At 53.1% G+C, this 57,484-nt stretch carries 54 protein-coding genes (2 of these 54 only partly in view); 29 read left to right on the top strand and 25 right to left on the bottom strand.

Features of this window, described 5'->3' with window-relative positions; all coding sequences use genetic code 11:
- Window positions 1–1,010 carry the 3' portion of an alpha/beta fold hydrolase gene (locus ACVL1J_RS06530; RefSeq protein WP_341236856.1) on the top strand. 94 nt of this gene lie to the left of the window's left edge, so 1,010 of the gene's 1,104 nt are visible here — the last part of the coding sequence; the start codon falls outside the window, past its left edge; it ends in the stop codon at window positions 1,008–1,010.
- 4 nt (window positions 1,011–1,014) lie between these two features.
- On the opposite strand, the gene ACVL1J_RS06525 is transcribed toward ACVL1J_RS06530, so the two are convergent.
- Entirely contained in the window at window positions 1,015–2,439 is a 1,425-nt protein-coding gene (locus tag ACVL1J_RS06525; RefSeq protein ID WP_341236857.1) for an LVIVD repeat-containing protein, read from the bottom strand.
- A 138-nt stretch (window positions 2,440–2,577) separates the two neighbouring features.
- Complete coding sequence (locus tag ACVL1J_RS06520) at window positions 2,578–3,246, bottom strand: DUF305 domain-containing protein (RefSeq protein ID WP_341236858.1); 669 nt, start codon at window positions 3,244–3,246, stop codon at window positions 2,578–2,580.
- A 113-nt stretch (window positions 3,247–3,359) separates the two neighbouring features.
- Between ACVL1J_RS06520 and ACVL1J_RS06515 the strand changes: the two genes are divergently transcribed.
- The 16 genes from ACVL1J_RS06515 (at window position 3,360) to ACVL1J_RS06440 (ending at window position 18,319) form a co-directional block, all read left to right on the top strand.
- A complete protein-coding gene (locus ACVL1J_RS06515; RefSeq protein WP_341236859.1) occupies window positions 3,360–3,944 on the top strand; it encodes a dioxygenase family protein in 585 nt (194 codons plus the stop codon).
- A gap of 5 nt (window positions 3,945–3,949) precedes the next feature.
- Window positions 3,950–4,774, top strand: coding sequence for a ChaN family lipoprotein (locus ACVL1J_RS06510; protein ID WP_341236860.1), 825 nt, complete (start codon window positions 3,950–3,952; stop codon window positions 4,772–4,774).
- Between the two features lie 26 nt (window positions 4,775–4,800).
- A complete protein-coding gene (locus ACVL1J_RS06505; RefSeq protein WP_341236861.1) occupies window positions 4,801–5,469 on the top strand; it encodes a hypothetical protein in 669 nt (222 codons plus the stop codon).
- A gap of 56 nt (window positions 5,470–5,525) precedes the next feature.
- Window positions 5,526–6,392 (top strand): dienelactone hydrolase family protein, encoded by an 867-nt coding sequence (locus ACVL1J_RS06500; protein WP_341236862.1) that lies wholly within the window; start codon window positions 5,526–5,528, stop codon window positions 6,390–6,392.
- Window positions 6,393–6,537: 145 nt separating this feature from the next.
- Window positions 6,538–6,975, top strand: a complete 438-nt coding sequence (locus ACVL1J_RS06495) for a MarR family winged helix-turn-helix transcriptional regulator (RefSeq protein ID WP_159572253.1) — start codon at window positions 6,538–6,540, stop codon at window positions 6,973–6,975.
- Window positions 6,976–7,101: 126 nt separating this feature from the next.
- Entirely contained in the window at window positions 7,102–7,524 is a 423-nt protein-coding gene (locus ACVL1J_RS06490; protein WP_159572256.1) for an organic hydroperoxide resistance protein, read from the top strand.
- Window positions 7,525–7,606: 82 nt separating this feature from the next.
- A complete protein-coding gene (locus ACVL1J_RS06485; RefSeq protein ID WP_341236863.1) occupies window positions 7,607–8,596 on the top strand; it encodes an amidoligase family protein in 990 nt (329 codons plus the stop codon).
- The gene (locus ACVL1J_RS06480; RefSeq protein ID WP_341236864.1) at window positions 8,548–9,252 is read left to right on the top strand and encodes a gamma-glutamyl-gamma-aminobutyrate hydrolase family protein; all 705 of its coding nucleotides are present in this window, start codon (window positions 8,548–8,550) and stop codon (window positions 9,250–9,252) included. The genes ACVL1J_RS06485 and ACVL1J_RS06480 overlap by 49 nt, the downstream gene beginning before the upstream one ends.
- 3 nt (window positions 9,253–9,255) lie before the next feature.
- Entirely contained in the window at window positions 9,256–9,687 is a 432-nt protein-coding gene (locus tag ACVL1J_RS06475) for a YqaA family protein (protein WP_341236865.1), read from the top strand.
- Between the two features lie 30 nt (window positions 9,688–9,717).
- Window positions 9,718–10,428, top strand: coding sequence for an arsenical resistance protein ArsH (gene arsH / locus ACVL1J_RS06470; RefSeq protein WP_341236866.1), 711 nt, complete (start codon window positions 9,718–9,720; stop codon window positions 10,426–10,428).
- Between the two features lies 1 nt (window position 10,429).
- Complete coding sequence (modA, locus tag ACVL1J_RS06465; protein ID WP_159572268.1) at window positions 10,430–11,191, top strand: molybdate ABC transporter substrate-binding protein; 762 nt, start codon at window positions 10,430–10,432, stop codon at window positions 11,189–11,191.
- Window positions 11,188–11,856: a molybdate ABC transporter permease subunit gene (gene modB, locus ACVL1J_RS06460; protein WP_341236867.1), complete on the top strand. Its 669-nt coding sequence runs from the start codon at window positions 11,188–11,190 to the stop codon at window positions 11,854–11,856. The genes modA and modB overlap by 4 nt, the downstream gene beginning before the upstream one ends.
- Window positions 11,853–13,004, top strand: a complete 1,152-nt coding sequence (locus ACVL1J_RS06455; protein WP_159572271.1) for an ABC transporter ATP-binding protein — start codon at window positions 11,853–11,855, stop codon at window positions 13,002–13,004. The genes modB and ACVL1J_RS06455 overlap by 4 nt, the downstream gene beginning before the upstream one ends.
- Before the next feature lie 120 nt (window positions 13,005–13,124).
- Window positions 13,125–15,710, top strand: coding sequence for a DUF6351 family protein (locus ACVL1J_RS06450; RefSeq protein ID WP_491665209.1), 2,586 nt, complete (start codon window positions 13,125–13,127; stop codon window positions 15,708–15,710).
- Window positions 15,711–15,852: 142 nt separating this feature from the next.
- Window positions 15,853–17,421 (top strand): ATP-binding protein, encoded by a 1,569-nt coding sequence (locus ACVL1J_RS06445; RefSeq protein ID WP_491665208.1) that lies wholly within the window; start codon window positions 15,853–15,855, stop codon window positions 17,419–17,421.
- A gap of 43 nt (window positions 17,422–17,464) precedes the next feature.
- A complete protein-coding gene (locus ACVL1J_RS06440) occupies window positions 17,465–18,319 on the top strand; it encodes a MurR/RpiR family transcriptional regulator (protein WP_341236870.1) in 855 nt (284 codons plus the stop codon).
- Here ACVL1J_RS06440 and ACVL1J_RS06435 read toward each other — a convergent pair.
- From ACVL1J_RS06435 to ACVL1J_RS06415, 5 genes are all read right to left on the bottom strand, one after another.
- The gene (locus ACVL1J_RS06435) at window positions 18,307–19,194 is read right to left on the bottom strand and encodes an SMP-30/gluconolactonase/LRE family protein (RefSeq protein ID WP_341236871.1); all 888 of its coding nucleotides are present in this window, start codon (window positions 19,192–19,194) and stop codon (window positions 18,307–18,309) included. The two genes, ACVL1J_RS06440 and ACVL1J_RS06435, sit on opposite strands and share 13 nt — an antisense overlap.
- A complete protein-coding gene (locus ACVL1J_RS06430) occupies window positions 19,191–20,738 on the bottom strand; it encodes a phosphoglucose isomerase-related protein (protein ID WP_341236872.1) in 1,548 nt (515 codons plus the stop codon). Before ACVL1J_RS06430 ends, ACVL1J_RS06435 begins: the two co-directional genes overlap by 4 nt.
- Before the next feature lie 98 nt (window positions 20,739–20,836).
- Complete coding sequence (locus ACVL1J_RS06425; RefSeq protein ID WP_159572281.1) at window positions 20,837–21,250, bottom strand: ExbD/TolR family protein; 414 nt, start codon at window positions 21,248–21,250, stop codon at window positions 20,837–20,839.
- A 3-nt stretch (window positions 21,251–21,253) separates the two neighbouring features.
- Window positions 21,254–21,973: a MotA/TolQ/ExbB proton channel family protein gene (locus ACVL1J_RS06420; RefSeq protein ID WP_159572283.1), complete on the bottom strand. Its 720-nt coding sequence runs from the start codon at window positions 21,971–21,973 to the stop codon at window positions 21,254–21,256.
- Between the two features lie 30 nt (window positions 21,974–22,003).
- The gene (locus ACVL1J_RS06415) at window positions 22,004–22,726 is read right to left on the bottom strand and encodes an energy transducer TonB (RefSeq protein ID WP_491665207.1); all 723 of its coding nucleotides are present in this window, start codon (window positions 22,724–22,726) and stop codon (window positions 22,004–22,006) included.
- A 397-nt stretch (window positions 22,727–23,123) separates the two neighbouring features.
- On the opposite strand from ACVL1J_RS06415, the gene bfr reads away from it, so the two are divergent.
- Window positions 23,124–23,600, top strand: coding sequence for a bacterioferritin (gene bfr / locus ACVL1J_RS06410; protein ID WP_159572287.1), 477 nt, complete (start codon window positions 23,124–23,126; stop codon window positions 23,598–23,600).
- Between the two features lie 100 nt (window positions 23,601–23,700).
- The gene (locus tag ACVL1J_RS06405; protein WP_138517674.1) at window positions 23,701–23,901 is read left to right on the top strand and encodes a (2Fe-2S)-binding protein; all 201 of its coding nucleotides are present in this window, start codon (window positions 23,701–23,703) and stop codon (window positions 23,899–23,901) included.
- A gap of 35 nt (window positions 23,902–23,936) precedes the next feature.
- Here the strand turns inward: ACVL1J_RS06405 and ACVL1J_RS06400 are convergent, their stop codons facing one another.
- From ACVL1J_RS06400 to ACVL1J_RS06370, 7 genes are all read right to left on the bottom strand, one after another.
- A complete protein-coding gene (locus ACVL1J_RS06400; RefSeq protein WP_341237923.1) occupies window positions 23,937–24,686 on the bottom strand; it encodes a hypothetical protein in 750 nt (249 codons plus the stop codon).
- Between the two features lie 61 nt (window positions 24,687–24,747).
- Window positions 24,748–25,923 (bottom strand): type III PLP-dependent enzyme, encoded by a 1,176-nt coding sequence (locus ACVL1J_RS06395; RefSeq protein WP_341237924.1) that lies wholly within the window; start codon window positions 25,921–25,923, stop codon window positions 24,748–24,750.
- On the bottom strand, window positions 25,892–27,631 hold the full coding sequence (locus tag ACVL1J_RS06390; RefSeq protein ID WP_341237925.1) for an IucA/IucC family protein: 1,740 nt from the start codon (window positions 27,629–27,631) through the stop codon (window positions 25,892–25,894). Before ACVL1J_RS06390 ends, ACVL1J_RS06395 begins: the two co-directional genes overlap by 32 nt.
- Window positions 27,592–28,797, bottom strand: a complete 1,206-nt coding sequence (locus tag ACVL1J_RS06385) for an MFS transporter (RefSeq protein WP_491665206.1) — start codon at window positions 28,795–28,797, stop codon at window positions 27,592–27,594. The genes ACVL1J_RS06390 and ACVL1J_RS06385 overlap by 40 nt, the downstream gene beginning before the upstream one ends.
- Complete coding sequence (locus ACVL1J_RS06380) at window positions 28,794–30,500, bottom strand: IucA/IucC family protein (RefSeq protein ID WP_491665205.1); 1,707 nt, start codon at window positions 30,498–30,500, stop codon at window positions 28,794–28,796. Before ACVL1J_RS06380 ends, ACVL1J_RS06385 begins: the two co-directional genes overlap by 4 nt.
- Entirely contained in the window at window positions 30,497–31,654 is a 1,158-nt protein-coding gene (locus tag ACVL1J_RS06375; protein ID WP_341237928.1) for an ATP-grasp domain-containing protein, read from the bottom strand. Before ACVL1J_RS06375 ends, ACVL1J_RS06380 begins: the two co-directional genes overlap by 4 nt.
- A 1-nt stretch (window position 31,655) precedes the next feature.
- Window positions 31,656–32,444, bottom strand: coding sequence for an HpcH/HpaI aldolase family protein (locus tag ACVL1J_RS06370; RefSeq protein ID WP_341237929.1), 789 nt, complete (start codon window positions 32,442–32,444; stop codon window positions 31,656–31,658).
- 210 nt (window positions 32,445–32,654) lie between these two features.
- On the opposite strand from ACVL1J_RS06370, the gene ACVL1J_RS06365 reads away from it, so the two are divergent.
- Window positions 32,655–34,727, top strand: a complete 2,073-nt coding sequence (locus ACVL1J_RS06365) for a TonB-dependent receptor family protein (RefSeq protein ID WP_341237930.1) — start codon at window positions 32,655–32,657, stop codon at window positions 34,725–34,727.
- 54 nt (window positions 34,728–34,781) lie between these two features.
- Here the strand turns inward: ACVL1J_RS06365 and ACVL1J_RS06360 are convergent, their stop codons facing one another.
- The 4 genes from ACVL1J_RS06360 to ACVL1J_RS06345 are packed head-to-tail and all read right to left on the bottom strand — an operon-like array spanning window position 34,782 to window position 38,983.
- On the bottom strand, window positions 34,782–36,695 hold the full coding sequence (locus ACVL1J_RS06360) for a c-type cytochrome (RefSeq protein ID WP_341237931.1): 1,914 nt from the start codon (window positions 36,693–36,695) through the stop codon (window positions 34,782–34,784).
- A gap of 57 nt (window positions 36,696–36,752) precedes the next feature.
- The gene (locus ACVL1J_RS06355) at window positions 36,753–37,043 is read right to left on the bottom strand and encodes a hypothetical protein (RefSeq protein WP_491665204.1); all 291 of its coding nucleotides are present in this window, start codon (window positions 37,041–37,043) and stop codon (window positions 36,753–36,755) included.
- The gene (locus ACVL1J_RS06350; protein WP_491665203.1) at window positions 37,034–38,671 is read right to left on the bottom strand and encodes a PepSY-associated TM helix domain-containing protein; all 1,638 of its coding nucleotides are present in this window, start codon (window positions 38,669–38,671) and stop codon (window positions 37,034–37,036) included. The genes ACVL1J_RS06355 and ACVL1J_RS06350 overlap by 10 nt, the downstream gene beginning before the upstream one ends.
- Before the next feature lie 9 nt (window positions 38,672–38,680).
- Entirely contained in the window at window positions 38,681–38,983 is a 303-nt protein-coding gene (locus ACVL1J_RS06345) for a hypothetical protein (RefSeq protein WP_491665202.1), read from the bottom strand.
- A 179-nt stretch (window positions 38,984–39,162) separates the two neighbouring features.
- Here ACVL1J_RS06345 and ACVL1J_RS06340 point away from each other — a divergent pair, with 179 nt between their 5' ends.
- From ACVL1J_RS06340 to ACVL1J_RS06325, 4 genes are read left to right on the top strand one after another with little or no spacing between them, the layout of a single operon-like run.
- Window positions 39,163–40,296: an imelysin family protein gene (locus ACVL1J_RS06340; protein WP_491665265.1), complete on the top strand. Its 1,134-nt coding sequence runs from the start codon at window positions 39,163–39,165 to the stop codon at window positions 40,294–40,296.
- 14 nt (window positions 40,297–40,310) lie between these two features.
- Entirely contained in the window at window positions 40,311–41,729 is a 1,419-nt protein-coding gene (locus ACVL1J_RS06335; protein WP_491665201.1) for a di-heme oxidoreductase family protein, read from the top strand.
- Window positions 41,729–42,826: an imelysin family protein gene (locus tag ACVL1J_RS06330; protein ID WP_341238132.1), complete on the top strand. Its 1,098-nt coding sequence runs from the start codon at window positions 41,729–41,731 to the stop codon at window positions 42,824–42,826. Before ACVL1J_RS06335 ends, ACVL1J_RS06330 begins: the two co-directional genes overlap by 1 nt.
- A 4-nt stretch (window positions 42,827–42,830) precedes the next feature.
- Window positions 42,831–43,895 carry a DUF1513 domain-containing protein gene (locus tag ACVL1J_RS06325; RefSeq protein WP_341238133.1) on the top strand — a complete coding sequence of 355 codons (1,065 nt, stop codon included), beginning with the start codon at window positions 42,831–42,833 and terminating at the stop codon, window positions 43,893–43,895.
- On the opposite strand, the gene ACVL1J_RS06320 is transcribed toward ACVL1J_RS06325, so the two are convergent.
- Entirely contained in the window at window positions 43,888–45,660 is a 1,773-nt protein-coding gene (locus tag ACVL1J_RS06320) for a pyrroloquinoline quinone-dependent dehydrogenase (RefSeq protein WP_491665200.1), read from the bottom strand. The genes ACVL1J_RS06325 and ACVL1J_RS06320 overlap by 8 nt on opposite strands.
- Window positions 45,661–45,818: 158 nt before the next feature.
- On the opposite strand from ACVL1J_RS06320, the gene ACVL1J_RS06315 reads away from it, so the two are divergent.
- Complete coding sequence (locus ACVL1J_RS06315) at window positions 45,819–45,977, top strand: hypothetical protein (RefSeq protein WP_159572327.1); 159 nt, start codon at window positions 45,819–45,821, stop codon at window positions 45,975–45,977.
- Between the two features lie 19 nt (window positions 45,978–45,996).
- On the opposite strand, the gene ACVL1J_RS06310 is transcribed toward ACVL1J_RS06315, so the two are convergent.
- The 3 genes from ACVL1J_RS06310 to ACVL1J_RS06300 all read right to left on the bottom strand — a co-directional run bounded on the left by ACVL1J_RS06310 (window position 45,997) and on the right by ACVL1J_RS06300 (window position 49,315).
- The gene (locus ACVL1J_RS06310; RefSeq protein WP_491665199.1) at window positions 45,997–47,217 is read right to left on the bottom strand and encodes an MFS transporter; all 1,221 of its coding nucleotides are present in this window, start codon (window positions 47,215–47,217) and stop codon (window positions 45,997–45,999) included.
- A gap of 61 nt (window positions 47,218–47,278) precedes the next feature.
- On the bottom strand, window positions 47,279–48,223 hold the full coding sequence (locus ACVL1J_RS06305) for an AEC family transporter (RefSeq protein ID WP_341238135.1): 945 nt from the start codon (window positions 48,221–48,223) through the stop codon (window positions 47,279–47,281).
- A gap of 12 nt (window positions 48,224–48,235) precedes the next feature.
- Complete coding sequence (locus tag ACVL1J_RS06300) at window positions 48,236–49,315, bottom strand: tartrate dehydrogenase (RefSeq protein ID WP_491665198.1); 1,080 nt, start codon at window positions 49,313–49,315, stop codon at window positions 48,236–48,238.
- A gap of 106 nt (window positions 49,316–49,421) precedes the next feature.
- Here ACVL1J_RS06300 and ACVL1J_RS06295 point away from each other — a divergent pair, with 106 nt between their 5' ends.
- A complete protein-coding gene (locus tag ACVL1J_RS06295; protein ID WP_341238184.1) occupies window positions 49,422–50,318 on the top strand; it encodes a LysR family transcriptional regulator in 897 nt (298 codons plus the stop codon).
- A gap of 23 nt (window positions 50,319–50,341) precedes the next feature.
- Here the strand turns inward: ACVL1J_RS06295 and ACVL1J_RS06290 are convergent, their stop codons facing one another.
- The 3 genes from ACVL1J_RS06290 to ACVL1J_RS06280 form a co-directional block, all read right to left on the bottom strand.
- Window positions 50,342–50,716, bottom strand: coding sequence for a DUF779 domain-containing protein (locus ACVL1J_RS06290; protein WP_341238185.1), 375 nt, complete (start codon window positions 50,714–50,716; stop codon window positions 50,342–50,344).
- A 77-nt stretch (window positions 50,717–50,793) separates the two neighbouring features.
- The gene (gene adh, locus ACVL1J_RS06285) at window positions 50,794–52,314 is read right to left on the bottom strand and encodes an aldehyde dehydrogenase (protein ID WP_341238186.1); all 1,521 of its coding nucleotides are present in this window, start codon (window positions 52,312–52,314) and stop codon (window positions 50,794–50,796) included.
- Window positions 52,315–52,557: 243 nt separating this feature from the next.
- Window positions 52,558–53,634, bottom strand: a complete 1,077-nt coding sequence (locus ACVL1J_RS06280; protein WP_341238187.1) for a substrate-binding domain-containing protein — start codon at window positions 53,632–53,634, stop codon at window positions 52,558–52,560.
- A 66-nt stretch (window positions 53,635–53,700) separates the two neighbouring features.
- On the opposite strand from ACVL1J_RS06280, the gene ACVL1J_RS06275 reads away from it, so the two are divergent.
- The 3 genes from ACVL1J_RS06275 to ACVL1J_RS06265 all read left to right on the top strand — a co-directional run.
- A complete protein-coding gene (locus ACVL1J_RS06275; RefSeq protein ID WP_341238188.1) occupies window positions 53,701–54,552 on the top strand; it encodes a quinoprotein dehydrogenase-associated SoxYZ-like carrier in 852 nt (283 codons plus the stop codon).
- The gene (locus tag ACVL1J_RS06270) at window positions 54,549–55,526 is read left to right on the top strand and encodes a quinoprotein relay system zinc metallohydrolase 1 (RefSeq protein ID WP_341238189.1); all 978 of its coding nucleotides are present in this window, start codon (window positions 54,549–54,551) and stop codon (window positions 55,524–55,526) included. Before ACVL1J_RS06275 ends, ACVL1J_RS06270 begins: the two co-directional genes overlap by 4 nt.
- Window positions 55,527–55,827: 301 nt before the next feature.
- Window positions 55,828–57,484: the 5' portion of a PQQ-dependent methanol/ethanol family dehydrogenase gene (locus ACVL1J_RS06265; RefSeq protein WP_491665197.1), read on the top strand. 95 nt of this gene lie beyond the right edge of the window; the window shows 1,657 of its 1,752 coding nt (coding positions 1–1,657); the start codon lies at window positions 55,828–55,830; the stop codon falls past the right edge of the window.

The raw sequence follows: 57,484 nt of genomic DNA, 5'->3' as shown, positions 1-57,484 counted from the left end.
TGCAGCCGTTCGAGGTCATTCATCAAAGTGGTATTCACAGTGTTCGCCATTACCTGCCGTTGACTGAAGAAAGCATCACCGTGGGCGACGAAACCCTGCCCGTGACCAAGAAGCGCAATAAAATTCCGCTGGTACTGATTGCCCCGTTGGCCGTGAACATGTTCGTGTATGACTTGCTGCCCGAGCGCAGTTTCGTGCGCTACCTGATGGCGCAGGGTTTTGACGTGTACTTGATCGACTGGGGTAAACCAACACGCAAACAGGCAGGGCTTACGCTTGAAAATTACATCAAGGAGTTTTTGCCCGCGTGCCTGAACGCGGTGCGTGAACACAGCGGTTCGAAAAAACTGAATTTGCAAGGCTGGAGCATGGGTGGTGGCATGGCCTTGGCCTACACCGCCTTGTTCAAAGATGAAAACATCAACAAAATTGTGACCTACGGCACGCCGATCGACGGCCATGCCAATGGCGCAATGGGTCAACAGTACAAACGCCTTGCGCACTTGTTGAAATCGGCCCGTATCAATTTTCGCAAAGTGCCCGCCAAGTTGTTGTACACACCGGGTTGGGCCAACGTGATTGGTTTTAAATTGCTCGACCCTGTGGGCAGTTTGAAAGGTTACTGGAACTTGATTTCGCAATTGCACGACCGCGAGTTTGTGGCCCAGCACGCCAACCAGGCTGCATTTATCGACAGCCTGGAAGCTTATCCCGGCGGTGCCCTGCGCGACTGGTTTGCAAGTATTTGGCTAGAAAATGAAACGGCGAATGGCCACTTTAAAGTGGGCAAGGCTGTAGCGAATTTCAAAGAAATCGCCTGCCCGGTGTTGGGCATTGCGGGCAAAACAGACAACCTGGCCAATGTGGCGTGTTGCAAGCCAATTACCAAAGTGGTGGGCTCTGAAAAATCAGAATTCTTCATCGGCCCAGGTGGTCACATTGGCATTATGAGCGGCAAGGAATCGCCCAATACCATTTGGGCGAAAACCGTGAGCTGGTTGAACGGCTAACTTGTTATTTCAAGGGATACGCGTTGTTCGTGAATTTCAACACCATGAATCCGTTGTCCTGACAAGTGACCCAAATTTGATCGCTGCCCACAAAGCGGGGCGGCGAGCTGCACCAGTCAGTGCTTAGATCACCTCCAATCGCGCTGGTTGCGTGTTCAGAGCCTGCCAACTGTGCTTTTTTCTCCGACTGCGCAGGCGGGTTGTAATAGGCAATTTCTTTGGCTGCCAGCGGGTTGCGAATATCGAACACCCGCACACCAGATTGAAAATAGCCACATGCAATGGCGGTGGGGTTTACTTTTTTATCCACACCACAGTAGTGCCCTTCGTAGCCAAAACTTCCATTGTTTGCAGTGTCAGCTTCGCGAATGGCGGCGTTTTCTTCTGCATGAATGGCTAGTTTCAGTTTGGACACCACAACGGGTGCAGTCTCATCTGAAATATCAATAATTCGTGCTGCGCCAGCACCGCCCTCGTCCACAGCGATCACAAACGGTTTGCCATTGTACGAAACAGGAATGGTGTGTTGGCTCAAGTCTCCATCCTCCCAATACACGCTGCCAACCTCGGTCAACATGGGCACTGGGTCGCGGTTTTGAATGCTGCTCGTGTCCAGAATAATCACACCGGGCGGGGTCAGTGAAGTCAAATACATGCGGTTGCCGTCTTCACTCAATTCAAAGCCGTGGTTGCTGGGCGAGGCAATGGTGGTGTACAGAATTCGCGGCAGGCTGGGGTTGCTGGTGTCAATGGCAGTAATACTGCCCGGGTTCAACCCAGTGGCCCAGTAAGTATTTCCATCGGGTGACCACGCGCCCTCATGGCCTATCAAGTTGGCGGGCAGGGTCAGGTTGGCCGCAAAAGAATTCAGCAAGATCGGGTTCGCACAATCAGTGCCAATGTCGTAAATATCGAAAAAACCGGCACTAAGCACCGGCCCCACCGCAACGCCTCCGAGCAGGCCGCGTGCTTCATTCACTTTCAGGGATTCCCAAGGGCTTTGAAAAAATGCCGGGCTGGTGAGGTTGGTCGACAGCACCGGATTGGCCGGATCGCGCGCGTCGATTACCTGAACTCCTTGTGACACTTTGGTCGGAATGCCCGAGAATGTGGTGCCCATGTACGAACAGGTTTTGTACGATGGGTTGACCCAGGTGCTGCCTTCGCCCTGGTATTGCCCCACCAGTTCCATATTGCACCGGTAGCCTTGTTTGCTGCGCCCGCTCTCGCGGTCGGCCAGCGGAACTTGACCTTGAATGCCGGTTTCCGGCACAGAGCCTGCGCCACATTGGACGGGCTCAACGAAACTGGCACCCATCACTTCGCTGGGTGTTGTTCTGCTTGAGCTTGTTGGCCCGACGCCTTCTGAACCGCATGCTGCCAAAACAACTGTGCCGGCCAATAAAGTTGCGAGTTTTGTAGATTGCATTCCCCTGTCTCCCTGTTTGTTTTTTTAATCATCGTGGGTTTGCGCACTTACTGGTTTCTGACAGTTCACCATCTCCCTACAAATCTTCAGCGTTTGCCGCTGTGAAAACTGGGGTCGAAACTGCAACAGCCCAATTCATTATTTCGAGTTAACTTGTGCGAGCAATTTATTCATCAGGGAAATTTCTGCCGCCTGTTCCCGAATGATGGATTTTGCCAAACCCTTTACCAGCAACGATTCCCCGTTGTTCACCGCAAAACGCGCCATGGGAATGGCGGCCTGGTGGTGGTCGATCATTGCCTCGAGGAATCTTCGTTCAAGATCTGGGCCTGTCAGCGCTCTCATTTCGTTGAATTGATCCACATTTAACATTCCAGGCATAACACCCTTGGCTGACTTGCATTGCGCAACGTACAGCAGGTCTTGCACATTGGTCACATTCTTTGCGTCTTCAACCCAAGCCATTGCGCCTTTCTGCGGTGGGGTTACTCGCTGATTCCATGCGGTTAGCCAGCCTTTCATTTGTCCCATTTCCAGCAGTTGGGCGGTTAATATTCCATTGGCCAGTAAATCAAGATTGGGCGACACCTTGCCCTTCACCAGCATGGCCATGGAAATGGCTTGGTCATGGTGAATGATCATGCTTTGCGCAAAGCCAATGTCGATCGAATTGGGCTGCGTACCTGCCGTGTTTGCAGGTTCGGTCGCTGTGTTTTCAAGCGCAGGCATGGCGCTGCTGAGCAGCATGCCAACTGCCAGGCCAAGCGAGAAAAGACAGGCAGCGTAAAAACCTTTTTGTTTCAACATAGGGGTGCCAAGTGGAATTCATGGTTGTTATTGCGTACCCAATCTCTTACTGAAGGGAACGTTTATTTGGATGTTGTATCCAAGAACAGAGAAGTATTGGCGTGGGAGATGGCATGCTGAAATACAGACGAACAATTCTTCAGGCCGGTGCCGGGCTTTTGGTCGCTGCTCCCTGGTTTACCTGGCGACAGGCTTTGGCGCTAACGCCTGCCTGCACCGATGAGCCCACTGCCCAGCAAATTGAAGGCCCGTATTACACCCCGCAAACTCCCCGACGCAGCACGCTGATTGATGGTTTGCCCGGTGATGTTTTGGTATTGCAAGGGCGGGTATTGAATACCGCCTGCCAACCTGTTCCCAATGCAATTGTGGATGTGTGGGGCTGCGATTCGGAAGGTGAATACGACAACACCGGTTTCAAATTGCGGGGGCATCAACTGACTGATGCCCAAGGGCGATTTCGTTTTGAAACCTTAATGCCCGGTTCTTACGGCAATTCGACTTTTCGGCGCACGCCGCATTTGCACGTGAAGGTACAGGGCCCTGGTACACCATTGCTGACCACACAACTTTATTTTCCGGACCAAGTGCTGAATCTGCGCGACAGCTTTTTCAACCCAGACTTGTTGGTGAAGTGGACTCACGATAAATCACAGGCTTTGTTCGACTTTGTATTGCCGGTGCAGGCAAAGGGATAGTTTCAATGGTAGTACCCTCAAAAATTGTATATGCCCTGTGCGTTGTCTTTCTGGCAGCGGCCTGTGCAACACAAACCACACAGCAAACAGTGCCCACTGTGTGGTTAATGGGCGAGGTTCACGACAACCCTCAGGCTCACAAAGCCCGTTATGAAATAATCGCAGCAAAAGTGAAAACAGGCTGGCGACCCGCCATTGCAATGGAGCAGTTTGATCGGGAACACCAGGGCTTGTTGCGCACTGCGCAAGATCAATGCAAGCAGGCAAGCTGTATTACATCGCAGCCATGGGTAGAAAATTGGCAGTGGGAACTGTATGAACCCCTGATTCAACTTGCAATTGATTATCAACTGCCCTTGTTGGCGGCCAATGTGTCGCGAGAAGAAGCAAACCGTATCGTGAAGGGCGGGTACGGCGCGGCCCTGGACCCAGACACCATTGCCCAATATGAACTGGACAAACCATTGCCGAAGCCGCTGGGCGAACAGCATCGTCGAAACATTGTTGAAGGGCACTGCAATGTGCTGCCCCAGCACGTTGCCGAAAAAATGATTCCGGCACAAGTGGCTCGCGATGTGTGGATGGCCAAGGTCATTGAACAGCAGGCCACGCAACGCGATGTGATTTTGATTGCAGGCAATGGCCATGTCCAAAAAGATGTCGGCGTTGTTCACTGGTTGCCCGTTAAACTACAACAAACAACAACCGTGTATGGCTTTATCGAAGATTCGCAGGCCAATGGCGCTAAGCAATTTGATGTAACTCGCACAGTGCCTGCCCATTCCCGTGAAGATCCTTGCGAAGCTTTCAAGGCCATGATGAAAAAATAAGCCACACATTGGCAGGAGACTACAGGGTGGAAAAATCTGGATGTTCTAACTGGGCTGGCGCTGCCTTGGCCTTTGCAATGGTGCTGTGCTCAACACCACTGAAAGCCAATGGCTTTGAAGACTTCGATGATGCAGAGTTGATCGATCACATTGCTGGCAGCGTGGCCCGTGGTTATGGCCGCATGCATGGCTATTCAGTCGATTTTAAATTGATCGGAAAAGAAACGCCGCACCAGTCACCCTTGCTGGTTCAGTACAACGCCCCATTGAAGCGCTGCACATTTCTTATCAGCACTCGCGACAAAACCTGGCACAGCTTTGAGCAGTACCTTGAGTTTTTTGATGGCTTGCCGAAGCAGGTGGTGTACGAAGCCTTTTTTGCGCACGAGTCAGGCCATTGCGTGCAAATGAAAGAGAAAATTGATTTTGGACCTGTGCGCAGGCGCCACCGCGAAGAACTGTATGCCGATGTGTTCGCACTTTCTCATGTTGAGCGTTATTTCCCCAAGCATCGTAAAGCCTTTCAGGAAGCCCAGTTGAAAATGCGTCGTGCTGCATTGGGAATTCAAAACGAATACGACTTTTACAAAGAATTGTTGAGGTTGCATTACAGCCCCAACCTTCAATCTGCGCTCAAGATAAAAAATCCGCAGGATCGGGCTTATTCCATCGCCAAGGTAGTCGATTTGTTGTGATATTTTGTTATCGTGATAACTGATAATTTCAATTTTAACACCCGGGAGCAGTAACCATGGATCAACTGAAATTTGGCTTGGCAAAGAAAATCAATGAAACCACCGTGAGTCGCCGAGGCTTCTTGCTCACCTCGCTTGCGGGTGGTTTTGCAGTGGCATCCGAGCCCCTGTTTGCACAGGCCATAAAAACAGACACCCAGGGAATTACTGCGGGTGAAGTGAAAGTTCCCGTGAAAGACGGGCAAATTCCAGCCTACCGCGCAATGCCTGCCAAAGGCGGAAACTTTCCGGTCATTCTTGTGATTCAGGAAATTTTTGGCGTACATGAGTACATTCAGGACATTTGCCGTCGCTTGGCCAAGCAAGGGTATTACGCCATTGCACCGGCCTTGTTCAGCCGCGAAGCGGATGTGTCCAACATGACCCTTGAAGCAATTTTGAAAGACGTGGTGCCAGTGGTGCCCGATGCCCAGGTGATGAGCGACATCGATTCCACCGTGGCATTTGCAAAAGCCAGCGGCAAAGCCAATACAACGCGCTTGGGTATCGTGGGCTATTGTTGGGGTGGTCGCACGGTTTGGTTGTACGCCAACCACAATTCAAATGTAAAGGCTGGCGTTGCCTATTACGGCTTGCTGGCCGGGTTGAAAGGACCAAACAAGCCAGCAGACCCGGTTGATGTGGCTGCAAACCTGAAGGTACCCGTGCTGGGTCTGTACGCTGGCGAGGACAGTTTTGTGCCCGATGACGTTGTGGACAAAATGCGCAACGAACTGGGCAAGGGCAGCAGCGCCTCTGAAATCGTGGTTTTCCCCGCTGTCAATCACGGTTTTCATGCCGACTACCGCCCCACCTATGACAGGCGGGCTGCCACATATGCCTGGAAACTGACTTTGGACTGGTTTAAAGAGCGGGGCGTGTAAAAACACGGGCCAGACGAGGACAATTTGAGTCAAATTGAACGCATTTATTCACGATTGTCTTGGATTGACTTAGACAAGGATGACTCAAACCGTTCAAGCGATTACACTTGAGTCATCCCAATCGTCTGGTTAAAACTCCAAGAACATGAAAATCGAGAATCCACTAGCGTTAGACAATCAGCTTTGTTTCTCTTTGTATGCAACCTCTCTTGCAATTACGCAGGTTTACAAGCCGCTGCTGCAACCCTTGGGTTTAACCTTTCCGCAATACTTGGTCATGATGATTTTGTGGAAGGAAGACGGAGTCAGTTTGATCAATGTGGCCCGTCAACTGGGTCAACAGCCTGGCGCATTGACCCCCGTCATCAAACGAATGGCCGAGCAAGGCCTGCTAACACGCAACCGAAGTGCAGATGATGAAAGGCAACTGCAGATCTACCTGACCGAAGAGGGCAAGCAGATTCGGGAAAAGGCCCTCAATGTATACGCCTGTGTGGTTGATCAATGCGGCATGACACCCACGGAAATTCATCGCTTGAAATGTGAACTGGACGCCTTGCGGGAAAGGTTGTTGAAAGCCTGACCGCTTGTTCTTCGTTAATTATTGCGATAACCTTCTAAAGAGACCAAGATTTTGTCAAATCAATTCTTTAGATGGTTATCGCGATAACTATCTGATTGTTCATCCACCAAACTACAGGAGAAATTCATGGAAGTTGTTTACACGGCCAAGGCCACATCCACTGGCGGTCGCGAAGGTGGTTCAGCCACAGACGACGGACGGTTGAAAGTGCAATTGAGCACGCCCAAAGAACTGGGTGGCGCGGGCGGCCCGGGTACCAACCCTGAGCAATTGTTTGCTGCAGGTTATTCCGCCTGTTTTATCGGCGCGATCAAGTTCGTGGCCGGTCAGGACAAAATCCAGCTGCCTTCCGAGCCCGAAATTACTGCCACTGTGGGCATTGGCGGCAACCCGAAGGGTGTTGGTTTTGCCATTGCGGTGGACATGAGCATCAAGCTGGAAGGCATGGACAAAGCAGCCGCCAACGCATTGGTTGAGAAAGCACACCAGGTGTGCCCATACTCAAACGCAACCCGTAACAATGTGGATGTAAAGTTGACTGTGGTGTAAGCAAGCGCAGCCACTTAACCGTTGACTGGCGGTGGGCTTTTGTTAAAGCCCGCCGCCTTTGTTTTTTTGCAGGGAATGATTAATGCAGCACAACTATGCCAAACCCGCCTGGATGAAGAACGTCAAGAGCGAAGTTCGGTGTGCGGGGTTCGAACTGGAGTTTGCCGGCTTGGACTTGCAGTCTGCGGCAGCCGCAGTGGCCAAGGCCTTGCAGGGTGAAGTGATTCGTGACACGCAGGCCGAGTGCAAGGTAAAACATCCCGAGTTCGGTCATTTTAAAATTGAACTGGACTGGAGTTTCGCCAAGAACATGGCCCGCAAGCGCCTTGAAGAGCAGGGCGCAAATGAAGATGCCGTGCTGGCTTTGATGACAGATTTGGCCCGGCAGATAGTGCCTTTGGAGGTGGTGTGTCCACCCATCCCCGTGAACAGGCTTTCCGTACTCAACGACATGGTGACCAAGCTGCAAGGCGCGGGGGCCCTGGGTACCTCCGATTCGCTTATTTATGCTTTTGGAGTACACATCAACGCCGAGTTGCCTGATCTGAATTCACAAACCATCGTGCCCTATCTGCAAGCCTATTGTGTGTCACAGCACTGGTTGATGAAGGCGCACAGAATTGATACCTTGCGCCGTTTGACGCCCTACATTGACATGTATCCGAAGCGGTATGTGGAATTGGTCATGGCTTACACAGCCGATACTCCGTTGTCGCAGATCATCGACGATTATCTGGAGTTCAACCCCACCCGAAATCGGGGCATGGACCTGTTGCCCTTGTTCAAGCAAATTGATGAGGCTCGTGTACTGGCAGTGGTCAGCGATGAGCGTGTGAATGCACGCCCAACCTTTCACTATCGCTTGCCGAATTGCGAAATCGAAAAACCGGGCTGGACTTTAACGGACAGCTGGAATATTTGGTGTGTGGTGGAACACCTGGCCGCTGACCCGGTCACATTGAGGTCCATGTGCGAGCAGTGGATTGAGTACAACCAGAATTTAATCAACCTGAAGGAAGAGCCTTGGCACCAGGAACTGGCGCACATTCACGAAAACCTGTTGTCGGTGTAACTGGCAATGCCAAGTGGTGGTCGCCGTCGTGGTTCAGCATTCGCATGGCCGTGTGGCTGGCTGGTGGGCAGGCCCGACGCATCAGCGTGAGGCACCACTGGCCAATTGATCAAATTGATGCCTTGATCGTAAGTGGTGGGGACGATATCCACCCTTCGCTCTATGGCGAAGAAGAAGCACCCAAAGCACACTACGACCCCGATCGCGATGGGCTGGAACAGGCGCACATTGCCTGGGCATTGAAGCATGGCTTGCCCATGTTGGGCATTTGCCGTGGTACCCAGTTAATCAATGTCAGCCTGGGCGGCAGTTTGCACATCGACATTCGCGCAAGGCGCAAATTAACTTCAAACCGGGGCACCGTGTTGCCGCGAAAAACAGCGGCATTGCGTGCCAGCAGTTGCCTGGCAGCGGTAACCTGCGCCAGCCGGTTGCGCATCAACAGCCTGCACCATCAGGCCATAGACGAGTTGGGCCAGGGTGTACGAATTGTGGCCCGCGACCTGGACGGTTTTGTGCAGGGCATTGAGCCCGACGGCGCATGCCAATGGCTGGGGGTGCAATGGCACCCGGAATATTTGTTGTACCGCCCCAAACACAGGCGCTTGTTCAAATGGCTTGTGCAACAATGCAGGCAAGCTCCCCAGAGTCAATAATCCATGTCGTATTCCTTGCTGTTTGCTTCCGCCTTTTTGGCAGCCACCATTTTGCCTTTCTATTCCGAGGTGGTGCTGTTTGCCATGATCCGTGCAGGCGAACCCGCCGGCCTGTTGCTTGCAGTTGCGACAATGGGCAATACCCTGGGGGCTGTGGTGAATTGGGTGCTGGGGCGTTACCTGCTGCACTTTCAGCACAAAAAATGGTTTTATTTCAAACCCAGGCAAATCGAGAAAATGCAGGCCTGGTTTCAACGCTATGGTGTCTGGAGCCTGTTGTTTGCATGGATGCCTGTTGGTGGTGACCCGTTGACGCTGGTCGCCGGTATTATGCGAGTAAACCTGTGGCTGTTTATCCTGCTTGTTGGCATTGGTAAATCGCTGCGTTATGTGGCTGTGATTTACTTTTCTGAAATGTCGGTGGCCTGGTTCTAAATCATTGAATGGGAAGGAAATGGTGTTTTTATGAATCCAAGTGATTTGCCCAATCTGGACGCAGACTGTTTTAAGCAACCCGATCGGGAATTGTTGGGTGACAGCCTGTTGCACCCACCCCGAATCCTGATTTTGTATGGTTCTTTGCGCGCTCGCTCTTTTAGTCGACTTGCCGCAGAAGAGGCAGGGCGCTTGCTCACGCTGATGGGGGCAGAAGTCCGGTTTTTCAATCCCGATGGTTTGCCTTTGGTGGATGACGCCAATGAGCAGCACCCCAAGGTGCAAGAACTGCGTGAACTGGCCGATTGGTCGGAAGGGCAGGTGTGGAGCTCGCCCGAGCGCCACGGCGCCATGACCGGCGTGATGAAAACACAAATTGACTGGTTGCCGTTAACCGGTGGCGCCAAGCGGCCCACGCAGGGCAAAACACTGGCGGTGATGCAAGTGTGTGGTGGCTCGCAGTCGTTCAATGCAGTGAACCAGTTGCGGGTACTTGGGCGCTGGATGCGCATGATCACCATTCCCAATCAATCGTCAATTGCCAAAGCGTTTATGGAGTTTGACGAAAGTGGCCGAATGAAGCCTTCCCCGTACTACATCCGTTTGGTGGATGTGATGGAGGAGCTGATGAAGTTCACCTTGCTAACCCGTGGTCACGCACAGTATTTGGTAGATCGCTATTCTGAGCGGGTAGAGTCTGCAGAGGAATTGTCCAAACGAGTCAACCAGCGCAGCATTTAATTTGAAAACATTTGTCTGTTTAATTGCGTTGATCTGTGCAGGCCTTGCCCACGCTGGCAACGTCACCGTGGCTGCTGCTGCCACCTTGCGTCACGCACTTGATGAAATATCGCCCCGGTTTACCCAAGCGACTGGGCATACACTGAAGGTGGCGTATGGCTCCTCGGGCAACTTCTACAGTCAAATCAAACAGGGTGCCCCTTTCGATGTATTTTTGTCAGCCGACATGGTGTTTCCCCAAAAGCTGGTGGACGAAAAGTTGGCCGCTGCACCCGTTGTGCCGTATTCGGAAGGACGACTGGTTTTGCTTGTGCCGCACCAAAGTGCATTAAAACCCGATGGCAGTTTGAAAGACCTGGCCGCCGCGCTGAAGGACGGTCGTCTGAACAAACTGGCCATTGCCAACCCCGCGGTGGCACCGTACGGCATGCGGGCACGAGAGGTCCTGATCCAGATCAAGTTGTGGGATGCATTGCAAGGAAAACTCGTGATGGGCGAAAACATTGGGCAGGCCACGCAATTTGCGACCTCTGGTGCGGCTCAGGGCGGTTTGGTGGCCTTGTCTTTGGCAATTGCACCCGAGGTGGCCGCACGCGCAAGCCACAGTTTGATACCCAAAGAGTGGCATCAGCCATTGATTCAGGGCATGGTCTTGTGTCAAGCAGGTAACCCGGCTGCCAAGGCGTTTGTGCAGTACATGCAAACGGAAGCAGCTCGCGCGGTTCTGAAAAAATATGGCTACGATCCGGTGTTAAAACCATGATGGACTGGTCTGCTTTCTCGCTTTCCATTCAACTTGCTTTAAGCACATTGCTGGTGTTGTTGCCCATTGGCCTGGTCTCGGGGCGCTGGCTTGCCCGCACCCAGTTCAAGGGCCGAACCTGGATTGAAGCTGCAATTTTACTGCCGCTTGTTTTGCCTCCCACTGTGATGGGGTATTACCTGTTGGTGGCGGTGGGCGGTGGTTCGCAAGTGGGGCAGTGGTTGCAAAGTACGTTTGGCATCACGCTGACTTTTAATTTTGCCGGGCTGCTGCTGGCCTCGGTGCTGTTCAACATTCCTTTCATGTTGCAACCCATTCAACGTGCTTTTGAGTCGATTCCCCACAATTTAAACGAAGCTGCACAAGTCAGTGGTTTGGGTAGCTGGGCGATTTTTACCAAAGTGGAATTGCCATTGGCCTGGCCTGGCATTTTGTCGGCCATGGTACTGACATTTGTGCACACGCTGGGCGAGTTTGGCGTGGTGCTCATGATCGGTGGCAATATTCCTGGCGAAACCCGAACTTTGGCGATCTCCATTTACGACAGTGTGCAAAGTTTCGATTTGAAAGCAGCCAACACCATGTCGCTGGCCTTGTTGATGTTTTCACTGGTGGCGGTGGCCGCCTCCCTGTTGTTGTCAAACCGAAGAAGGCGCAACAAATGAGCCTGCCCACAAGCCTTCACATTGAGTTTGAGCAACTCAAACCCATGCCACTGCGTGGAAGTTTTCATTGTGAGGCGGGTCAACTGCTCGCCCTGGTGGGGCCTTCGGGGGCAGGCAAGTCCTCTATTTTGCGTGTATTGGCAGGTTTGATGAAACCCGCGAAGGGGCGCATCGAAGTGGGTGGCCAAGTGTGGTTAGACACTACAAAAGGCGTGTTTCAAACACCCCAGCAACGCCGGGTTGGCTTGGTGTTTCAAAACTACGCCTTGATGCCCCACTTAAGCGCAGCTGCCAATGTGGCTTTGGCTTTGCAGCACTTGCCCAAAGGCGATCAAATTATCGAAGCAGTGCAGTGGCTTAAACGTGTGCGCCTGAGCAATGACGAAGCCATGCGCAAGCCCGCCGAATTGTCGGGAGGGCAGCAGCAGCGAGTGGCTTTGGCCCGTGCCTTGGCCCGCGAGCCGAAGTTGTTGTTGCTGGACGAGCCGTTCTCCGCAGTCGATCAAATGAACCGCGAAGGCCTTTACCGATTGCTGGCAGAACTGCGCAGCGACCTGAATATTCCGATTGTGTTGGTGACCCACGATCTGAATGAAGCCCGCATGTTGTGCGACAAACTGGTGGTGCTTGACCATGGGCAGGTGTTGCAAGAAGGCGAGGCCTTTGATGTACACCGCAGACCTCGCAATTCTCGTGTGGCCGATTTGGTGGGTATTCAAAACCGGTTCCATGGTGCCTGGCTGGGCCCTTCGGATCATCCGGGATTTGGCATGCTGCAGTGGACCAGCGCGCTGGATACGCAACAGGCCTTGCCGTCGAACAGCTTTCAGCTTCAGGTCAAAGACAAAGGAAAAATTCCGCCAGGTTTCCCTGTGAATTGGGTGGTGCATGCCGATGGCCTGGCCTTGAAACCCGCAGCTTATAATTTGCAACGCGATGGATTTGTGGTGTTGCCCGCGCATGTTGATGCCCACCGCGACTTGGGTGAACTCAGCCTGATCGATCTGACCATGGAGGTGGCGCCTTTTGAAACACTGAAAATGGCGGTGTCGGGGGCCCAGCGTTTGGGCCTGAAAAAAGGTGCGCCCTGTGTGGTGGAAATGGAGTTGGGGCTAATCCATATCATGCCCAAAAAACACCGGCAGTAAAAAGCGCAAAAGTTGTTAGGTAAAGTATCTTGATAAGTAAGTAACTGATTTACAAAATGAATCTGAAAGTGTTGGCTTGAAGTATGAAGGTTTGGAGACAATTCAAACTTACAAGAAAACATGAGCAAAACACTTCACACGGCGCTGGCGTTCAGCACGCTTGCGCTTTTGGCCGGTTGCCTGGGCGGCAATGATTCCAGCACTGTGGCCGGGGGCGACAGCCCCACCGTGACCAATCCCAACGAAGAAACACCCGTGGACCTGAAGCCCGGTGATGGCATTCGGGTTTTATCCAACCGTGCTGATTTGATCAGCGACGGCAATGCCCTGGTTGAAATTACTGCTGAAGACCCCGCCAACCTGCAAGTGGTGCGTGTGATGCTGGGCACGGTTGATGTGAGCGATCAGTTTGCCTTGCGTGAAAATGGCCGTTACATGGGCCGCATTCAAGGCTTGACCTTGGGTGAAAACCGCATCATGGCGGTGTTGAAAAACACAGGCCGCATTGTTGCCACCATCATCAATCACCCCAATGGTGGCCCTGTGTTTTCCGGGCCGCAAGTGCAGCCCTGGACCTGTACCAACGAAGGCGTCGTGGATGCCCAATGCAACCAGCCTGCCGTGTTCAGTTTTTCTTATTTGCCTGCCAACAAGCTGCAGCATTTTCTGAGCAATTCCAATTTTCAGGAACAGGAATTTGCCCCCACTTTCCTGCCTTACGACCCGGCGAACCCACCACCCGCCAGCGAAATTGCAATGACCACGACCGACAACGGCGTGACCGTGCCTTTCATCATTCGCACCGAGCGTGGTGTGCAAAATCGCGATCGGTATCAAATTCGCACGCTGTTTAATCCGGCAGAAGATTGGCAACCCTGGAAGCCGCAGCCCCAATGGAACGGCAAGGTGTTGGTTCATCACGGTGGCAATGTGGGCGTGAGCTATGCGCCCGGCAATCCTCCCAATGGCGACATTTCCGGCACAGCCCCGGACGGCGCTGAATTCTTGCTGGGTGACAGCATCACCGTGGCCTTGGGCCGGGGTTTTATTGCCACCTCCACAGCCATGGCCAATTTGGGTCACAACGTGAATTTGGTGACTGCTGCCGAATCACTGATGATGGTGAAAGAACGCATTGTTGAGCAGTACGGCGAAATCCGCTACACCATGGGCACTGGTTGTTCGGGTGGGGCCATTGCGCAGCAGCACATTGCCAATGCCTACCCCGGAATTTATCAGGGCATTATCGTGCAATGTTCGTATCCCGATGTATGGACTACCGCAAGCCAGTTTGCAGATTACAACCTGTTGAATTCCTATTTTGGCAACCGTTACCAAGGCGTGAACGAGGCGGAAAACGCCAATCAGTTCCCGAATTTCAACCAAAACTTTTTGCCCTATGTGCAGTGGAGCGCTGTCTACGGGCACTTGCCGGTCAACCCTGTGTTGTCTGACAACGCCTTTTTCCCCAAGGCCTATCCTTATGCCCAGAATTGCCGCGGCTTGAATGGCGCAGCCACGCCTTATGACCCCGTGAACAACCCGGGTGGTTTGCGTTGCGGCTTGATCGATTACATGAGCACCCAGTTCGGCTTCAGAACGCCCGATGTGTGGAGCGCCAACGAGAAAAAAATTGGTCGCGGGTTCGGCGGCATACCGCTGGACAATGTGGGCGTGCAGTATGGCCTGGGCGCCTTGAAGCAGGGCACCATCACGGCCAATCAATTTCTGGATTTGAACCGCAACATCGGTGGTTTCGATGTGGACATTCAACGTGTGGCCAAGCGCACCGTGGCCGACCCACTGGCTTTGACCAATTCGTACAAAACCGGTGCAGTGAATACGGCTGAACATTTGAGCAATATTCCGATTATCGACTTGCGCGGCCCCGACCCTGGCATTGCCCACGATGCATTTCACAGCTGGCAAATGCGTGCACGCTTGAACGCCACCCAAGGGCATTTTGACAACCATGTGATCTGGTTCGGTCAATTGGTATTGGCAGGCGATTCCACTTACAGCACAGAAGCCTTGCTGGTGATGGACCGCTGGCTAAGCCAGATTGAAGCCGATGGCAGCACCAAACCCCTGCCGGAAAAAGTGGTGGCCAACAAGCCCCGTGCTGCGCGCGACAAATGTTTGTCGGCTCAAAGCATTTATGCCGAAGACGGGCCGTTTGTGCCAATGAGTGGCAACCTGTTCTTCCCCGATCCGATTTTGCCCATGGCCAATTCCAGCAGCATTCCAAAGCCACCACCCGAGGCGGGTCAAATTTTTGATCAGCTGAGCAATCAGGTGTGCGGTCTGGATTTCTCGGCGGTGGATTCCACGGGCATGTCGGCTCAACTGACCGGCCCGATTGCCGAGCTGCAACACGTGCTGGTGCAAACGCGTTTCGGTACACCTCGCACCGTGGCTGGCGACGACATTCGCACCCTGGCCAACAAATGCGTGTTGAAACCAGTTGATGCAGCAGACTACGCAGGTGTGGTGCCAATGGCTGACCCAGCCGCTTTTGTGGCGCAGGTGAAAGAAATTTTCCCGCAAGGTGTGTGCGATTACACCTTGCCGGGTGTGGGTACACAGCCCACACAGACCTGGCTGCGTTACGGCACTGCCACTGAGAAGATCATTGGTGGCGTACCTTTGCCCGCTAAACCTGCCAACTCAAGGCAGGGTTGGGCGTCTGCTGCGTTTCGAAATTAACAGTCTTTAATTGTTAATTAATTTAAAAACATTAATTTATCAATTCATAGAGAAGAGGGGACTTTACCGCTGTAATGTCCCCTTGTTCCCGCCGGGATGTTGGCACACTGGGCAGTAATCAATACATTGAAACTGCTCCATCTTGAACTTCGAACAGATCACCCCTGACTTACTGGAGCACAGCCCTGTTGGTTTGATGCAGATCGATCACCACGGGAAGATCCTTTCTCTGAATGCTTTCTGTGCAGACCTGTTTGGCTACACCGTACGCGAACTGCACAACAAAAATTTCGAGTTGCTGCTGCCTGCCCATTTGCGTGCCGGCCATGCTGTCCTGTTTAAAGGTTTTCTGCAGTCTTCCCAGGGCCGAATGATGGGCCAGGGTACCGGGCAAAAATACTTCCCGGCCTGTCGCAAATCGGGTGAAGAAATCATGGTTCAGATCGGCTTGAATGTGAACCGCGAGGGTGCCTGGCCCTTGGTTACTTTGGCCATTGCCGATGTCACTGAAAAAGCCAGGCTTCTTGCCGAATTGAAGCACGGCAACGAGCGTTTAAGGCACAAAACAAAAGAGTTGATGCAGGTGATTCGGCAGCAAAATCACTTTTTGAACGTGGTCAGCCATGAACTGCGTACCCCACTGAACAATTCTCTCGAAATGCTGAACCAGCTTTCCGCAACGCAACTGGATGAAGACCAGGCTGAGCTTTTTCAAGACCTCGACAAAGCCAATATTGACGTAACCCGCAGCGTGCGAATGTTGATGGATTATGCCGACAGCATGTTGGGCGATCTTCAACTGGACGAAGAAGAATTCGATTTAAGAGCCTTGTGGATTGATCGTTTGCGTTTGGTGCAGCGCGCTCACCCGGGTCAAATTCATCTGCTGCAAAGTGCAGAACAATTTGAATTTGATCCCATTGTGTTGGGCGACAAGGTCAGGATCGGGCGGATGATGCATGGCCTGATCGACAATGCCATGAAGTTTTCAGATGCCAACCAGATTCGGGTCGAAATTTCGTTTCATGCCCAGCCTGAGCCAGGATTTCATTTTCAGGTCAGCGACAACGGCATTGGCATGGCTGCCGGGCTGATTGATTCGTTAGGGACACCGTTTGCAAACCAATCGGAACGTCGCATGCGCGGTGGTGGTGGCATGGGGGTCGGTTTTTACCTCACGCACAAGTATCTCGAGATGATGAACGGTCAGTTCCAGATACAAAGTGAACTGGGCAAAGGCACGTGCGCCGGTTTTCAGATTCCGGTCAAGCTGGTGGGGCGGGCCACTGCCCAATCTATTTCCACGCAGAATCCTGAAAGCGAATTGCCTTTGAACAATTTGACGTTGCTCTTGGTTGAAGACGATCCCGTCGTTGCCAAAATCAATGCAATTCGTTTGCGCAAACTGGGTGCCCAAGTGGTAGTGGCGGGCAATGGCCAAGTGGCTGTGGACATGCTTCAGGACAAAAGTGTCAATGTGGCGGCCATTTTAATGGACCTGCACATGCCCGTGATGGACGGTTTCAGTGCCACACGCCACATTCGTGACATGGTTGAATATGTCAAAATCCCAATAGTTGCTGTCACCGCAGGTTCGCGTTTGGCTGAATATGCCCGTGCCATGGCGGCAGGAATCGACGCCTTTTATTCCAAGCCTTTTGAGCCCAATGTGCTGGTGCAGTACTTTAAGGCGCGTGGTGTCATTCGCTAGTACAATGTAATTTTATTACCTCGGGTTTTTACCCGCTGAGTGAATGAATTTACTCGATCGAATCCGCATGGCGCTGGATCAGTTTTCCGGCGCCGAGCAAGCTGTGGCTACGCTGGTGTTGAAAGACCCCAGTGGTTTTCAGAAAATGCCGGTTACCGAGTTGGCCAAACGTGCTGGGGTGAGCAGCCCCTCCGTGGTGCGGTTTTGTAGAACGCTTGGTTATGAGGGTTTGAGCGACTTCAAACTGAAACTTGCTGCCAGCATGACCGAGGGCGTGCCCTTTGTTCATCAATCGGTGCAGGTCAGTGACTCCCCTGAAATCCTGATTCAGAAAGTACTCGACAACGCAATTCACACACTGCGCACGTTTCGCAATACCGTACCCACAACGCCTATCGACAAAGCCACTCAGCTGCTTGCAAAAACCATCGCCAAAAAAGGTCGGCTGATTTTCTACGGCGTGGGCAATTCAGGGTTTGTGGCATTGGATGCCGAGCACAAGTTTTTTCGAATGGGCTGCACCGCGCATGCCTACTCCGATGGGCATTTGCAGATCATGGCAGCATCCATGTTGAACAAGGGCGATTGCCTCATCATCATTTCAAATTCGGGTCGCAGTCAGGACTTGCTGGACGCCACCCAAATTGCACGCGCAGCCGGTGCAAATACCATTGCGATTACAGCCTCGGGTTCACCCCTGGCCGATGCGGTGCAGGTTCATATACCCGCAGATCACGGTGAGTACTACGAACAGTACAGCCCCATGGTGTCGCGCCTGCTGCATTTGTGTATTGTGGATATTCTGGCCACGCAGGTGGCTATTCAATTGGGCGATTCAGTTCAGAAAAACATGGCGCGATTGAAGAAAAACCTGATCGAAAGTCGTTATGCCAAGTGAGTGGCGTCGGCAAAATTTTCGTGTAAAGCTTTAAAGCCGGTTTCGCAGGCAACAAGGCTGATGTTTTCGAAACCTGGCGCGTTGGGGAATTTCTCGTCGGCCTGTGCCGAGCACACCAACAGCACATTGCCGTGTTCACCACCAAAACACGGCATGGTGGGTTTGGCCAGTGGCAACTCAATGCTTTCAATAAATTCACCGCGCTCACTGAATCGGTCTAGTCGGTAGCCTTCCAGAATTGCAACCCAATAGCTGCCATCGGCAGAAAAGCAGGCACCATCTGGCCGTGCTGTGCCCTCAGAATATTGTTTGATCAATTGTTGATTGCTTAACTCACCTGTCTCGACCGTGTAGTCAAATCGCCAAATGCATTTGTGCCGGGTGTCGCTTAGAAAAGCCGAATTCCCCTTGGGTGAAAATGCAAGGCCATTGCCCACAATCAAATCAGCAATTTTCAGTTCTGCCTTTCCTGACTCAATGCAATACAGGGCAGCGGTCGCAGGGCTGCGTGCATCGACCAGGGTCGAAATCCAGATCCTGCCAACTGTGTCAGCCCGGCCATCGTTGAAGCGGTGTTTGCCCGAATCAAATGGTGCGTTCAGCTGATGTGTGCAGGCATCGCCTTCGATCAACCAGCCACCCTGCCTGCCCAGTGCCACCCAGGTGTCTGCTTTTGCAGTGGGCAGCACACAGCCCATTTCATCGGGAAGTTGCAAGGTGCGCAAGTTCTGTGGCTTGGGCTTGAAAATATCGTGTTGGTTTAATCGGTACAGCACGCGTTGATTGATGTCCACCCAAGCCCAGCCGCCATGCGCGTAGCGAGGGCTCTCAGCCAGGCTGCACACAGGCAATGGCAGGGCTTGCCAAGGCATCATTGCGCAGCGTTTTTCAGAAAGTGGTTAATCAAGTGCGCTGTCACCGGGTTTTCTGCAGGGGCATGGCCAGGCGGCACACTGTGCTCCAGTTGCTCGGCAATGCCTTTGCCCAGCTCAACACCCCATTGATCGAAGGGGTTGATGTTTTGCATGGCGGCCAAGGCAGCAGTGCGGTGTTCCCAGAGGCACAACAGTGCGCCGAGTGAGTAGGGTGTGAGTGAGTCGAGAAACATCATTTGAACCGGTCGGTGCCCGGGGCAAGATTTGTAATTGCTGGCCGGGTTGCCTAGTTCAGCGGGTGAGTTCAAGCGACCCACCGAGAAGGCTTCCGACTGTGCCAAAGCGTGAGAAAGCAAGACCTGGTGCGATCGCACTTCATCGTGGTCGGGTTGAACCACGGCAATCAGCTCAACCGAACTCGCAATGCGGCTTTGATGAAGCATTTGAAAAAATGCATGCTGGCCGTTGGTGCCCACATCGCCCCACAAAATTGGGCAGGCAGGTCTGTCAAGTAACTCGCCTTTGTTGTTCACGCCTTTGCCCAGCGATTCCATCCACAGTTGTTGAAGGTAGGGTACCAACTGGCCCAAGCGAGAATCATAGGGGCTCAACATCAGCGAGGCCACGCCATGCTCCAGGTTGTACAGGTCGCTCAGGGCCAGCAGGGTTGGAATACACTGGCTTGCTTTGCTTTCCAGTACATGCCCATCCATCAGGGCAGCGCCTTCCAGCAGTTCATTGAATACCAGGTTGCCATGCACCATGCGCACACCAATCGACACAGGGCCCCACAGTGAATAGCGCCCACCCACTGTTTCACTGAATTCAAATACGCGATCGGCGGCCACCCCCACTTCAATGGCCTTGTTCGGTTTGCAGGTGGCAGCGACCAATGCCTTGGCACGGTAAGCAGGGCCGGCTGCATCCAGCCATTTGAAAATGTGCTGGGCATTGTGCAGGGTTTCGCGGGTTGAAAAGGATTTGCTGGCGATGATCACCAGCGTGGTTTTCGGATTGAGTGCTGCCAGTGCAGCTTTCATTTCATGAAAATCCACGTTCGCCGCAAAGCGGATTTTCAATGCAGGCGGTTCGCCCAAATCCAGTTTGCTGAACACGTCGTTGAGCAAGCGAGGACCCAGGTCGGAGCCACCAATGCCCAAATGCAACACGCTGTCATAAGGTACATCGTCCGGTGTGGTGTAGCGCCCGGATCGAACCTGATCAACGAAGGCCTCCATGTGCTGCTGTACCTGTTTGGTCAAGGCCAGTTCATCGCGCCCATTGACCACCAAAGACACCGGAGAATGGTAGGCCTGTGCATTGCATGCTGCGCGCAGGGCCCAGTGGCCCGCTGGCCGGTTTTCCGTGCAATTGACCACTTCACCGCTGAACATGTGGTGAATGAATGTAGACAATTGTTGGTGAGCCTTTGTTTTTTCAAAGTTCAATACTTCGCTGGCGCTGTAAAGCTGCCTGTCAAGATTGATATGAATGGGACCAACACTTCGGGATAGAAAACCGGGATTCAAGGCTGATGTGTTCATGAATAAGGCATCAATAAAAAAAGGCGCTAAAGACAAGCTTTGGCGCCCAGTTTCGCACGACTTCAAGACAGAGTGTTTAATCTGTCTGAAAATTTAGATCATGGTGTGCTTTGCGGCTCGGTCATGAAGCCGAGTTTTTCAATGCCGGCACGTTGTGCAGCAGCCATCACTTGCACCACTTTTTCGTACTCCACAGCCTTGTCGCCTTGAATGCGCAATTCAGGTTGTTTTTCCTGTTGCGCCACGGCCTGTAAACGAAGCTCCAGGTTTTCGAAGGTGAGTTCTTCATCGTTCCAGTTCAAGGTGCCGTCACGCATGACGCTGAGCGTGACGACATCAGGTTTTACTTCGGTGGGTTGCTGGCTGGCCTGTGGCAAATCCACTTTCACCGAGTGCGTAATCACGGGCACGGTGATGATGAAAATAATCAGCAGTACCAACATCACGTCCACAAGGGGCGTCATGTTGATTTCACTCATTTCCTGCTGATCGTCGTAAGAATTGAACGACATGGCTTACGCCTCCTTTTTCAAGGACATCGTGCGCACTGCGGAATCTTTTTGCATGGGTGAGCCGGTCAGGAAGTAGGCGTGCAGCTGGCGTGCAAAACGGTTCAACTTGCCCAGCAATCCCTTGTTGGCACGGGTTAGTGCGTTGTACCCCAGAACCGCCGGAATGGCCACAGCCAAACCGAAGGCTGTCATGATGAGTGCCTCGCCCACGGGGCCAGCCACCTTGTCAATGCTCGCCTGGCCGGAAACACCAATGCCAACCAAGGCATGGTAAATACCCCACACGGTACCGAACAGGCCAACAAACGGCGCGGTTGAACCCACGGAGGCCAGAATGGACAAGCCAGATTGCAGTTTTTCTGCAGCTTCGTCCATGGCGCCACGCAAGGCCTCGCTCAGCCAGTCGGCCAGGCTGATTTGTCCGTGCAAGTCGTCTTTGTTGGTGCTGTGGTGGTTGACCGCAGCCTGGCCTTCAATGGCCATGTGGTGAAACGGATTGCCGGTGTCTTTGCCCAGCACTTGCAGGCCTTCAGCAAAACTGTGTGTGTGCCAGAACTGATCGACTGCGCCCACATTTTTGCGCAAGCGGTACAGGCGAATGCTGCGGGTGATGATGACGTACCACGACGCGATCGACATGATCAGCAACAACAACGCAACGCTTTTGATGACCCAGTCGCCCTGGGCCCACATTGCGGCCATACCGTAGGGGTTGTTTTCCATTTCAATAAACCTCGCTTAAATTCAATGTTCTCAGTTATTCAATACAAAAGAAACCGGCTGTACGTACCAAAACGGTATTGGTTTGTCGCCTCGCTTGGCGGGCACATACTTCCAGGTTTTCACAGCCTGAAGGGCTGCGTTGTCCAGTCGCGCAAAACCACTTGACCGGTTCAGTTTGATCTCGCCCACGCTGCCGTCGGGCAGAATGTAAACGTCCAGCAAAACACGGCCTTGCTCACCCAATCTGCGCGACAGCGCGGGGTATTGCGGGGCAGGGTTGTTCAGGTGCGCTGCATCGGTGCGGGGTGGTGTGACCGGTGCGGGGGCCTCGGGTGCCGGGGCTGCCTTTTGCACAGGTGCGGGCGGCGCAGGTGGTGCAACCGGTGCAGTCTGTTCAACGGGTTCCGGTGCCACTTCACGAACAGGCTCGGGCCTTGGTGTGGGCTTTGGCGTGGGTTTGGGCACCGGTTTGGGTTCGGGTTTCGCAACCGGTTTTGGCTCGGGCTTCGGTGGTGGCGGAACCGGCTTTGGCGGTGGTGGTGCAGGCTCAGGAGCCACCAGCACACCGATCACGCTTGGCGGTGTAATCACCGGATCGCTAATGCTCATTTGCTGTGCCGCCCAAACCAAACCCAGCACGTGCAACAGCACCACGCCGACCAAAGTCGTGGCGTTGCCAAGGGTTTGTGCGTTGTTGCTCAGCGGAGCACTCATTGGAATGGATAGGGTGTTCATCGAATCGTTTGTTGCCATTTTGCTTGCTGCCCATGGGGTGAGCAAGCCGGTGTCATGCATTCCAGTTTAGTGAATGAGAATTAATATCAAAGAGAGTGTAGCAGATCTTCACCTTTAAAACTCGACCGTCAGGTTCGGGTCATTACTCATGCAGCGCTGCCACTGAGAAGGGTCTTTCCGAGCGAGGAGGGCCTACCGGTGAGGATGCCAACTGTTGCGAAGAAGGAGATTTGCGGTAGACCCACGGCAATCTCACTCGGAAAGATTAAAACGAGAAGTGTTCTCATTATCATTTAGCTTTTTGATTTTATCAAGTGTTTTTTTAAGAAGCGCACCAGAAAAGGGTTTCAGGCGACTTGGCGCACGTTGTACACTATGGTCTTGAGTCGATTTATGAATGCAAGGGAGAAGAACAATGAAAGGTTCGAACAAGGTTATTGCGGCGCTGAATGCGCAGTTGAAGAATGAGCTAACAGCGATTAACCAGTATTTCCTGCATTCGCGCATTTTCGGGAATTGGGGTTTGGACGTGCTCAAGAAGAAAGAGTACGAAGAATCAATTGGCGAGATGAAGCACGCTGATTTGCTGATTGAACGTGTGTTAATGCTGGACGGGCTGCCGAATCTGCAAGACCTCGGCAAATTGATGATTGGTGAGAACACCCATGAAATTCTGCAAAGCGACCTGAAAATGGAAAGCGCAGCCCAGGTCACCATCAAAGACGGCATCAAGGTTTCCGAAGAAGAGCGGGATTATGTTTCTCGCGACATTTTGAAAGTGATTCTGGAAGACACCGAAGAGCACATCGATTGGCTGGAAACCCAGCTGAGCCTGATTGACAGGGTAGGTCTGCAGAATTATGAGCAGTCCATGATGGGTGTTTCAGAGTAAATTCTCTAAAGATTTTCACGATGCGTTGAAAAAACACTTGATTATAGTAATGCGAATCATTATTATTAATTTCAAGTTCAACGCATTTTGAGGTCCGCCCGTGATCGTATGCATTTGTGCCAATGTTAGCGACCGTACCATTTCCGAAGCTGTTCGCAGCGGTTGCGGGTCTGTAGACGACATCACCATGAAAACAGGTGCATGTTCAGGCTGTGGCCAGTGCCGCATGCACTGCCAAAGCGAAATTGATGCTCACAATACGCTGGTTCAGGTCAGCGAAATGAGCCAGCAAACGGTTTGATTTCTCAATTCAGTCGCTTGACTTAATTTTCCACCTCAGCTTCCAAATTTCAAAATTCTCGCTGCTGACCTAACATGGCTGGGCTCACCCAATGCTTGTTCGGGGTTTGAGCCCCTTGACTCCGTCAATCGTCTTTTCGCGGCATGCCGCGGCAACACAGTGCCTGTTTCGTGGCGAAACTGGTCGAAATAATCCAGCCAGGGTTGAACCTTTGCATTTGCTCGGGTTTGGCCTCCATATTGTTCTACGAATTCCTGATCGGTACGCCTGGCTTTGTAATCTGCCAGGCAGTCCGCCAACATGCCAACTTGCACGTCATGAATGGAATGCGGGTTGAACTGGTATTTTAGAAAATCCGGGGTGCTGGAGCAGACAATGTCTATTTTCAGGTTGGGTGCATTCTCGCGTGTCATGTGCAACACATGTGCGAAATTTGCGTCGCGTTTCAAATTCAGTTTGCCCAGTGTTTCTGGGCTGGCCAGTTCTACTCGGCGAATTGCAGTGTCATTGACAACAACATCAAGATCATGGGGAAGAGGCAGTTTGCATGTGGCGTTGGGGTGCTCAAGTGCATGAAGGTGCATGGCGGCGCTACCCACAAGGGTGTAGTTGCCGCGCCCGCCTAGAAGGGTGTCGAGGGCATGAACCAGTTTGCTCGCGTTGACGCCGGGGAGCGCGGATTCAAGGGCCGAGGCAATCTGGATAGGTAGGGCTTGGCTTGTTTGAGTACGATCTGGTGGGGAATGAGGGGACTGAGTGCGACCAACCGCTGATGAAGGGTTCATTTTGATTGCGTGCTTTAGGTTAAACGAAGTAGGTAGCCTTCTCAGCCCAAGAGTTCAATTCTCAATCCAGATAGATAGTTTCTGGCGCAGCATGCATCAAGAAATTCTGGTGCGAAATATTCCACGCATAAGCCCCTGCCAGCGTAAACACCAGGTAATCACCCAAAGCCAATTCTTGAACCGGGAGTTGGTGGTGCAAACGATCTTTTGGTGTGCACAGCTGCCCCACAATATTCACCGTTGAATTGTGTACAACCGCAGCCTGTCCGTTGCGGTGCACCCACACTGGGTGGTTGTGGCTTTGTGCCGCAGGCGTTCGGAAGTGATGGGTACCGCCTTTGCCAATCGCAAACCACTGTCCATGGCTTTGTTTCAGATCAATCACTTCCATCACGTAGTGCCCACAAAACGCGCTTACAAAGCGGCCGCATTCAAACCTGATTTGCCGTGTTTGCAGGTCGTGTTGCTTGATCAACTCATCAAGCTGACTACAAAATTGTTCCCAGTTGAACTGTTCGTCAACGCACTGGTAGTTCACGCCAATCCCGCCGCCCACATTCAACACTTTGCTGCGAATGTGCCATTGCGATTCCCATTCACGATTGATCTGAAAGTATCGTTCCATCAATTTCAAATGGTTCTCGACAGACATTTGATGCGACATGGAATGAAAATGAAATCCATCAAACTCAAGGTGTTGTGATTCTTGAATCAGCGCCAGCGCGGTGCCAAGGTCGCTGGGGTCGAGCCCAAAGGGGGTGGCTTGACCGCCCATTTGCAGTTTGCTGCCCGCGATACCGTCGAGCGCAATATTCATGCGCAGCATGATGGTTTGGGTTTGAGAGCCGTTGGCGCAAAGCGTGGCGAGGCGTTTCAGTTCAGTGAGACTTTCCACATGAATACAGGCCACATGTTGGTTCAGTGCCTGTTGCAAGTCTTCGGTGGTTTTACCGGGGCCACCAAAAATCAGGGGTTTGCCAAATTGCTGCTCATTCAAGTGGGCCAGCTCGCCCGCCGATGCGGCTTCAAACCCGTCAACGTGTGGGGCCAGCGTGTTTAGCAGCCGCACATCGGGGTTGGCTTTGGCCGCGTAATACAGTTGGCAGTTTTGCGGAAGGTGCTGTTTCATGCGTTGTGCATGCGTGGCCAGGGCAGGCAGGTCGTACACGTAGGCACACCAGGGTGATGTGCCTGAGCTGGCTTTTTCAGTAAGCAGTTTCTTCAGTTTGTTTGTCATGGTGTGCAATCAAAGGATGTGAAAGAAATGTGTAGTCTGAAAGGCGGTCTGCCTTTCTGAATAAACGTGTTTTAAGATTGTTTTTCGATGCCAGTGCATGCCCTTGCAGCAAATCGGAAAGGGCCTGTGGTTCACCCAACCCATGGAAAATGTTTTGCAACAATGTTGCAAGGTGTTGCCAGGCGCGTTGTTCCAGGCCCGGGGTATGCTGGCAGGCGTGGAAAATCATCTCGGCAATGTTGTTCACGAGCAGGCAATAACTGACTCTTTTCCAGCCCTGGTCTGCGGAATAATGCACCGAAGCAATCGCACGTTCCGAAAGGTTTTTCAGGCGTTCATGGGGCCAATGTTGCGGAATCAGCTTGGTGCCTTCCAGGTCGCGGATCCATACCTGCACGGGCAATCCGTTTGAAGTGGCCAACACCGTGTTTTGCAAATGCGGTTCAAGCACTACGCCATGTTTAAACAGCAAGGTTAGCGTGCTGGGAACCAGCAGTTTGAAGTAACACTGTAACCAGTTCAGGATGAATTCAGCCTTGCTTGCACCCTGCTGTTCGGCCTGTTCGCCAAGTCGCTGTGCCAGTTGACTTTCACCCGAGTTGTTCCAGGCGGCAAGCGATCCAGCCATGTGAATATCGCTGTGCTGGGTGCGAAGTTGTTCCCTGAAAATAATTCCGAAGCTTTCCTGCAGGTTGACGGTTTCCTCGATGCTGGCGGCTGTGTCGGTTTGGTTCAGGTTCAGTGTGCAGGCCGACGGTTCCCGCAACATGCGAAAGCCAGGGTGCCTGTATTCAACCTGTTCAAAGGTGGGTGCAAGTAATTCAGTCATTCCCACTGCACTTTCAAGTTCGTACCATGCATTTTTGCGAATGCAGTTGGTCAGGCGAACATGAATGGAGCATTTCAAAAACACATCGAGTTCAGGGTGATACAGCGTGCGCACCGACGACGTGGGCCATACCACTTTGCCCAAAGGGCCAAGGTGGCGAATCAGTTTTTTCTGGTTTGCCTGTTGATAAATTCTTGAGCTCAGAACAAGGTTCACTTCCCATGGGTGGCAAGGGTACAAACCGCCACGCCCTGTTAGCACTTCAGACACTTTGTTGATCACTGGCTTCCCCAGTTCTTGCAGCAGGGCAGGATCAATGTCAAACCAATGCAACTGGAAAGCGGCGCCCACTTCTGGTGAGCAGTTCATAAGTTCGTCGGGCTGGACACCCGAGCGGCTTTTCGGACTCGGGTGAAACGGGTGCCCCCACAGCAAGGACTGTTCGGTGTGTTGCAAGGCGTTCAGGTAAGGCACTTTGGTGCTGTTCAAAAACCTTTGCATGTTCTGCAGGCTATTGTTGATCTGCGCCTGCAATTCGACGTTTGGTTCGGTTTGGGTCAGCATGGCCATGTGTTCAAGCAGGGCTTGAATGGCCGCTTGCGTACTCAGTACTTGCCATGGTTTTCCCATGGGTTTGGCAAACAGTTTTGAGCCCAGTTTGATCTGGTTCAATGCGCCCCGTGCCTGTACCTTGAAAGCGATTTTCAGCACGGGGTAGGCTGTGCGAATTCTTACGGTTTCGCCTTCCAGCAGGTCGCTTTGCAAGGCCTTGGGCAAGTCGCCCTGAGCATGCCAGTCGACCAGTTGATGCGGCACTGCAAATTCGCGCAGGTAGCAGTTCAGCAGGTGGTTGAGACTGTGGAGTTCAGCTTGAGACATTGGCGTGATCCTGTTTTTTGAATGTGATAAACAAGTGGCATGGCAGCAAGGCTTGCCACGGCGGAAAGCAGAAAAGGCGAAGCGAGGGTCATGTGGCTGACTGCAAAACCGGCACCAATGCCTGCGGCCACACCGGCCAGTTTTCCGACGCTATCGAGTGAACCAAACCAGGCGCCGGCGTGCGCGGCCTGAAATGATTTTGCAACCAGTTGGTGAATGCCGTGGTAACCCATCCAGATGCCAACGCCAAACAAAATGCGTGCTCCTGCCAACGCCAACTCGTTGCTGAATTGCCACTGAATGCATGCGGCAGTCGCAAGCGTCAACATGCTGAGTTGGCAATTGAAGGCCCAGTTTGGAAAACGCTTTTTCAGCAGCGGTTGAAGCAGTAAATAAACAAGGTGGGGCAGTACGTACAGCAGGGCAATGGCTGTTGTGCTGGCAATGCCGGGGGCCGCATAGGGAAGAAAGTACGGGAATGTGACCACCATTGCGAAGCAGAACAGGGCTTGCAGACTGCACACGGCCAGCGTCGATGCATATTGATCTGGCGGGTTTGTTTCATTGCCAATGGCGTCTTTTTTTACCGCCGGGTTTAAGTGTGCCGAGTTCGATTGGCTCGAGTCTTTGGGCAATGTGAAGGCATACAGTGCACCCAGCATGGGGAGAGCTGCCAACACAATGTACAGTTGTTGCAACTTGAGATACTCAATGCCAACAGCCAGCACCAATGGCGCAGTGAGCAGCGCCATGCGCGCGCTGAACTGTGTCCAGTTCAATGTGGCTGCCAGGGTTTCACGCGGCATGGTGGTGGCCAGATAGGAATTGGCCGCAGCCAGCGTGCCGCCCATCAGGCCTTGCAGGGTTAATGCCATGACCAGTTCGGGCACTGAAGTGGCAACACCGACCCACACGAACGCGATGGACAAACCAGCCAGTGCACGAATCAACGAGAAACGCCGGCCAAACCGGTCAGCCACTTTGCCCCACAGCGGGCCGCTGAGTGCGGTCAGCAGTGTGGGCCATGCAAATACAAATCCGATCCATGGGCTGTTCGATGGCAGCCCCAGATCGGTGAACAGCAAGGGCAGGTAAAGCGGCATACCCAACACTGTGAATGCGGCCAGAAAATGGCAGAACAGCACTGCAAGCAAGACACGATTCATGGCAGGTCTCGCAAGGGGTTGGGGCCAGTCATGCCGTAAAACTTGTTCACGTCGCGTGCTCCGCACTCTTGTTTGCTCAACAGGCTCGCGCTTTGCAACAGGTACTTCACAGGATGCATGCGTGAATACAACAACAGCTCGCTGGCCAGGTCGGTGTCGAATCCCTCCTTGCGCAGCTTGCCCAGGGTGTGTTCAATGGCCTTGCGCAATGTAAGCAAAGCTTGTTGGCGATTCAGGGCACCACTTTGGGCGAGCCCGTCGAGCACAGCAAGCAAGTTCAGCTGCAGGGTGATGGTGATAAACATGTGGGCAAGCGGTGCCTCGTCGTTCACCAGAATGCGGGCGTCTTGCAGGTCGTGCACATTGTGCCCGTGGCTTGCAGCGGCTGTTTCAAAGCGACTTGGCCACAAACGTGCCGCGTCGTTGTCTTTCATCACAAGCGTGGGTGGTTGCCCTGGGCGTAACGACAGCACCGAATTTTGTTGATTCGATTCCAGCGCAATGCCATGTTGAATCCACAAGCGAAGGTGCACGCCAATCATCAGTGTGCAATAGCTTGCCCACCAGCTTTGCAAGCCTTGTCCTTGTTGTTCCAGGTACTCAAGCAGATAAGATTTTCCGCTGGGCATGGGGCTGCACAACGTGGCCACGGTAGCCAGTGTTTCATCGGGCAATTCTGCCGGGTACAGGCGGTGTAAAAAACCTGCGGTGTTCAGTTGTTTGTAGCAACCGGTGAACGATTCATCCACGTGTCGGTACAAGCCTTTGATTCCTTCATTGGTTTGTTCGATCGACGCAAGCGCCCGGGCAAACCAGTCGCCATCCCTCAGGGTCGATGGCTTGATGTAGCGAATATTTTTCTGGCCCAGTGTGGCAATCGGCATTGGTAGTTTGAGGTGTGAGGCGGGGTGGTTCAGCACGGCCACAGTGCGCACCGACAGCGTGGGTTTGACGGACAAATACGTGTGTGGTGCTTCAATGCTTTCCGGGATGCCCTGTGCTATTGCAGCGCGCATCATGGGGTGAACCGGCAGCAATGTGTGTGTGGTGCAAAGTGACTGTGGCAGACCCACCTGTGCCAGTGTGGGCCACCACACGGGTTCAGTGCCTGTACTTTCAAATTCGCTTGCAGGCACGGCAAACCAGGCCAGTTCAAACGTGGGGTTGAACTCGGGTGAATAGGCCTTCAGTTCGCTGGTGTCCATACCGAATTTTGCACGGGCGGTGGGGTAATACGGATGATCCAGAAAACTGGCCATTTGATCGGCGTGCAGCATGCGCTCGGCCCAGTTGCGCGGGCTGTCATTAAAGTTCAGTTGGTGCTGCTGTTCTGTGTAGGTTTGATCACACAGCACGGTTTGATCAATGGCCGCTTGCACTTCAAGCTCATAATTTCGGTACAGGGCAGCTGAATCTTCGGGCAAGCCTTGCGCCAGAAAACGGATCCATTGCCTTGCGCCTTGTTGCTCAACCCACTGACCGTTTTGACGTATTTCCCAGTGGGGGTTGGTGGCCCGGTGGGTTTGCATGCTGGGGCTTTCTTTCACTTCAATTCTGCAGGCGGTGGGCAGGTGGTCAAACACCAGAAATGTGCGGCCTTCGTTGGATTCAATACGTCCCAAACTGAGTAGGTTACGAACGTCTTCCCGCAGGCAGGCATTGATCAGTCGTAGCGCAATTCGCTGGTTGTGCAGTGTGTTCATTGAACGCTCCAGGGATTGCACTTGTAGGTTTCACTTTGTAGTTGTTGCAGTTCGATTTCGGAATCGGCCTGGAAGGTGAACACGCCAATGTAGTCTTTGTTGGAGTGGCTGATTTGTAAGGTTTCCCCTTCCTGTTTGATTGCCCGGTATTGAACCTTTCCATTGTTTTCAATGCGTGGTGCCAGGCGCACAGTGCCTGGCTTGGACGCAACCAGGTAATTGATTTGTGCGTAGGTCGGTTTTACATGTGGCACGTCAATTTCCTGACCAAGGTGAATTTGTAAAATGGATTTGAACCAGCCTTGTTCCACAAGTTGATCAAGCAGAAACTCGCGGTTGTCGCCAATGCTGCGGTAGTTGATTTCCACCAAAACCGGGCCACGCGGAGTCACGATGAATTCACTGTGGCAAGCGCCCAGCGCCACGCCAAATTGCGCAAGAATGTGTGCCATGTGCGTGCGCCATTGCCGCGTGTGCGGGCCATTCCATTGCGCCGCAGTTTCAACAAAATAGGGTGGGTTGGACAGGCTGACGTCGAACCCGCCGATGGTGTGCAGGTGTTTGCCATCGCCCAGCGTTTCAAGCGTGATGAGCGGGCCGTCCATGAATTCCTCCAGCAACACGCTTTGCGATTCATCAATTTGTGCAAGATATTGATTGAGCTGTGCGGGCGTGTCGACGCGAACCACATCCATGGATGCCACACCTTGTGTGGGCTTGACCACCAAAGGGAAAGGCCATTCCATGTTTACCGGATCGCCGCGGCGAATTGTTTGACTCCAGATGGTGGGCAGGTGAAGCGATTCAAGCCTTTTTCGCATCCAGTGTTTGTTTTTCGCGTGGTAACAAACCTGCCAGGGTTTTGCAGGAACACCCAACAGCGAGGCCACCAGCGCGGTGCAGGTTTGAAGGTGATCGCTATTGGAGAATACGGCCCGGGGTTCAATTTTCAGTGCGGCGATCAGGTCAATTACTGCGATTGGGTTGAACACATCGCATTCATGAATGTGTACATTGGTCAGCGCTTGCTGGTGTGCATGGCCGTGGTCGGTCAACACAATGACGTCGTGCCCCAGCGATTGGGCTGCTGGAATGAATCCATCGACAATCGCATTGTTCAAAACATGGGTCAGGAAAACAATGGTGGGTTTCAATTCAGGCTCCTTGAGGGGCGGGCTGGGGTGTGTGGAATGGTTGAAGGTTGTTGCGCAGTGTTTTGCTGAAGTGGCTGCGGTCTTCACCACACAGAAAAAGAGTGCAGCCCAGTTCTTGCCAGTGTCTCTGTTGACTCGGTGTTCGTGGATTCGGGCAAAAAGGGACATTGGCTTGAACGCAAATTTCATGCATGTTGTTCAATGCTTCGAACGTGGCCGGGTGCAAGGGGCTGGGTCCAAGGCCCAGGTTCAAGGCAAGGTCTAATGCACCCTCCATGACAAAGCTGACCTGCCCGGTGGCCAGCATATCGGGCAGGGCAGTCAAGCCACTTTGGCTTTCAATCATGGGCACGAGCAAGATTTCCTCGTTGGCCCGCGCAATGTAGTCACTCAGGGCAAGTTGTCCGTAGCCGGTGACCGTGCCACCTGTAATGCCACGCTTGCCCAGCGGGGGAAACTTCATGGCCTGCGCCAGTGCATGAATTTGATCGGCAGTTTCGGCACGTGACAACACAATGCCCATGGCCCCGGCATCCAGCACCTTCCCGATGAAGTTGGGGCGGACTTCTGCAACACGAACCAATGGCATGCAGCGGTGGTGTCGACAGGTTTGAATGCATTCGCGCAAGGTATTTTCATCGAGTAGTACGTGTTCGGTGTCGATGATGACGAAGTCGTAATTGCACTGGGCAATCATGTCGACGATCAGCGGAGAGGGCAGGGAATTCAGCAAGCCCAGCCAAGGTGACTGGTTGGGCTTTGGCTTGGTCAGCGGGGAGGATTGGATCATTCTTTAATTTAGTAAATGAGAATGATTTATATTAGCATTAAATAAAATAAAGCTTCAAAAGATTTAACAATTCATCGCTCGAAATGGGTACTGGCGCATGAATTCTTTTGCTTATTGAATAAAAAAGTTGGTTTTGGCAGCGGGGTACAACAAACTAATGGTAAAAATAAAGATAATGAGAACGATTTACATTAACTAAAGGAAATTGCAATGTACTCTTTTGATGGTCGTGCTGACACACGCCAACGTCCCCTTGTTTCCCCGCTTTCCATGGCAGTTGCCATGGTTTGCCTTTCATTGGGTAATGCAGCCTTTGCTGAAACCCTGGCACCGGTTACCGTGCAATCCGACTGGTTGGGCCCACCCACTGAGGAAAGCGTAAAAACCTACACGGGTGCGCGCACCGTGCTTGAAAAAGAAGACCTTGAAGAGCGTGGTGCATTGAACCTGGAAGATGCATTGCGTCGTGTGCCGGGCGTTCAAGTGCTCGATGAGACCGGTACCGGGATTTTGCCCAATATTGGCTTGCGCGGCTTGAACCCCTTGCGCAGCGAGCGCATTCAAATTTTGGTAGACGGGTACCCGATTGCCATTGGCCCCTACACCAACGTGGGCTTGTCGCTGTTCCCGGTTACCTTGCCCAGCCTTGAGGCGGTGGACTTGGTGCGTGGCGGTGCGGCTGTTCATTACGGCCCGAACAACGTGGGTGGCGTGCTGAATTTGGTGACCAAAGCCATTCCAGCAAAAACCAGCCAAACCTTCCGCGAACGCCTGCAAATTTCTGAAGAAACCGGGAATATGTTGACCGACACCTACTACCGCATTGGTGGTTTTGTTCGTGAAGATCTGGGTTTGCAATTTCAGGCGAACATTGTGGATGGCAAGGGCCAGCGTGATCGTTCCGACACTGAAGTACGTAACTTTATCGTGGATGGCGAGTACTACCTGAACGCCAACAACGATTTCAAAGCGCAGTTGCAGTACTACGAAGTGAAGGCCGAGTTGCCGGGAGCCTTGAGCCCGACAGCGTACGAGCAGAATCCGAACCAGTCGCAAAAGCCCTTTGATGCGTATGACGCCGACATGTGGCGTGGCACGTTCACCTGGAACCATTCGTTTTCAGATGACTTCAAGTTGACCTGGCGCAACTTTGCACACCAAGCCAACCGCACTTTCTTCTTTAGTCAGTCGGCCACTTTCTCGGATGACCCGGCACAAACGCCAGCGTTTGTTCTTGATTCTCCGCGTGTATTCAGCGTACATGGCACAGAGCCACGTTTCACCAAGCAGATCGGCAACCACACGGTGATTGCAGGCGCACGTTTTGTTGAAGAAGATGTGCGCTTCGACGTAAGCCGCACCACACTGGCAACTGGATCGGTCAACCCGTTCCGTCGCTGGGACTTTACAACCAAAGCCATGGCGTATTACGTAAGCGACACCATCGCCTTGATGGATGATCGTTTGAAAGTAACGCCCGGTATTCGTTATGAAGATGTTGAAACCCGTTACCGCGATTTGAACACAGGTACGGAATTTCAAAACAACCCGGATGAATGGTTGCCTGGCTTGACCGTGGGCTACCAGGCCACCAAAGACGTGTTTGTGTTTGCCAATGCACAACGTTCACTGGTACCAGTGCAAACCGCGCAGGTTACACGGGGTGGCGATGTGGGCAATGAAACAGCTGAGAACTACGAAATTGGTTCGCGCTGGCAAATCAATCCCCAAGCCAATATTGCAGCGACCCTGTTCCGTGTGGATTACAAAGATCAAATTGTTTTCGATACAGGTGCATTCCGCAACCTTGGCGAAACACGCCAAGAGGGTGTTGAACTGGAAGGCCGCTGGAACCTGAACAGCCAAACCGAGTTGGGCATGAGCTACACCTACCTGGACACCGAGCAGTTGTCTGGCGCCGACCAAGGCAAAGAGTTGCGCAATGCGCCCACGCACCACCTGGGCTTTGATGCTGTTTACAAGTTCGACAAGTGGACAGCCAATGCCAATGCTTTGTATGTGTCTGAAAGCTTCAGTGATTCAGCCAACACGCAAGCCGAAACTGCCAACGGCAGCGCGGGTGAATTGCCAGCCTATACTTTGGTGAACATGCGCGTGGGTCGCGATTTCCCGATTGGTCAGGGCAGAAACATGAACCTTGGTTTTGGTATCAACAACCTGTTTGATGAGCAGTATTTCTTCCGTGGTGTGGATGTGAGCACAACTGGCCGCGTGCCAGCACCAGGACGTATGTTGCTGGTTGAAATGCAGGTTGATTTCTGATCACGACGTACCCAGTGAAAAGCCGGTGGTGAAGCAATTCATCACCGGCTTTTTTTATTGCATGCCCCGTTGCTTGTCGATTTCGACCGATGCAACACCACTGGCGCTGTTGCCCCAACTTCGCCGAATGTAAGTAACAACCGCCGCAATGTCGGTGTTGCTCAGTTCCACACGGTAGGGTGGCATGCCGTGCGGGTAGGGTGCACCCTGCGTGCTGGGTGAAAAGCCACCGTTGAGCACCATTCGAATTGCATTGACCGGGTTGGGGGCAATTACATTGACATTGCCAGCCAGTGCAGGGAACTGGTTGGCTTTTCCCTCGCCTTGTTTGCCATGACATTCTGCGCAGGTGTTGGCGTAAATATTCTCCCCGCGCTGCATGAGTGGTTGCAGGGTGCGCTGGCCAAGACCTGTGCTTTCATTTTCGGAAGGTGCTTGCGCAGGCAGGCTTTTCAGGTAAACCGCCATGGCATTTGTGTCGCTTTCAGTGGCAAATTGCAAGCTGTGCGCGATCACTTCACTCATGGGGCCGTAAGTGGCTGCATGGCGATTAACTCCACTTTGCAAATAGGCGGCAATGTCGCTTTCACTCCATTTGCCCAAGCCATGCTCGGGGTGATTGTTTAAAGCGGGTGCAAACCAGTTCAGCACCGGTATGGTGGCACCACTTAAATTCAATTTGTCTTTCAAGCCACCCAATGTGTTGCGGGGGGTGTGGCATGCCGCGCAATGGCCTGGGCCGCTGACCAGGTAGGCACCGCGATTCCACTGTGCGCTTTGCTGGGTGTTCGGTTTGTATTCACCTTCAGTGAAATACAGCGCGCGCCACACTGCCAACAGCGGGCGTTGATTGAAAGGAAACTGCAATTCGGGTTCGGGCGTTTTTTGCACAATTGCGGGCAGGCGTTTCAGGTAGGCGAACAAATCGTCTACCTCGGCCCGACTCATTTTGGTGTAGTCGGTGTATGGAAACGCCGGGTACAGGTAGTCGCCATTTTTGGAAATGCCGCTGTGCATGGCTTTGTAAAAATCATCGGCGGTCCAGTTGCCCAATCCGGTTTCAGGGTTGGGGGTTAAGTTGCTGCTGTAAATTGGTCCAAACGGCGTTTCGATTGCACGACCACCGGCAAATGGTTTCTTGGGGTTTGCAGTGTGACAACCGGCGCAATTGCCGATGCGCGCCAAATAGGCGCCCCGCGTTTCTTGTGCCGACAGCACATTCAGCGCAATGGGTTCGGGCGACACAGTGCCAAGGTTTGGCGCGGCTGTGGTGGTGTGCGTACCGCACTTCAGCGGAAACTGAATGCTGTTGGCCGGTGCTGCTTTTGAGTTAGGCGGCACAGCCTGGGCTGCCAAATAGGAAGTGGCTGTGTTCAGTTCCGCCGGGCTTAATGCTTTGACCAAGGCATGCATACAATCGGGGTCGGCGGCCTTGCGCTGCCCATTGCGCCATTTGCCCAATTGGGCATTCAGGTAATCGCGCGGCAAGCCGATCAAACCGGGTGTGTAGGGTTCAACACCAGTAAGCGCCTGCCCGTGGCAGGCTGCACATGCAGGTATTTTCCTGGACACAACACCGTCGAATACCAGGCGTTTGCCTTGTTCCAGTTCGCTGGGGCTTGCCGTTGTTTTGGCCGGTGCAGGGTAGGGCGGGTTTTGTGCAGCAAAGTACCTGGCCATTTGCAGCAGGTAGTCATTCGACAAATGTTGAACGATTCCATTCATCGCCGCATGCTGGCGGCTTCCATCGCGAAATGCGATCAACTGGTTGTACAGATAGCCTTCTGGTTTGCCCGCAATGCGCGGGTAGTAGCCTTCCGCGCTGGCGCGACCTTCCGCACCGTGACAGGCCACACAGGCTTGAACGCGACTGGCCATGTCCGTTGCAAGAGCGGACCCATTGGTTTGGGCGTTGGTGGACAGGCTGGCTAGCAGTAAAAGGGCGGCGGTAGCAAAACGGGTGATCATGAATACAGCTCGTGTTGGATATCAGGCGATTATACGCCGACAACACGAAGTGCCCTTTTAACTTGACCGGGCAAGTACCCATGTCGATAGCACAGCCAATGCCGCTGCGGCCATTACCCAAAGCACCAAGCCAAAACCAATGCCCTGAACAAGGACCATTAGGGTTGCGCTGATCAGCAAGGCAAGAACACCTGCAATGCGACGCAGCATAATTGTTCGCAGCCCGATTGCGTTGCAGCGCCCAGCCCAACGGCGATGGCGAAAGTGGGCCTGTTGGGACAGTGCAATGGACAGCAAACCAAAAAACAGAAGTGTCAAGGCCAACGCAAGCTGCAGTGTTAGTTGCATTTCAAGGCCTCGCTGTGTGCAGGCTGCCTGGCTGCAGACTTGATCACAACTTTGCGAGCCGTGTAAATGCCGCTTGCAACCATGATGAGCAAACCAATATCGATGGCCAATGAATTCATGTCCCCTTGGCGAATTGCTGCGACCATGCCACCTGTGTTGATCTGGTTCAGTAACCAGGCCAGAGCACACAGCACGGTGAATGCCACCGTGGGCTCAAACCACTGGCTGCTTCGATGGGCTTGCGCATGGATTTGTAAATGCCGGCCTTTGCGGGCGTTGACAAAAGCCCAGACAATACTGCCAACCCAGACCCCATAAAACACCCAGGTTTCCACTGTGGCGCGGTTGTTGAGGTGATCTGGAATAAGCTGGTTGGCCACCAGAAAAGCCGCGGAGGCGATCATCATGCCCAGTGTGCCGCCCACAGTCAGCGCTTGAACTACGGTAAACCCGGGCAGCTTTTTCTTGTGGTGTTGAACACGGCGTGCTTCAAGCCAAAACAGAAAACCGGTGTGAATCATGACGCAACCGAGCAAGCCGCCAATCACGTACAGTACGCGCAGCGCTGCGTGGTCGAATTGAATGAAGTGAAGGCCGTTGATCCAGTGCGTAAACCCCTTGATGGGTTTGGGTTCGTGGGCGTGGAGCAGCGCACCGGTGTGCAGCAGCAGTGTGTCTGCGTGGGTGCTCATCGCAATGCTGCGTGCGGGAAATACCCTGCGAATTTCAAGCGTCGCATTGCTGTCGGTCAGGTTGCGAATGTTGATGGCGTCGGCACGTGCTGGTTCGCCCAAGGCTTGGCTCCATGCCGCTTCCCGTGCCTGAACAAGCGCAGGCACACTTTTTAATGCGGCAAGCTGTTGATCGGTGTTTTCAATAAAGCCACTGGCTGGCAAATTGATAAAACCGCTCATGGCTTTTTGTGCAGCGGCCTTGTCGTTGTCAAATGCAGCCAGTGTGGCCCACGGAAAATAGATGGAGAAGAAAATCAACAAACCTGTGAAAGTGATGATGAAATGAAACGGCAGTGCCACCACGCTGCTCAGGTTGTGCAAGTCGAGAAGACTGCGCACCGTGTGCTTTTTGGGGCGAAACACAAAGAATTCAGCCAGCAGTTTCCGATGAAGCACAATGCCGCTGATGAGCAGGGCCATCATGGCCAGGCCTGCAATACCCAGCATGAAATAACCCACATCTTTCCACGCAATATTGAACTTGTAGTGGAAGGGGAAAAAGAAGCCGCTGCCCCCCAAGGTGTGTTCATTGCTGACCACCTTGCCAGTGTCGGGATCCATGAAATAGGCTTTCAAGCTGCGATCGGGTTCAACAATGCGGATCAATGTCATGGGCGTGCGCTCGGTAGGCAGGCGCAATCGAATGTTGTCGGATTCGGGCGCCAGTTCACGCGCTTTCATCAACACGGCTTCAAGTTGTTGCGGGCTCAGTGTGCAGCATTCACCGGCTATGCTGCGGCTCTCGGGGTGCATCCAGCGATCAAATTCCCGGTCAAATACCGTCAGTGTGCCCATCCAGAAAACGGCGAACAACAAAAAGCCAATGAACAGGCCAAACCAGGTGTGAAACCAGGCCATGTGTTGGCGAACGGATGGGGCTTTGTGCTTGCTCACTGCAATGATTCACCAAGGAAAATAAATCACGATAGCGCACAGCAAGCCAAACAGAAGCCCTTTGGCGCTTAACCAGGCCAGGCTGCGGGTGCAGTAAATCCAAAGCATCCAGCAGGGCATGGCAAGATAAGCCAGCAACAGGCTCAGTGTCATCGCTTCGCTTTGTTCCATGCCAGCATTGAACAATAAAATAGCCATGGCTGCAGCGAGCAGGTTGGCCAAGGCCAAGCCTGCAGGAAAGGCCAGCAGCAGGCAATAAATTTGCCGACTACTGATTTTCAGCCATTGAATTTTAGAAACGGTAGTTTGCACTGAACACCACATTGCGTTCGACGCGGCCCCCGGTTTATCAACGCACCGGGGATTTGCGCATCATCGATTGTTGCGAAGTGTAATGGATGCCCTAATTAATTGCAAATCATTCTCATTAAGATTAATATATGGCTTGATTTAGATTGATTCAAAGGTTTTATTCCCTCATGAAAAAGTGGATGGTCGCCGGTTTTGCCCTGGCATTGTGCAACGTGGCTTTGGCTGCACCTTCAGCCGACGAAGTTGTAAGGGGTTATGGACAATTGGTGTATGCAAACTACACCGACACTGTGAATGCTGCGAAAAAAATGCAAGCTGCCATTGATGCGTTTTTAAAAGCACCTTCGCAAGCTGAAATGAACACTGCAAAAAAAGCATGGCTTGATGCGCGTGAGTTCTACGGACAAACCGAGGCTTTCCGCTTTTATGGCGGCCCGATCGACGACGAAAACGGGCCGGAAGGCCAGATTAATGCCTGGCCCATGGACGAGTCGTATGTGGACTATGTGAAGGGCGATTCAAACAGCGGCTTCATTAACAACGGTAAATTCAACATCACCCGCGAAGCGCTCGTGGAGCAAAATGAACGTGGTGGAGAAGAAAACATTGCCACTGGCTGGCATGCCATCGAGTTTTTGTTGTGGGGTCAAGACTTGAATGATGATGGTCCAGGTGATCGGCCCTACACGGATTACGTGAAAGGCAAGGGCCGCAATGCTGAGCGCCGCGCACACTATTTGCGTGAAGTGACTGCCCTGTTGATTCACGATCTACAAACTGTGCAATCTGCCTGGGCTCCCGCCACACCGGATAACTTCCGTGCTGAATTTGAGAAGGGCGGCAAAGAGTCTGTTCGTCAAATTCTGGTTGGGCTGGGGTCTTTGTCGCGTGGTGAACTTGCAGGCGAACGGCTCGAAGTGGCTTTGTTCAGTCAGGATCAAGAGGATGAACATTCCTGTTTTTCAGACAACACCCATCGTGATGCGGTCAACAATGCGCAAGGCATATTGAATGTGTGGACCGGCACATACAAGCAAGCCAGCGGTGCTGTGCTGAAAGTGCCCTCGCTGGCTGAAATGGTCGCCGCCAAAGCGCCCAATGTGGCCAAAGAAACCACGCAACAGATCCAGAAATCGGTGAGTGCAGCCAATCAAATTCAAGCACCGTTTGATCGGGAAATTATTGGCGGTACAGACGCACCCGGTCCGCAGCGAATCAAGGCGACAGTGGCCAGTTTGGTCAAACAGAGCTCCTTGATCGTGGAATCTGCCAATGCAATTGGCATTACCCGGCTTACTTTGACCTTGCCTTGATTAGATACTTATCCGTGAAAAACGATCGAAAATTAATAGTGTTTGCCTTGACTGCCACCTTGGTGGCAGGGGCTTCGTGGGCCGCAGGCGAGAGCATGACTGCCCGCAGCGCTGGCGACGCAACAGTGTTTGCAGACGGTCGCAATGCCTTCTCATTTCCAGCCGCCAATTTGCCGGATGAAGAGCGTACCCGGTTTGCAATCGGCAACTCGTTTTTCAAGCGCAACTGGGTACAGGCGCCAGCGTCGACCACCGCGCGAGATGGTTTGGGGCCGCACTTTATTGCACGTTCCTGTGGTGGTTGCCATGTTCAGGATGGTCGCGGAAAACCACCTGAAATATTGAATCGCTTGAACAGTGAGCAGCCTGTTGATTTGTTGTTCAGGATTTCCATTCCGGGTGTGGGTGATCACCATGGTGTTGTGCCCGAGCCCACTTACGGTGATCAGTTGAACAATGCCGCTGTCGATGGTGTAAAGCCGGAAGGCAAGATCAGGATTGAAACCACGGAGGTGCGTGGCCAATACCCTGACGGCACACCGTATGTGCTGCAAAAGCCAAGCTACTCATTCACTGAATTGGCCTATGGGCCCATGCACCCCAAGGTGATGGTGAGCCCACGCATTGCGCCACAGGTAATCGGTTTGGGTTTGCTGGAAGCGATTGAGGAAAAAGATGTGCTGGCCAATGCCAGGCAACAGGCTGAGCAAGCGGGGCCGATCAAGGGTGTGCCCAATCGTGTTTGGGATGCCTACGCAAAGAAGGAGATGCTGGGCCGTTTTGGCTGGAAGGCCAATGTGGCTTCACTGGCCCACCAAACCGGCGGTGCGTTTCTCGGCGATATCGGAATCACCAGTGGTTTGTTTCCTGTTGAAAACTGTACACCCTCGCAAAAGGATTGTTTGAAGGCACCCAATGGTTCTGACAATGGCGAGCCAGAACTGAGCGACAAACTGTTCAATGAAATTGTGTTTTATCAGGCCGTACTGGCACCGCCTGCCCGTCGCAATGTAAACGACGTACAGGTGTTGAAAGGGCAAAAGTTGTTTGAACAGGCGCAATGTGCGGTGTGTCATCGCCCCGCTTACACCACGGGCAAAGTGCCATTTCCGGCCTTGAGCAGCAAAGCACTTGAAGGTCAGGAAATTTGGCCCTACACCGATTTGCTGTTGCACGACATGGGCGACGGGCTTGCCGACAATCGCCCTGATTTTCACGCCAATGGCAGGCAATGGAAAACACCGCCCTTGTGGGGCATCGGCTTGATTCCCGATGTCAATAACCACATGCGTTTGTTGCACGACGGCCGTGCAAACGGTGTTGAAGAGGCCATTCTTTGGCACGGCGGAGAAGCGGAACTTAGCAAAAACCGTTTCATGAAATTTTCTGCTGAAGACCGCGCTGCCTTGATCCGTTTTGTGGAGTCGTTGTAATGCATCCTCAACACCAGCATGAATTGAAACATGGTTTATTGCGTGGACTCATTTGCATTGTGCTTGCAGGGGTTTTGCTCTTGGTGATTAATTTGGCTGCGGCTGCAAAGCCTGTAGACAGAAGTACTTTGTTGTTTCCGTATTACGACGCTTCGGAAGTGTTGAACAGCACGGTGACTCACCACTACGCCAAAGACACGGCGGCGTTGTTGGCGCAGCTGGACCAACTCGGCAATTCAACCGCGAAGTATTGTCAGGGTGATTTACCGATTGATGCCTTGAAAACACAGTACTCAAAGACCTATCTGGTGTGGCTTGAATTGTCTGCTGTGGTGATGGGCCCGATGCTGCAGAACAATACAGTGCGGCAAATTGATTTTCGGCCATTGCGGGTGAACTTGCTTGAACGCGCAATCAAGAAACAGCCCCAAGGCGCCGAGGCCATGGCTTTGGTAGGAAGCCCGGCGAAGGGATTTCCGGCCATTGAATATTTACTGGGCCAACCAGGTTTCAAGGTCGCATCGCCCCAGTGCAATTACGCGCAAGAGGTGGTGAGAGACATGACTCGCACCGTGGCTGATTTGAACTGGCAACCCGTCAAACCAAACAGCGAAGAGGATGCTGATTCCTTGAAGGCCGACATGCAGCTGTACTTCAATCAACTGGTGGGTGCCACACACAACCTGGCTTGGGAGCGCATGGAAAAACCGTTGTTGAAAAACAGGGACGACACCGCCAAGGGCGGCGCACCCGATTGGCCGTACGCTGAACTCGGGTTGACCGAAAACGCCTGGAAAGCGCAGTGGCAGGGCATTGCAGACTTGCTGGTGGTCAGCAGCCAGACCGTGCCCAACGCCGATCAACAGGTGGTGCCGCTGGAGGCCTACCTAAGGGGATTGGGCAAAATTGGTTTGGCGGACACATTGCTCGTTCACAGCAATGCAGTTACGGCTGCGGTGAAGGCCAACAATGTTTCGAAGCCTGCCAGTGTTGAACAATCAGTGAAGGCGTCAAAAGCCTTGAAAGGTTTTTTGGAAACTGAAGTGGCCAAAGGATTAAACGTGTCAATCCAGTTTTCATCTTCAGACGGCGATTGAGCCCATGGTGTTGTCACGCCGACAATTTCTGTTGCAAGGCGGTGCAGTGGCACTGTCGCTGGCTTTACCCTTGCCCTCAAGGGCCGCTGTGAATGGCAAGCACGCCAGCTTGCTTGCGGCCTGGCAACTGCCAACAGGGGTTTATCAGGTGGGTGTGCTCAGCTGGAAAAATACCCGCCTGTCGACCCCTTACACCATCGATTCGGCAGTGGATTTACCCACCCGCCCACATGGTTTGATGCACCTTCAGGGCGATGAGTATTTGGTCATCGCGCGTCGCCCGGGCGACTGGATCATGCGCCTGAACATTCAAACCGGAGACACTGCGCGAACCTGGCAAGACGAAGACCGGCATTTGAACGGACACAGCGCAGTACACGGTGATTGCTTGTTCACCACAGAAACCGATGTGTTGACCGGGCAAGGCGTTCTGGGTGTTCGTCACCGGGAAACATTTGAGCTTCTCGATGTGTGGCCAACGCAGGGTCGAGACCCACATGAAATGTTGGTGTTGCCCGGCGGTGTGTTGGGTATCGATGAACCTTTTTTGCTGGTGGCCAATGGCGGCATACAAACCCATGCAGACATGGGGCGCACGCAACTAAACCACTTGCCCATGGATTCTTCCGTGGTGGCCATGCACCCCCGAACGGGAAGGGTGTTGAACCAATGGACCCTGCGTGATTCGCGGCTCAGCCTGCGCCACATGGCCGTGCATGCCAGCGGTGTGGTGGGAATAGCCATGCAGGCCCATCATGCCGTAGAGGCCGATCAAGAGGCGGCACCAGTGCTTGCCTTGCTCGATGAGCAAGGGTTGCGCCCGGTGGCTGAGTCGATTGGTGTGAACGGCTATGCAGGCGATATTGCCACCACGCCCGAAGGCTTTGTGATCAGTTGCACCAAGAATGATTCAGTTGCCCAGTTTGATTTACATGGCAGATTGCTGAACACGCAGCAGGCCAAAGCGGCCTGCGCCTTGGCCTCGCGGGGCGGTGAAGTTTGGTTGGGGCACCAGGCCGGTGAAGACAAGAATTCATTCGCACTGGACAATCACTGGCTGCTTATTTAGCCTTCAATGCCCAAGCCTTGATGGTTTGTCCTTGTTTGAAACCGAACAGCTTGTTGCCGCCAATTGCCACTGCCAAATATTGCTTGCCATTCACCTCGTAGCTAACCGGTGGTGCGTTTACACCGGCCGGGTTGGTCTGTTCCCAAACGCGTTTGCCCGTGTTTGAATTCAGTGCAAAAAATTCGCCACTGCCTTCACCAGAAAAAACCAGACCTGTCTTGGTGCTTAAGACGCCGCCAATCAGGGGGGCCTTTACCTTGTGTTGCCACAGCAGTTTGCCAGTGTCCAGATGAAGGGCTGAAAGCAGGCCGTATTTTTCTCCGTCCTCGATGGGCGACATGGATGAATATTTCAAAGCCGGTTTGTTGCCCTTGGCTTTCAGTTCATGCAATTGATATTTCACAGGCCAGTGAATGCCTGCGATGAACACCATGCGGCGTTGTTCATCCACTGAAACTGGCGACCAGTTTGAACCACCAATGACACCGGGATAGATCACATTGCCTTGTTCGCTGGGCAGGGTAAACATATTGTGTTGTGGCACGAAGGCTTCGCTTTTGAACAACAGTGCGCCGGTGATTCGGTTGTGCACATAAAACCAACCTGTTTTTCCAGCTTGGCCCACAGCCTGCACGGCTTGGCCCTGATGCCTTACCGTGAACAAAACGGGTGGGCTTGCCACATCGTAGCCCCACATGTCGTGAGGAACTTGTTGGTAGTGCCACTTCAATTCGCCAGTGCGAATATCGAGTGCAACAAGTGACGCGGTGTACAGGTTATCGCCCGGCCTTGACGAGCCTTCCATTTGGGGAGAAGGGTTGCCCGTACCAAAATAGAGCATGCCGTTTTCTCGATCAATGGCTGGGGTGCTCCACGCCGAGCCGCCACCAAACTGCCATGCATCCGGGTACTTTGAAACGTCTGCTTTTTCCTGATCAATGTCACGAGGCAGCACCACACCATCTGGTGTTTTCCGGGTGAATGTGCCTTCCCAACCTTTCTCGGGCACGGTGTCGAATTTCCAGGCCTGTGCACCCGTGTTGATATCGTATGCCGCCATGAAACCGCGTCGACCGTAATTGCCTGCAATACCCACGACTGAACCCAGCGGGGCGTCGGGGTCGGGTGAATCCAGGTGCAGGCCATAGCCCACACCTGTAATGCCCACAATGACTTTGCCATCAAACACCATGGGCGCCATGTTGATGCCCGCGCCCGAGGTTCCGGACACCTCGAGTTTTCCATTCTGTGTATTCAGTTGTGAACCCAGAGCGCTGGCATCTTCCCGTACACCTTGATCGCCCTTGGTGACATCTATGTCCCACAACTTGGTGCCATTTCCCGCGTCCAGGGCCAGCAAGCGAGAGTCGACAGTGCCCATGAACACTTTTCCATTGCTGACCGCCACACCCCGGTTGGCAGGGCCGCAGCACATGGGGCGGTCTTTGATGCGGTCGTGGGTGTAGCGCCACAGCAGCTTGCCGGTGTCGGCTTTCAAGGCCACCACATGGTTAAACGGTAGCGACACATACATCACCCCATTGACCACAATGGGCGTGGCTTGAAAACTGGAGGATATCCCGGTGTCAAATTCCCAGGCTGTGTCCAGTTGTGCAACGTTGTCGGGCGCAATTTGAGTGGATGGGCTGTGCCGTTGGTGATTCCAGTTCCCACCAAATACAGGCCATTCTGTGTCTGGCTTGGCCAGTGCAGTTGCACAAACTGACATGGCAATGGCGGTGGCGAATAAGTAAGGTAGCGTCATGATTGCAGTATTTGAATTAAGCGTGCTGGAGACACAAGCAAGGATCAATCCATTGTGACTGTTGCAAAGTGAAGCACATGACGCGTCACAAAAGTGTCATCCAACGCAGACGCGCTTGCGTGTATATTTCGCGTACCCGAGTTTATTGGTAAATGATCATGAAGCAACAACTTGAGCTGTTGAAAGAAATTGAACACAAGCTTGAAGAACTCAGCAAAGACAAAGACCTGAAAGAAAAGCGGCCCCTGGAAGTGAAAGAGGTCAAGGGTTTGCGTTTGGTGGTGTCCTCAATTATTCGCCGCATGGCGGCGAGCTGATCAAAGCAGATTCACCGCCTTACTGATACACCCGCAATTTTTTTGCAATCAACAAAGCGGCCAGGTTGAATGTGATCGCAATCACACTGCACCACCAAAAATTTTCAATCAGCCCCTCGGCATTGCGCGAAATGACAACACCGCCAATCAGCGCAGCCAACCCCATTGCAGCAGACTGCATGGATGAATTCAGTGTCATGAAGGTGCCACGGTTTTTTGGGTTGCCTGCAGCGCTGACCAAGGCCATACCGGGAATCATCCTGCCGCTGACAAACACGAAAAAACAGGTGGTGATCACCAGAATGACCGCCATGCTCATGCCCTCGGTCAGCGTGATCAGCGCCATGGGAACCACCGCAATGCCTGCAATGATTTGCAGCATTTTCAACTTGCCGATTCGATCACTCAACTTGCCGATGATTTGCGCACTGAACAGCGTGGCTGCACCACCTGCCAGATAAATTAGCGGAATGTCGGACGGCGACAGACCCGCGTTGATCTGCATGTAAATTGTGATGTAAGGAATGATCGAAAAACCGGCAAAGATCATGCAGAACGAAAAGCAAAATGCCCGCAAGTGATTGGTGTCGCGAAGCACTTGGGCAATGCCCTGCAACGGCCCTGTTTCGCCACGCGAATGCAAATGCCCCTGCAGGGTGGGAATGACATACCAGCCCGCCACCACAAGCAAGAAACTGATGCTTGCGATACCGAAGAATGGTGTGTGCCAGTCGGAGTTGGCCGCCACATACAAACCAAGCGGTACGCCCATGACTGTGGACACCGAGAAGGAGGTCATGATGACGCCCATGGCTTTGCCTCTGCGCGCAAAGGGCACCACATCGGCCACGATTGTTTGAATCATCGCAGACAAAATACCGCCAAACAAGCCGGCTGCAATGCGCGCGCTCATCAGCGTTTCGTAGGTGGGTGCCAAGCCGCACGCCAATGTGGCTGCCGCAAACAGCACATAGAGGATCAATAACAAGCGGCGCCGTTCGAACCGGTCAATGTACAGCGAGGCCACAAGGCCCGAGGCCCCTGCAGCGAAAGTGTAGGCCGACACCAGCAAACCGAACTTGGCATCGGAGATTGAAAACGCTGCAGTGAGCTGTGGGCCCAGCGGCATCATGATCATGAAATCAAGAATGTGGGTGAACTGAATACCCGCAAGGATCAGCAGCAGCGCCCATTCCCGCTGGGATGTCATTGTCACTTGGCTTGCTGCTTGGGTATTCATGTACTGCTACCTGTGGATTGAATTGTTTTTCTGGAATTCATTCCGAGTTTAACGTGTGAATTTAGTGCCCCAGCGCGGTGAGCGTGTAAATACCCAAAGTCATGGTTCCGATGGACACCAGGGTGGTCAGGGCGATGATGTTCGCGGCCAGTTTGCCGTCACCCCCAGCAGCCACGGCCATGGCAAAGCTGGCTGCCGCAGTTGGGCTTGAAAAGAACATCCACAAAATAATGAGATCCCGCCCTTGAATGCCGATGAGCCATGCCGCAGTGCAGGCCAGCACGGGCAAAATTGCAATTTTGATTGCGCTGGATTGCAGGGCTGACATGCCAGAAGCTTTGACCCCGGCCAGTGAAAGAGTGCCACCTACGCAGATGAGTGCCAGTGGCAAAGTGAGACCGGCAAAGTACTCGCCCGATTTCAATAGCCACTGCGGTATGTACAGTTTCACCGCGCTGGCCAACATGCCCAGCACCACAGCAATAATAAGGGGGTTTTTCAACAACTCTTTGCCCACTGAAGCGGGGCTGAATTTCAGGGTGGGGCTGTAGACAGAGAGAATTAGCACTGACAGCACATTGAACAAGAGAATGGTAAAACCAACCAGTACGCCGCCCACCGATAGCCCATAGGCACCATAGTAGCTTGCTACCAAGGCGAAGCTGACGACACCACAATTGCCCCGAAAAGCCCCTTGTACAAATACGCCCCTTTGGCTGTATGGAATAGCTTGGGTGGCCCACCACCAACTGGCTAAGAAACCCACCACCGTGGCAGCACACAGAAAAATGACCAGGGTGGCATTGAATGCGCTTTGCAGATCAGCCTGCCAGATCGACAGAAAGAACAGCGTTGGCATGGTGGCTTTGTAGGTTAGCGTTGATGCTGTTTGAATGAAGGAATCGTTGATCAGATTGACCTTGCGCAGCACCAACCCCATGAAGACCATTGCAAACACGGGGGCGGTGACTCCCAGAATTTCCGAGAGTACGTTGAATTGATTCATGTGATCAGGTTTTTACTGAATGCACTCCGCAATTGCTTTGCCCACATCAGACGTGGTGGCAGTGCCGCCCATGTCAGGTGTGCGGGGACCTTCCACCAGCACGGTTTCGATAGCTTTCAGGATTGAATCGTGGGCTGCCTTGAATTTGGGTTCGCCCTGACCGATGGAGTCAAGCATCATAGCACCCGACCAGATCATGGCGATGGGATTGGAAATGTTCTTGCCGTAAATGTCTGGTGCGGAACCGTGCACCGGTTCAAACAGGGAGGGAAATGTACCTTCCGGATTCAGGTTGGCTGAGGGTGCAATGCCGATGGTGCCGGTGCAGGCTGGCCCCAGGTCGGAAAGAATATCGCCGAACAGGTTGGACGCGACCACCACATCAAAACGTTCCGGGCTAAGTACAAAGCGTGCGGCAAGAATGTCCACGTGGTATTTGTCCCAATGCACATCGGGGTACTGTTTGCCCATGGATTCCACACGTTCGTCCCAGTAGGGCATGCTGATGGCAATGCCATTGGATTTGGTGGCCGAGGTCAGGTGCTTTTTCGGGCGGCTTTGTGCCAGGTCAAAGGCGTACTTCAGAATTCGGTCTGTGCCCTTGCGGGTGAACACGGCTTCCTGAAGAACCACTTCGCGTTCAGTGCCTTCAAACATGCGGCCGCCCACTGAAGAGTATTCGCCTTCCGTGTTTTCCCGAACCACGTAGAAATCGATGTCGCCCACTTTCTTGTTGGCCAGTGGGCAGGGAATGCCAGGCATCAGCCGCACGGGGCGCAGGTTCACATACTGGTCGAATTCGCGGCGGAATTTCAACAAGGAACCCCACAGGGAAATGTGGTCGGGCACTTTGTCGGGCCAACCCACAGCACCGAAGTACAGGGCGTCGAAGTTGACCAGTTGATCAAACCAGTCGCTTGGCATCATTTGGCCATGTTTCAGGTAGTAGTCGCAGTGCGCCCAGTCGAAGTGGGTGAATTGAAGGTCAAGCTTGTATTGGCGCGCAGCCGCTTCCAGCACGCGCAGGCCTTCTGGGGTTACTTCGTTGCCAATGCCGTCGCCAGCCAGTACCGCTATTTTTCGGGAGCTCATGAACATTCCTGATTGAGTGTTGGGTTCAAGCCCTTAGTGTATTGCTTAACTTGAAAGTTGATAATACTGTGATAAGTTAAATTATTTTCAACCATTGGGTTAATTAATGAGTTCAAACCCCCCCTCTCTTGACGAGCTGGAACTGATGCTTGCGTTGTGTCGGCAGGGATCGCTGTCAGCATGCGCGCGCGAAATGGGGGTGTCAACAGCCTACATCAGCAAGCGACTTGCACAGCTTGAGCAGCGTTTGGGGCTGAAGTTGTTTCACCGCACAACCCGCAGTTTGTCGTTGACCGAGGTGGGGGAAACTTGCGTGGAATGGGGGCAGCGGGTGCTTGATAGCTCTCAGGATTTGATGGATGCCCTGTCGGCTGAGCGATCCATTCCCCGGGGCTTGCTGCGGGTGTGTTCAAGTTCGGGATATGGCCGGTCGCATGTAGCGCCCGCCTTGTCGGAGCTGGCCAGGCGGTACGCAGAACTGGAAGTTCAGCTGGAGTTGATTGACCGCCCGGTTGATTTGATCACCGAGGGGTTTCACCTGGACATTCGGCTTGGGGAAATGACTGAACCCGGTTTGATTTGCCGCCGCATTGCAGGCAACCAGCGCATTCTGTGCGCCAGCCCGGCCTATTTGAAACAGGCATCTGCACTGCATGAACTGGATGATCTGCAGAATCACCAATGCCTTGTGATTCGCGAGCGTGATCAACAACCGGGGCGTTGGGTGCTGCAGGGGCCACACGGGGAGGAAACTGTGCGGGTGCGTGGTGCCTTGTCGTCGAACAACGGCGAGTCTGTTCGCCAATGGATGGTGGATGGCCATGGCGTGGGCCTGCGCAGCGTGTGGGATGTGGCACCTTACCTGCGCAACAGGAAGCTGGTTCGCGTGTTGCCGCAGTATTGTCAGCAAGCCAATGTGTATGCGGTGTACCCGTCGCGTCTGGCCAGTTCAGCGCGCTTGCGGGTTTGTGTTGAATTTCTGGCTGACCGATTGCGCAACTGAAACTGTTGTGTGGCCGTGTCAGTTCATGACACAACAGGTTCAACCGGGCTTAGTGACTTGAGTTCAAGATCGGAATACAGCCGAGACCTGGTTAAAAACCTCAAGCCACTTGGCCGCTCAAGGCTGAACATGCCGCCATTGCCTTTCACCACATCAATGGTGAGGTGCGTGTGTTCCCAATACGCGAATTGTGATTTGCTCATGTAAAACGGCACGCCACCAATCTCGCCAAGTTTTACATCGGATCCGCCCAATGGGAATTCATTGCGCGGAAACAGCATGGGAGCGCTGCCGTCGCAACAGCCACCGCTTTGGTGAAAAATAACATCACCGTGCTGGGCTTTTAATGAGGCGATCAAGACCAGTGCTTCCGGGCTTGCGCTGACTCGGTTTGACATTATTTTCTCCAGTTGAACAGAAGCACCGCTCTTCCCGGGTCGGGTTGAGCGGTGCTGGTTTTTTTTACGACAACAATTTAAAAGAATCCCATTGCATTTGGGTTATAGCTCACCAGCAGGTTTTTGGTTTGCTGGTAGTGGTGCAACATCATTTTGTGGTTCTCGCGGCCAATACCCGATTGCTTGTAACCACCAAATGCGGCATGTGCAGGGTACAGGTGGTAGCAGTTGGTCCACACACGGCCAGCTTGAATGGCGCGGCCCATGCGGAATGCACGTGCACCATCGCGGCTCCACACACCGGCACCTAAACCGTACAGGGTGTCGTTGGCAATTTGGAGGGCTTCGGCTTCGTCTTTGAACGTAGTGACCGACAACACGGGACCAAAAATTTCTTCCTGGAAAATGCGCATTTTGTTGTGTCCCTTGAAGACTGTGGGCTTCACATAGTAGCCACCTGCCAGGTCGCCGCTTTGCTTGTTCTGCTCGCCGCCGATCAGGCACTTTGCACCTTCCTGTTTGCCCAGGTCGATGTAGCTCAGAATTTTTTCGAGTTGTTCCGACGAGGCCTGTGCGCCAATCATGGTGCTTTCATCCAGCGGGTTGCCCTGCTTGATTTTTCCAACGCGTTCAATGGCCCGCTCAATGAACGCGTCGTAGATGTCTTCCTGAATCAGTGCACGGGATGGGCAGGTGCACACCTCGCCCTGGTTCAAGGCAAACATGGCGAAACCCTCCAGTGTTTTGTCGAAGAAGGCATCGTCGGCATCCATGATGTCGGAGAAGAAAATATTGGGCGATTTGCCGCCCAATTCCAGGGTGACAGGAATCAGGTTTTGTGCAGCATAGCTCATGATCAGGCGGCCAGTGGATGTTTCGCCAGTGAACGCAATTTTTGCGATGCGCGGGTTGCTGGCCAATGATTTGCCTGCTTCCAGACCGAAACCGTTCACAATATTCAGCACGCCCGGTGGCAGCAAATCGGCAATCAATTCCATCACCACCAGCAACGAAGCGGGTGTTTGTTCCGCAGGCTTGAGAACCACGCAGTTGCCAGCGGCCAATGCAGGGGCCAGTTTCCAGGCGGCCATCAAAATCGGGAAGTTCCAGGGAATGATTTGACCCACTACACCCAGCGGTTCGTTGAAATGGTAGGCGTAGGTCTGGTGGTCAATTTCACAAATGCTGCCTTCTTCGCCACGAATACAGGCTGCAAAGTAGCGGAAGTGGTCAATGGCCAGTGGAATATCTGCAGCCATGGTTTCGCGCAAGGGTTTGCCGTTGTCCAGGGTTTCAGCCACGGCGATCAGGCGCAGGTTTTCTTCCATGCGGTCTGCAATTTTATTCAAAATCGTGGCGCGCTCCGTGGGGGATCGTTTGCCCCAGGAATCTTTGGCTGCATGGGCTGCGTCCAGCGCATCTTCAATGTCTTCGGCTTGTGATCGTGCTACCTTGCATAGCAACTGACCGGTGACCGGGGTGACGTTGTCGAAGTACTGCCCACTTTTTGGGGCAAGCCACTGGCCGCCTATGAAATTGTCGTACTTTGCCTTGAATGGGAAAGCGACCCCCAAATTTAATTCGTCAACCATGTTCATGTCCCTAACTCCTTGTTGTGTTGATGTAGGTAAACAACAAGGCGCAACGGGCATGCCAGTGCCGTTTCAGCGCATTTTCCGGAAAACTGTTTCCGCAATTTTTGCTGACTGAACTGAAATCTGGAAGATTGATGCAGGAATTTGTGGTTGGGGGAAAGCAGTAAATCGTTAAATTATGCAAAACATTGCATAATTTTGTTGCGCTGCACAGTTTTGGCACACCCACACGGGGGGAGGCGAGGCTTATTTCTCCTGAATTTCATTCAGGAACACTTCCAGTGCCTGTGTTCTGCCCAAGTGTGTCGCCCTGTAGCCCGCCGTTTGCTCGACCTGTGCCAACACTTCCGGGCTGTTGAGCCAGGGCAACATGATTTCCATCGCCGGGTAATTCAGGTCGTTGTTGTGCAGCACCAAAAAGTACCTTTCCTTGGACACTGAGCGGAACTGCAATCCATAGTGGTCCGCTGCTGCCCGAATGCCCAAACCCAAATCACCATGCCCAGCCGCAATGGTACAGGCCACAGCCAGGTGGGAGTTTTCTTCGTGATAATAGCCCGGTAGTTCTTCCGGGTTCAGGCAGGCTTTCGTGATCAGGGCATTTAGCTGGTGGTGGGTAGAGGAAGCCGAGTTTCGGTTCACCAGCAGCGCGCGACGTTTGGCAACATCGTCCAGCGTGGGGGGGCTGGCAACGGGGCGGCTCATCCAGCCGATGTCGCGTTCAAACAGTTCAACAACCGACAGGTTGGACCCGCGCAACCAGCGCCGCATGATTTGGTGCACGTGGGAATGTTCTTCCAGACCCACCGGCAAGTGGCAACCCGCCACACGCACTTCACCGCGGTGCAGGGCAGACAAGGCGGCAATGCTGCCCGACCATCGAAGTGACACCTGCAGCTTTTTGTACAAGGCAGTGTTTTGAAACAAGCCCTGCAGCACCAGGTCGTCGCTTAAAGCCAGGCTGATCCAGGGTTTGTTCTGGTCAATGTCCAGCCACTCGGCGTTCAGCTGTTCGCCCACCATGCCAAGGTCGGGTGCAACGCGCACATTGCCTTGTTCAACCATCCAGATCAGTTTGTGCCCAAACCGCGTAAGGCAGGCACCGGCGCGCCCGTGTGTTGCTACCAGGTCTTCACCCAGCATTTCGTTGTATTGTTGAATTTGCGACCACAGGGTGCGGTAAGAAACACCGAGCGATTTGCAGGCCAGCGAAATCGAGCCTTTCTCGTCGATTGTTTTTAATGTCGACAGCAGGCGTTGATCCAGTTCAACGGTTTGACCATCGTCTTTTTTCCAGCGAGCGGATACTTTTAAGTTGAGCATTTGCGAATATAGGCACATCGATTGCTTGCATTCTGACAGATTGCACATGGCAGGAGACAGGTCATCATGAAGTACGGTTGTTCCATCACAAGAATGAATTCAAATTGGGCCTGTGCACTTTGCGCAGGTATTGCTTTGCTGGCAGGCAATTTCTTTGCCACCCCCGTGCAGGCCGCTGCTGCGGAAATGGGTGCGGTAAAAGGAGATTTAACGGGCGGGGACCCGCTGGGTTCCATGCAGTGGCCCGACATGAAGGGGCAGTTTTTCGAAGCAAATGAAAAAACAGTGTTCGATTCCCGAATCAAGGTCACAGTGCCCCTGTTCGCCGAAGACGCCATGAATGTGCCGGTGTCATTCGATGCATCTGCCATTGGCAAGGTGAAAAAAATTGTGGTGCTGGTGGACCGCAACCCCATTCGCAAGGTGCTTGAATTCATACCCGAACAAGCCAAGCCAGCCTTGAATTTCCGTTTCAAGCTGGAGCAAGCCAGCCCCATTCGCGTGGCTGCGCTTGGAGAGGACAATGTGTGGCATGTGGGTTACGCATTTATTGAGGCGTCGGGTGGTGGGTGTACCGTGTCGGGCGCCACCCGCGCGGATGGCACTTGGCCCCAAACCTTGAACCGGGTTGCCGGGAAAATGTTTGATGCCAACCAGTTGCGCGATGACGCCCGTTTGCGGGTGCAGGTGTCGCACCCCATGGACACAGGTTTGGTAGCCGGTGTGCCCGCCTTCTACATTGAAGAAATGGTTTTGCAAGACAAAAACAGACAGGTTTTGGCCAGGTTGTATCCCTTTGAACCAGTGTCCGAGAACCCGCTGTTCTCGTTTGACTTTGATAAAAAACCAGCGGGCCCCATCAGTTTGGTGGGGCGAGACAACAACGGCAACCGGATCAACGCAAAGGTTACGCAATGAAATTGAAGTGTTTGATTGCCATGGCACTGATCACGATGACAGCCGCAGGGCAGGCCCGTGCCGAACTGCCCAATGTGGCCAAGCCCACACCCGACAAAGCCACGCTTGATTACGGTTTGAAGGCCACCAAACTGGCCGGTGGCTGGTATGTAATTGCGGGGGCCAATGATGATTTTTCACAGGCCAATGGTTGCAACATCATCAACACCGGGTTTTATGTAGACCAAGCCGGGGTGTATGTGATCAACACAGGCACATCGCGCCTGTACGGCGAGCAGCAACGCGCCCTGATTGATTCAGTCAGCAAGGGCAAGCCAATCAGGCAAGTGGTGGCGTTGAACCTGCATCCGGATTATTTTTTGGGCAATCAGGCTTACCCGAAAGAAGCACTCGCGGCCACGAAGTTGACCATTCAAGGCATCAAGGCTGAAGCGGCGCTGTATGAAACCAACCTTTACCGTTTGTGCGGCGACTGGATGAAGGCCACTGAAAGTGTATTTCCCACGCAGACCATTGCGCCAGCCAGCCTGAAAAGTTTTGGCAGCAAGGCAGTGGAGGCCATTGAACTGAAAGGCCACACCGATTCGGATCTGGTGCTGTTTGACCCTGAAAGCAAGGTGATGTGGACGGGCGGCCTGGTGTTTTACCAGCGCATTGTGACCACGCCGCACGCCCGGCTGAAGCCCTGGATTGAAAGCCTGAAAAAGCTGCAAGCCATGAAACCCAAGGTGGTGGTGCCTAGCCACGGCCCGGTGAGTTGGGGCAGTGAAGCGATCGACCAAACCCTGGATTACCTGAGCTGGCTGGACAAGCGCCTGGCACAGGCCGCCGAGATGGGCGAGGAAATCAATGATGTGATGAAAAAGGGTGCGCCCGAACGATTCAGAAACTTTGCGGCTTACCCGGCCGAGTTTTATCGCAACGTGACGAACCTGTACCCGGTGTATGAAAAGGAAACCTTGGGTGGCTTTTGAGGATTAAGCGTCAGGGTTAACGCTGTACCAAGTGTGTCAAAAAGGGACAGTTTGTGTGTTGCTGAACAGGTGCGCTGTTCCAATGTCACAAAACTGTCTCTTTTTTTTCTTGTCGCATTGAATCAAATCACCTGAAAGAGGGTTTATTTGTAAAGTACTGATTTTATTGAATAAAAAAATTATATAGAAGAATTATTCTACTTGGCATGAAGCTTGCGCTAGGTTTGCATTGGGTAGCCCCGACTCTGCAAATGAGGGGCGAGAACCTCAAAGTAACGGATGATGAGAGGAGAAACAAAAAATGCGCAAAACTCTGCTTAGCGCGATGGTAGCAACCGCACTGGCGATTCCCGCAGTGGCTTCTGCCGCTGTGACAGACGCAATGATTCAAAACGATGCCAAATCCACAGGCGACATTCTTTCCTGGGGCATGGGTACAGAGGGTCAGCGTTACAGTCCATTGAAAGACATCAACGTATCGAACGTGGGCAAGCTGGTTCCAGCCTGGTCCTTCTCGTTTGGTGGTGAAAAGCAGCGCGGCCAGGAAAGCCAGCCTGTGATTCACAACGGCAAGATGTTTGTAACAGGTTCCTATTCACGTATTTACGCTTTGGATGCCGCCACAGGTGCGAAACTGTGGAAGTACGAGCACCGCCTGCCTGAAGGCATCATGCCTTGCTGCGACGTGGTGAACCGTGGTGCAGCCCTGTATGACAACCTGGTGATCTTCGCAACACTGGACGCACAATTGATTGCCTTGGATCAAGACAGCGGCAAGGTTGTGTGGAAAGACAAAATTGACGACTACGCTGCTGGTTACTCCAACACAGCCGCTCCAATCATCGCCAACGGTTTGGTGCTGACAGGTGTATCGGGTGGTGAATTCGGTGTAGTGGGTCGTGTTGAAGCACGCAATGCCAAGACCGGTGAAATGGTTTGGCTGCGCCCAACCGTTGAAGGCCACATGGGTTATACATGGGACAAAGACGGCAACAAGAAGGAAGCTGGAATTTCCGGTACCACCAATGCCACCTGGAAAGGCGACATGTGGAAAACCGGTGGCGCAGCCACATGGCTGGGCGGTACATACGACAGCAAGACAGGCCTGGCCTACTTCGGTACTGGTAACCCTGCACCCTGGAACAGCCACCTGCGCCCCGGCGACAACCTGTATTCCACATCCACAGTGGCAGTTGACGTAAAAACTGGCCAGATCAAGTGGCACTACCAGTCCACACCGAACGACGGTTGGGACTACGACGGTGTGAACGAGTTCGTGACCTTTGACATGAATGGCAAGCGTGTTGGTGCGAAAGCTGACCGCAACGGCTTCATGTATGTGAACGACGCCACCACCGGCAAGCTGGAAAATGCCTTCCCATTTGTGAAGAAAATCACATGGGCCAAGGGCATCGACATGAAGACAGGTCGCCCGATTTTTGACCCTGCCAACCGCCCTGGTGACCCCACCAAGATGGACGGCAAGAAAGGCGAAACAGTGTTCTCAGCACCATCATTTTTGGGTGGCAAGAACCAGCAGCCAATGGCTTACAGCCCTGACACAGGCCTGTTCTATGTTCCAGCAAACGAATGGGGCATGGAGATCTGGAACGAGCCAATCACCTACAAGAAAGGTGCGGCTTACCTGGGTGCCGGTTTCACCATCAAGACATTGCCTGGCTTTGACTACATCGGCGCATTGCGTGCGATGAACCCCAAGACCGGCAAGATCGAATGGGAAATCACCAACAACGCGCCTTTGTGGGGTGGTGTTCTGACGACTGGCGGCAATCTGGTGTTCTGGGGTACTCCAGAAGGTTACCTGAAGGCGGCTGATGCCAAAACCGGCAAGGAAGTGTGGAAGTTCCAGACAGGTTCTGGCGTGGTTGCGCCACCCGTAACCTGGAAAGGCAAGGACGGTCAGCAGTATGTGGCGGTTGTGTCTGGTTGGGGCGGTG

The sequence above is a fragment of the Limnobacter sp. G6BE5S genome, from assembly GCF_058448965.1.
This window is presented reverse-complemented; position numbering and strand designations above follow the sequence as displayed.

Bases quoted from the DNA above. Each gene is read 5' to 3' on its own strand.
- ACVL1J_RS06430 (WP_341236872.1), bottom strand. From the start codon at position 20,738: ATGAACACATCAGCCTTGAATCCCGGTTTTCTATCCCGAAGTGTTGGT.
- ACVL1J_RS06435 (WP_341236871.1), bottom strand. From the start codon at position 19,194: ATGATGCCTTGGCAAGCCCTGCCATTGCCTGTGTGCAGCCTGGCTGAG.
- ACVL1J_RS06485 (WP_341236863.1), top strand. From the start codon at position 7,607: ATGCAGCACAACTATGCCAAACCCGCCTGGATGAAGAACGTCAAGAGC.
- ACVL1J_RS06360 (WP_341237931.1), bottom strand. From the start codon at position 36,695: ATGATCACCCGTTTTGCTACCGCCGCCCTTTTACTGCTAGCCAGCCTG.
- ACVL1J_RS06395 (WP_341237924.1), bottom strand. From the start codon at position 25,923: ATGACAAACAAACTGAAGAAACTGCTTACTGAAAAAGCCAGCTCAGGC.
- ACVL1J_RS06290 (WP_341238185.1), bottom strand. From the start codon at position 50,716: ATGTCAAACCGAGTCAGCGCAAGCCCGGAAGCACTGGTCTTGATCGCC.
- ACVL1J_RS06495 (WP_159572253.1), top strand. From the start codon at position 6,538: ATGAAAATCGAGAATCCACTAGCGTTAGACAATCAGCTTTGTTTCTCT.
- ACVL1J_RS06270 (WP_341238189.1), top strand. From the start codon at position 54,549: ATGAAATTGAAGTGTTTGATTGCCATGGCACTGATCACGATGACAGCC.
- arsH (WP_341236866.1), top strand. From the start codon at position 9,718: ATGAATCCAAGTGATTTGCCCAATCTGGACGCAGACTGTTTTAAGCAA.
- ACVL1J_RS06340 (WP_491665265.1), top strand. From the start codon at position 39,163: ATGGTCGCCGGTTTTGCCCTGGCATTGTGCAACGTGGCTTTGGCTGCA.
- ACVL1J_RS06280 (WP_341238187.1), bottom strand. From the start codon at position 53,634: ATGCTCAACTTAAAAGTATCCGCTCGCTGGAAAAAAGACGATGGTCAA.
- ACVL1J_RS06415 (WP_491665207.1), bottom strand. From the start codon at position 22,726: ATGGCAACAAACGATTCGATGAACACCCTATCCATTCCAATGAGTGCT.
- ACVL1J_RS06370 (WP_341237929.1), bottom strand. From the start codon at position 32,444: ATGATCCAATCCTCCCCGCTGACCAAGCCAAAGCCCAACCAGTCACCT.
- ACVL1J_RS06440 (WP_341236870.1), top strand. From the start codon at position 17,465: ATGAATTTACTCGATCGAATCCGCATGGCGCTGGATCAGTTTTCCGGC.
- ACVL1J_RS06425 (WP_159572281.1), bottom strand. From the start codon at position 21,250: ATGTCGTTCAATTCTTACGACGATCAGCAGGAAATGAGTGAAATCAAC.
- ACVL1J_RS06455 (WP_159572271.1), top strand. From the start codon at position 11,853: ATGAGCCTGCCCACAAGCCTTCACATTGAGTTTGAGCAACTCAAACCC.
- ACVL1J_RS06295 (WP_341238184.1), top strand. From the start codon at position 49,422: ATGAGTTCAAACCCCCCCTCTCTTGACGAGCTGGAACTGATGCTTGCG.
- bfr (WP_159572287.1), top strand. From the start codon at position 23,124: ATGAAAGGTTCGAACAAGGTTATTGCGGCGCTGAATGCGCAGTTGAAG.
- ACVL1J_RS06390 (WP_341237925.1), bottom strand. From the start codon at position 27,631: ATGTCTCAAGCTGAACTCCACAGTCTCAACCACCTGCTGAACTGCTAC.
- ACVL1J_RS06355 (WP_491665204.1), bottom strand. From the start codon at position 37,043: ATGCAACTAACACTGCAGCTTGCGTTGGCCTTGACACTTCTGTTTTTT.
- ACVL1J_RS06305 (WP_341238135.1), bottom strand. From the start codon at position 48,223: ATGAATCAATTCAACGTACTCTCGGAAATTCTGGGAGTCACCGCCCCC.
- ACVL1J_RS06515 (WP_341236859.1), top strand. From the start codon at position 3,360: ATGCTGAAATACAGACGAACAATTCTTCAGGCCGGTGCCGGGCTTTTG.
- ACVL1J_RS06325 (WP_341238133.1), top strand. From the start codon at position 42,831: ATGGTGTTGTCACGCCGACAATTTCTGTTGCAAGGCGGTGCAGTGGCA.
- ACVL1J_RS06365 (WP_341237930.1), top strand. From the start codon at position 32,655: ATGTACTCTTTTGATGGTCGTGCTGACACACGCCAACGTCCCCTTGTT.
- adh (WP_341238186.1), bottom strand. From the start codon at position 52,314: ATGAACATGGTTGACGAATTAAATTTGGGGGTCGCTTTCCCATTCAAG.
- ACVL1J_RS06315 (WP_159572327.1), top strand. From the start codon at position 45,819: ATGAAGCAACAACTTGAGCTGTTGAAAGAAATTGAACACAAGCTTGAA.
- ACVL1J_RS06300 (WP_491665198.1), bottom strand. From the start codon at position 49,315: ATGAGCTCCCGAAAAATAGCGGTACTGGCTGGCGACGGCATTGGCAAC.
- ACVL1J_RS06510 (WP_341236860.1), top strand. From the start codon at position 3,950: ATGGTAGTACCCTCAAAAATTGTATATGCCCTGTGCGTTGTCTTTCTG.
- modB (WP_341236867.1), top strand. From the start codon at position 11,188: ATGATGGACTGGTCTGCTTTCTCGCTTTCCATTCAACTTGCTTTAAGC.
- ACVL1J_RS06520 (WP_341236858.1), bottom strand. From the start codon at position 3,246: ATGTTGAAACAAAAAGGTTTTTACGCTGCCTGTCTTTTCTCGCTTGGC.
- ACVL1J_RS06310 (WP_491665199.1), bottom strand. From the start codon at position 47,217: ATGAATACCCAAGCAGCAAGCCAAGTGACAATGACATCCCAGCGGGAA.
- ACVL1J_RS06385 (WP_491665206.1), bottom strand. From the start codon at position 28,797: ATGAATCGTGTCTTGCTTGCAGTGCTGTTCTGCCATTTTCTGGCCGCA.
- ACVL1J_RS06275 (WP_341238188.1), top strand. From the start codon at position 53,701: ATGAAGTACGGTTGTTCCATCACAAGAATGAATTCAAATTGGGCCTGT.
- ACVL1J_RS06400 (WP_341237923.1), bottom strand. From the start codon at position 24,686: ATGAACCCTTCATCAGCGGTTGGTCGCACTCAGTCCCCTCATTCCCCA.
- ACVL1J_RS06475 (WP_341236865.1), top strand. From the start codon at position 9,256: ATGTCGTATTCCTTGCTGTTTGCTTCCGCCTTTTTGGCAGCCACCATT.
- ACVL1J_RS06420 (WP_159572283.1), bottom strand. From the start codon at position 21,973: ATGGAAAACAACCCCTACGGTATGGCCGCAATGTGGGCCCAGGGCGAC.
- ACVL1J_RS06380 (WP_491665205.1), bottom strand. From the start codon at position 30,500: ATGAACACACTGCACAACCAGCGAATTGCGCTACGACTGATCAATGCC.
- ACVL1J_RS06330 (WP_341238132.1), top strand. From the start codon at position 41,729: ATGCATCCTCAACACCAGCATGAATTGAAACATGGTTTATTGCGTGGA.
- ACVL1J_RS06490 (WP_159572256.1), top strand. From the start codon at position 7,102: ATGGAAGTTGTTTACACGGCCAAGGCCACATCCACTGGCGGTCGCGAA.
- ACVL1J_RS06450 (WP_491665209.1), top strand. From the start codon at position 13,125: ATGAGCAAAACACTTCACACGGCGCTGGCGTTCAGCACGCTTGCGCTT.
- ACVL1J_RS06320 (WP_491665200.1), bottom strand. From the start codon at position 45,660: ATGACGCTACCTTACTTATTCGCCACCGCCATTGCCATGTCAGTTTGT.
- ACVL1J_RS06525 (WP_341236857.1), bottom strand. From the start codon at position 2,439: ATGCAATCTACAAAACTCGCAACTTTATTGGCCGGCACAGTTGTTTTG.
- ACVL1J_RS06500 (WP_341236862.1), top strand. From the start codon at position 5,526: ATGGATCAACTGAAATTTGGCTTGGCAAAGAAAATCAATGAAACCACC.